A 57291-nucleotide genomic window follows, 5' to 3' on the forward strand; every position below is an offset into this window, starting at 1 on the left:
ATTTTAACAACAAAAACACGAAATACCATATATCGGGTTGCGTGAGTGTTTTTCAGCCGTGTGCTTTTCCGTTCTGTGAGGGGTGCGACCGGGTGGACCCGGTCGCACCTGGCATTGAACGGCCCGGTTTTGAGAGTGTCGGACACGTCAGGCAGAGTGGTGGAGTGCCCTTGTTCGCGGTGATCTACTTCGTGCTGTTCGTGTTCTGGCTGCTTCTCATCGGCCGAATCATCGTGGAGTTCATCCGGACATTCGCCCGGGACTGGCGGCCGACGGGCTTCGTCGTCGTCGTTCTCGAGGCGATATTCACGGTCACGGATCCGCCGATCAAGTTGCTACGGCGACTCATCCCGTCGATCTCCCTCGGCGGTGTTCGGTTGGACCTATCAATCATGGTCTTGCTTTTCGTCGTGTTCATCCTGATGCAGGTCACTCAGGGACTTGCCGCGTGACGTGCACGAATAGGGGACTGGCGCTGGCTGAAGGGGCGGGTGTGGAAGAATGACCCGCAGTTACAACGTGAATACGTGGTCCTGCAGTGGATGCGCCATAACTGAATGCTTGCTTGACCGCCAACAGATGCGCGAAGGGATCCTTCCATGCCGCTGACACCAGCTGATGTTCACAACGTCGCGTTCAGCAAGCCTCCGATCGGAAAGCGTGGCTACAACGAGGACGAGGTAGATGCCTTCCTCGACCTGGTCGAGCAGGAGCTCGCCCGCCTGATCGAGGAGAACGCGGACCTGCGCCAGCGTGTCGGTGAGCTCGACCAGGAGCTCGCGGACGCCAAGAAGGCGCCGCGTCCCGCTGCAGCCGCTGCGCCGGCACCCGCTCCGGCCCCTGCACCCGCCCCGGTTCCGGCCCCGGTGGTCGAGGCGCCGAAGCCTCCCGCTCCCGCCCCGGCCCCTGCGCCTGCGCCCTCCCGCGCCGGCGGCGCCGAGGAGGCCAACCTGCAGGCCGCGAAGATCCTCGGCCTCGCTCAGGAGATGGCCGACCGCCTCACCGGCGACGCGAAGAGCGAATCCGAGCAGCTCGTGTCGAGCGCCCGCTCGAACTCCGAGCAGCTCGTCAGCGATGCCCGGACCCGCTCGGAGGCGATGATCTCCGACGCCAAGCAGAAGTCCGAGGCCCTGCTCGCCGACGCGCAGACCCGCTCGGAGACCCAGCTGCGGCAGGCCAAGGAGAAGGCCGACGCTCTGCAGGCCGACGCCGAGAAGAAGCACACCGAGATCATGGCGACGATCAACCAGCAGCGCAGCGTGCTGGAGGGTCGGATCGAGCAGCTCAAGACGTTCGAGCGCGAGTACCGGGTGCGCCTGAAGTCCTACCTGGAGTCGCAGCTGGAGGAGCTCGAGCAGCGCGGTTCGGCGGTCCCCGTCGACGGCGGCCAGGAGAGCTTCGGGTCCGAGGGTTCCAAGTCGTTCGCCAAAGGGAACAACTGACCGGGCCCCGATAGGGCCGCGGTCGTGACGGCTCGTGGCAGGGGGCATAGATTCTGGTCCTGACCCTTGCGATGGCGGCAGTGGGGTTCGCCCTGCTGGTGGTCGCCCTCATGACGGGCTCGGTCGTGTGGGCCTGGGGATGCATCGTGGTCTGCGTGGTCGGTGCGGTGTTGCTGCTGGTGAGTTCCTTGCGCGGCAGCACCGCACCGGACACCGACGCCGGGGGCGGAGGGCACCACTCGGCCGACGGCAAGGGTTCGCCCGGCGGCCCGGCCCCTGATCTACGAGACGGGCCGGGGCGATTTGACGGCTCCGACTAGAATCGGATGTCAGACACGGCGTTGATCCGGCCATCACCGGGGAGCCTTCGGAAGAACGGCGTCGAGCCTGCCCCCATCGGGTGTCTCGGCGCTCAGTAGAACCGAACGGGTTCGGCCCGTCACAGCCGACGTACGAGTGGTCCGGACGGTGCGGTTTGTGTGAACTGGGCGTCCGGGCAAGCGGGGTGGTACCGCGGCAACGGCGCACAGGCGTCCACGTCGTCCCCGTGCCAGAGACAGCAGGCACGAGGGAGCACGAACTGTGTCCGACAACAGCGCGTCCGGCAACACCGGAGATGTGAGCGCCACCTATCCGCGCTTCGACCTGACCGGCGGCCGCTCCGGCGCCGGCGTCAACTTCCCCGAACTCGAGCAGCGTGTGCTCGCCGAGTGGGATGCCGACGACACTTTCCGCGCGTCCATCGCGAACCGCGAGGGTGCCGAGGAGTTCGTCTTCTACGACGGCCCACCGTTTGCCAATGGTTTGCCGCACTACGGGCACCTGCTCACCGGCTACGTCAAGGACCTGATCCCGCGCTACCAGACCATGCGCGGCAAGAAGGTCGAGCGCCGCTTCGGCTGGGACTGCCACGGCCTGCCGGCCGAGCTCGAGGCCGAGAAGCAGCTCGGCATCAAGGACAAGTCGCAGATCGACGCGATGGGCCTGGCCGAGTTCAACGCGTACTGCAAGCAGTCGGTGCTGCGCTACACCGACGAGTGGCGCGACTACGTGACCCGGCAGGCCCGCTGGGTCGACTTCGACAACGACTACAAGACCCTGGACCTGGACTTCATGGAGTCGGTCATGTGGGCGTTCAAGTCGCTGTACGACAAGGGGCTGATCTATCAGGGCTTCCGGGTGCTGCCGTACAGCTGGTACGAGCAGACCCCGCTGTCGAACCAGGAGACCCGCCTCGACGACGCATACAAGATGCGTCAGGACCCGGCGGTCACCGTCGACATGGTGCTCAGCGTGCCCGGCAGTGACCTGGACGGCGCGAATGCGCTGATCTGGACCACGACGCCGTGGACGCTGCCGTCCAACCTGGCGGTCGCGGTGCACCCGGATGTCGACTACGTGCAGGTCCTTGGCGCGGACGGCAAGCGGTACGTCCTCGCCGCAGAGCGGGTGGGCCACTACGCGCGCGAGTTCGGTGAGTCGCCCGAGGTGCTGGGCGAGTACAAGGGCAGCGACCTCGTCGGCCTGTCGTACACCCCGCCGTTCGACTTCTTCCACGGCCCGGGCAAGGGGCACGAGAACGCGCATCGGGTGCTTTCGGCCGATTACGTCACCACCGACTCGGGTACCGGAATCGTGCACCTCGCACCGGCTTTCGGTGAGGAGGACATGGACGTCGCGACGGCGAACGGCATCGAGATCGTTCAGCCCCTCGATCCGGGCGGCAAGTTCACGTCGCTCGTGCCGCCGTACGAGGGCCTGCAGGTCTTCGACGCCAACCCGGTGATCATCAAGGACCTCAAGGCGGCAGGAAAGCTGCTGCGGCACGAGACGATCGAGCACTCCTACCCGCACTCGTGGCGGTCGGGTCAGCCGCTGATCTACATGGCGGTGCCGTCGTGGTTCGTCGCCGTGACCAAGTTCCGGGACCGGATGGTCGAGCTGAACCAGGAGATCACCTGGGTGCCCGAGCACATCCGGGACGGCCAGTTCGGCAAGTGGCTGGAAGGCGCCCGGGACTGGAACATCAGCCGGAACCGCTACTGGGGCAGCCCGATCCCGGTGTGGATCTCGGACGATCCGGCGTACCCGCGGATCGACGTGTACGGCTCGCTCGATCAGCTCGAGGCCGACTTCGGGGTGCGCCCGACCGATCTGCACCGGCCGATGATCGACGAACTGACCCGGCCGAACCCGGACGATCCGACGGGCAAGTCGACGATGCGTCGCGTCCCGGAGGTGCTGGACTGCTGGTTCGAGTCCGGCTCGATGCCGTATGCGCAGGTGCACTACCCGTTCGAGAACAAGGACTGGTTCGACGGCACCGGCGGCCAGGACCCGCACAACCCGGGCGACTTCATCGTCGAGTACAACGGCCAGACCCGCGGCTGGTTCTACACCCTGCACGTGCTGGCGACCGCGTTGTTCGATCGTCCGGCGTTCAAAACCGTTGCCGCGCACGGCATCGTGCTCGGTGACGACGGCCTGAAGATGAGCAAGTCCAAGGGCAACTACCCGGACGTGAAGGAGGTGTTCGACCGGGACGGCTCCGATGCGATGCGCTGGTTCCTGATGTCGTCGCCGATCCTGCGCGGCGGCAACCTGATCGTCACCGAGCAGGGCATCCGGGAGGGCGTCCGGCAGGCGCTGTTGCCGATGTGGAACGCGTGGAGCTTCCTGCAGCTGTACGCGTCCAAGCCGGGCACCTGGCGCACCGATTCGCCGAACGTGCTGGACCGGTACATCCTCGCGAAGCTCGCCGCGACGCGGGACGCGATCACCGACGCGCTCGAGGTCAACGACATCGCCGGGGCGTGCGACGAGCTGCGCACGTTCTGCGACGCGCTGACCAACTGGTACGTGCGCCGCTCGCGCAACCGGTTCTGGGACGAGGACCGGGACGCGATCGACACCCTGCACACGGTGCTCGAGGTGACCTGCCGGCTGGCGGCGCCGCTGCTGCCGCTGGCGACCGAGGTGATCTGGCGTGGCCTGACCGGTGGTCGTTCGGTGCACCTGGCCGACTGGCCGAGCGCCACCGAACTGGTGCCCGACGCGGAGCTGGTCGAGTCGATGGACGAGGTCCGCAACGTCTGCTCGACGGTCCTGGGTCTGCGCAAGGCGCAGAACCTGCGGGTGCGGTTGCCGCTGCCCGAGGTCACCGTCGCCGCGGCCGACGCGGAGCGACTTCGGCCCTACCTCGGCATCATCGCCGACGAGGTCAACGTCAAGAAGGTCGACCTGACCGGGGACGTCGACGCGCACGGGAAGTTCGAGCTGGTCGTCAACGCCCGCGCCGCCGGGCCGCGGCTCGGCAAGAACGTGCAGACCGTCATCAAGGCCGTCAAGGCCGGCGACTGGAGCGAGACCGACGGTGTGGTCAGTGCCGCCGGGATCGAGCTGCTGCCGGAGGAGTACACCCGTCGCCTCGTCGCCGCCGAGCCGGAGTCGACTGCCGCGCTGCCCGAGAACGCCGGTCTGGTGGTGCTCGACTCGCAGGTCACCGAGGAACTCGAGGCCGAGGGCTGGGCGAAGGACCGGATCCGTGAGCTGCAGGACGCGCGCCGCGCAGCCGGGCTCGACGTCTCGGACCGGATCGCCGTCACCCTCGAGGTGCCCGCGGACCGGGCGGACTGGGCGCAGCGCCACCGCGACCTGATCGCCGGCGAAATCCTTGCCACCACACTGGAACTGGGCGCCGCCGGTGCCGGTGCCGTGGACCTCGGCGAGGGCGTCCGGGCCGTCATCACGAAGGCCTGACATGAACCGGCCGCCCACGCAGCGGCGGTGGGTCCTGCACCTGGACATGGATGCGTTCTTCGCATCCGTGGAGCAGCTGACCCGCCCGACGCTGCGTGGGCGGCCGGTCCTCGTCGGCGGCCTCGGAGGTCGCGGCGTCGTTGCCGGCGCCAGCTACGAGGCTCGCGCGTACGGCGCGCGGTCGGCCATGCCCATGCACCAGGCGCGGCGGCTCGTCGGGGTCGGGGCGGTGGTCCTGCCCCCGCGCGGGGCGCTGTACTCCGCGGTCAGCGCGACCGTGTTCGACACGCTGCGCACCCGGATGCCGGTGCTCGAGATGCTGTCGCTGGACGAGGCGTTCGGCGAGCCACCGGAACTCGTCGGTGCCGACGCGGGCGAGGTGCGGGAGTTCGCGGAGGGCCTACGGGCGCTGATCCGGGAGAACACGGGCCTGGTCGCGTCGATCGGCGCCGGATCGGGCAAGCAGATCGCGAAGATCGCGTCCGGACTCGCGAAACCGGACGGTGTGCGGGTGGTCGCCGCCGACGAACAGCCCGCCCTGTTCGAGGCACTTCCGGTGCGCAAGCTGTGGGGAATCGGGCCGGTCGCGGAGTCGAAGCTGCGCAGGCTCGGCATCGAGACGATCGGTCAGTTCGCCGCGACGAGCGAGACCGAGGTCGTCACGCTGCTCGGCGCGACGGTCGGACCGGGCCTGCACCGGCTCGCGAAGGGCATCGACGACCGGCCGGTCGCCGAACGCGCGGACGCGAAACAGATCAGTGCCGAAACGACTTTCGCGACCGACCTGGTCACTCTCGACCAGCTGCGGGCGGCGGTCGAACAGACCGGAGGCCACGCCCACGGCAGGCTCCTGCGGGACGGCCGGGCCGCCCGGACGGTGGTGCTCAAACTCAAGAAGGCCGACATGACGATCGTGACCCGGTCGGCGACGCTGCCGTACGCCACCACCGACCGGCAGACGCTGATCGCGACCGCGCGCCGACAGCTGATCGATCCGCGCGAACTCGGCGCGGTCCGCCTCGTCGGCGTCTCGCTCGGCGGGTTGACGACCGCCGCGCAGGGGTCGCTGTTCCCGGATCTCGACCACGGCGAGGGCGCCGCGGACGATGTGAATCCGGACACAGCCGCGATTCCGGATCCGGCGCGCACCACCCCGGTGGGTCCCGTGTCGCGGTGGCGGCCCGGGCAGGACGTGCGGCACGTCGACCACGGTCACGGCTGGGTACAGGGCTGCGGGCACGGGGTGGTGACGGTCCGGTTCGAGACCCGGTCCACCGGTCCGGGGCCGGCGCGCACGTTCCCGGAGGGTGACGAGGCTCTCGAGGCTGCGGATCCGGCGGACAGTCTTCGTTAAGGAACCCCTTATTTTTCCCGTGTTAACTAAGGTGACACGTGCTCGCGCGACGGATCCGGCCGACGGACTCGTCCGGCGCGCACCAGGACGCACTGAATTGTGTTTGCCCGGGAAATGTTCCACCAACGACGTAAGGACACGCATTGATGCTCCGTAAGACTCTCGTGGCCGGTGTCGCGGTTGCGGCCGCCCTGACCCTCGGCGCCTGCAGCTCGGACGGTGACACCACCGACTCGACCACCACCAAGAAGGCGACGACCACCGCCGCGGCTGCCGCCACCATCGACTCCCCGCCGGCGCCGACGGCCGCCGAGCTGAACGCGATGCTGGTCAAGGGCCTCGACCCGGCCACCCCGGTCGAGGAGAAGGTCACCCTGGTGCAGGACGGCTCGTCCGATCCGGGTCTGTTCGACCAGGTCGCCGCCGCGGCGAAGCAGAACAACGCCACCGTCACCGTCGTGGACCCGATCCTCGACAACGGCGACGGCACGCTGACCGCCACCGTGAACCTCGACATCGGCGGCCAGGTCAACCCGGGCACCGCGACCTTCGTCGTGGAGAACGGCCAGTGGGTGCTGTCGAAGGAGTACGCCTGCAACATGATCAAGCTGGCGAACCTGACCTCCCCGGCCTGCGTCTGACGCACGGTCCTCGAATGCCGGCACCCCTCGTGGGTGCCGGCATTCGGCGTTCTCGGGCCCGGCGGCCGAGGGCGGCGCCTAGTCGGTCCCGGCGCGGAGCCGGTCGACGGCGGTGCCGGCGAGGCGGGTCAGGACCGCGGGCTCGATCGGCTGCTGTCCGGTCGCGGTGACCTGCACCACCGCACCGCCGACGGCGGCGACGACGGTGTCGGAGGTCATGGTGAATCCCTCGCTGCTGGTTTCCAGGCGCACCGCGACGGAGGCGTCCCCGACGGTGGGCTGGTCGAGCCCGCCGAGCCGGTAGTGCACGGTGACTCCGTCGGCGTCGGTGCCGGAGTAGTCGGCGCACGAGGCGAACGCGCTCTGCACGGCGGTGAACGCCTGTGCCGCACCGGAATCGGGGTACGCGGCGGCATCGGTGTCGATGCTGGTGAAGTCGGGGCCGGCGAACCGGGCGACGCCCTGGGCGGCGGCGCCGGGCACCTGGTCGGCGATCGGGGCGAGCACCCCGGCGCACGCCTGCGGGTCGGTGGAGGACCTGTCCGACTCCGAATCCGCGGCGGCCTCGGGCAGCCCCAGATCGGCGACCGGGTCGGGTAGCGTCGCGAATCCGGCGGGCAGGTCTGCGACCGTGAGCAGCGCGGCCGTCAGCCCCGCCTCGTCGACCGTCGTCGTTGCCGGTGCGGTGGGGGCCGCGACGGTGGTCACCGGCGGCAACGCAGTGTCAGTGACGGAGGAGTCCTCACCGCACGAGACCAGCGCCGGCGTGACCGCGAGTGCGGCCACCAGTCCCGCCACCCGCATTCGTCCGGTGATCACTGCTGCGACCACCGGACGCTGTTGGTGGTCGCCTGACGCAGCCGGGTGGTGCTGTTCGGGTCGGTGTAGGTCTGTTCGCCGCTGACGGTGACGGATCCGTCTACGGGCAGCGGCGCCCCGAGGTCCACGACGAGGGTGCCGGTGCCGGACATCGTGAACGTGTCGATGTTGAGGGTTCCGGTGTCGCCGGGCAGGTCCCAGACCGGGGACACGGGCGTCTGGGTGACCGAGACCTCGACGGTGAGCCGGTCACCGTCGCGCTCGCGCAGCGTTGCGGTGGTGACCTGGTTCAGGGTCATCCCGCTCATCACCTGTTGCTGCATCGTCCACACCGCGCCGACTCCGACCTCGGCGTCGGGGAATGCGACACCGCGGTACACGGCCTGGTAGAACGCCTGCTCGATGGCGGACCGGGCGATGTCGCGGGAATCGGGGGCCGGCGTGATCCGGAGGGCGGTGACGGCCCCGGACGGCTGGACGGTCAGTCCGGCCTTGGATCCGTCGGAGGACGCCAACGCGTCCTGCAGTCGTGGGTCGGGCGAGCGCATCGCTCCCAGGGTCAGGTCGACGGTCAGCGCCGGATCGGCCGGGCCGGTGACCACCGCGGTCAGCGGCATCGAGACCTCCGGGGTGGACAGGTCCTGCTGGGGCTGGTCACCGATCTGCTGGTAGATCTCCGAGCGCGTCGTCATCACGACCTGCTGGGCGACGCCCGCACCGGGGTGGAGCACTATCCGCTCACGCGGCTCCGCGCCCGGGTCGATGACGGTGGTGGTGATCGCGGAGATCGGAACCGTGGTCTCCTTCGCGGTATCGGTGGCGGCGGGTGCGGGCCCGTCGTTGTTGCTGCAGGCGGCGGCGAGGGCGACCGCGGCGAGGGCGGCGGTGACCCGCCCGGCCCGATTCGAGAACACTGACACCCGTCCAGGTTAGCCACGCCGCAGGTGTGCGGGCCCGCAGCGGACGGTGCCTGCAGCCCCGGCCCGCCCCGTGAGGGATGATGGCGGGGTGAGTGATGCGGAGAAAGGGGTGAACCCCACGCCTGAAAGTGCTGCGGCACCGCCCGTGGAGGAATCGGGACCGGACGCCGGACGGCATCCCCTGCGGATGCGGATGCTGGTCGTGATCGCCGCGGTGGTTCTCGTGCTGGACCTGGTCACCAAGATCGCGGCCGTGCGTTTCATCGAGCCGGGGAATCCGATCCACATCATCGGTGACGTGGTCACCCTGAAGCTGATCCGCAACCCCGGTGCGGCGTTCTCGATGGCGACCGGGATGACGTGGCTGCTGACCCTGGTCGCGATCGCCGTCGTCGTCGCCGTGATCAAGATCGGTCGCACCCTGCGGTCGCCGTGGTGGGCGCTCGGTCTGGGCCTGGTGCTCGGCGGTGCGCTCGGCAACCTGATCGACCGGATCTTCCGCGCGCCCGGACCGTTGCAGGGCCACGTCGTCGACTTCGTGTCGGTCGGCTGGTGGCCGGTGTTCAACGTCGCCGACTCGGGGGTCGTGTGCGGCGCGATCCTGCTCGTCCTGCTGACGCTGTTCGGGATCAACCCGGACGGCACCCGCGGCCAGGCCGACGAACCCACCGATGCCACCACCGCCACCGACGAGCCCAGCGAGAAGGAGTCCTGATGCGCGAGACGCGTTCCATGCCCGTACCGGACGGCTTGGAGGGCATGCGGGTGGACGCGGGGCTGGCGCGGCTGCTCGGGTTGTCGCGCACCACGGTGGCGTCGCTGACGGACGAGGGGTCGGTGCTGGTCGACGGCAGCGCAGTCGGCAAGTCGGACCGGCTGCCGTCCGGTGCGTGGCTGGAGGTCACGCTGCCGGAGCCTGCCCGTCCGCTGACCGTCGAGGCGCAGCCCGTCGAGGGCATGGACATCCTGTACGCCGACGACGACGTCGTCGCCGTCGACAAGCCGGTCGGTGTCGCCGCGCACGCGAGTGTCGGCTGGACCGGCCCGACGGTCGTCGGGGGACTGGCCGCGGCCGGGTTCCGGATCTCCACCTCGGGAGCGCACGAACGACAGGGCATCGTGCACCGGCTCGACGTCGGCACCTCCGGTGTGATGGTCGTCGCGACATCGGAGCGGGCGTACACGGTCCTCAAGCGGGCGTTCAAGCAGCGCACCATCGACAAGCGGTACCACGCGCTGGTGCAGGGCCACCCGGATCCGTCGAGCGGCACCATCGACGCGCCGATCGGCAGGCACCGCAGCAACGACTGGAAGTTCGCGGTCACCGCGGACGGCAAGCCGTCGATCACCCACTACGACACCGTCGAGGCGTTCCAGGCGGCGAGCCTGCTCGACATCCACCTCGAGACCGGTCGCACCCACCAGATCCGGGTGCACTTCTCGGCGTTGCGGCACCCGTGCTGTGGTGACCTGACCTATGGCGCCGACCCGCGGCTCGCGGAACGGCTCGGTTTGGAACGGCAGTGGCTGCACGCGCGGTCGCTGGGGTTCGCCCATCCGGCGGACGGCCGGTGGGTCGAGATCACCAGTGAGTACCCGAAGGATCTGCAGCACGCCCTGGATGTCCTGCGGAGTGCGTGACCGGGTCGCCGCCGCGATCGCCGTGGCGTGCGCGCTCGTTCTCGCCGCGGTGGTGATCGCGCTCGGGGTGGCGAACCCGCCGGAGCCGGCGCCCATCACCACGGACCGGCTCGGTCCGGATTCGGGTGAACTCGTCGCCGACTATCTGACCCGCGCGGCGGCGACGCTGGAACCGGGCGCCGCCGACGTGCGGTGGGGGCTGGTCGGCTTCGACACCGAGGTGACCGCGGAGCAGGCCGGGACGCTGCTCGGGGACAACGTGATCACGCAACTGTGGTTCCGGGTCCCGATCGACCGCGTGCAGACGCCGATCGTCCCGGTCGGGGTCGCGGGCGCCGATTCGATCGCCCGCGCACCCGGATACGCGGCGGTGCAGTTGCACGGGACCACGGGTGAGTGGGACCGTCAGGGCCGGATCGATGCGGTGTCGGCCTCGAGGCTGGCCGGGAACTGTGCGTGTGTGGTTGCGGCGACGGTGCGCGCACCGCAGAGCGATCTCGCCGCGCTCGGCGCGGTCCCGGGCGTGCGGTCGGTGGAGGCGCTGCCGGAGGACGCCGTCTTCGGACGGTTCGCGGTCCGGCCGCTGCTCCCCGAGCAGACGGTGACCGTGGTGCCGGGCCCCGACGACGGTGAGGTGCCGGAGCGATGAGCGAACCGGTCGCGGCAGCGACGAGCGAGGGCAGGGGCCCGCGCCGTGACCGTGTGCGCGGCCCGCGCGGTGACCGTGTGCGCGGCCCGCGCGGTGACCGTGAGGTCGGCATCGCGGCAGCCGTCGGCGCCTACGTCCTGTGGGGGATGTTCCCGATCTTCTTCGGTCTGCTCGCGCCCGCGGCGCCGGTGGAGATTCTCGCGCAGCGGATGCTCTGGACGCTGGTGGTGATGTTCGCGGTCGCCGCCGTGGTCGGGCGGTTGTCCCGGTTGCGCACCCTGACGCTGCGGTCGGCGCTGATGGTCGTGGCGGCCGCGGCGGCGATCTCGATCAACTGGGGCGTCTACATCTATGGGGTGACGTCCGGCCGGGTGGTCGAGGCGGCCCTCGGCTACTTCGTGAACCCGCTCGTCAGCGTGCTGCTTGGGATGCTCGTGCTGCGGGAGCGGATCAACCGCTGGCAGGCCGTCGCCCTCGGGTTCGGTGCGCTCGCCGTCGTGATCCTGACGATCGACTACGGCCGCCCACCGTGGATCGCGCTGGTGCTGGCCCTGAGTTTCGGGGCCTACGGCCTGATCAAGAAGACGATTCCACTCGATCCGGTGACCAGCCTGACGGCGGAGGGGATCGTGACCGCGCCGTTCGCGATCGGCTACCTGGTGTGGCTCACGGTGGCGGGTACGAGCACGTTCCTCGGGCACGGCGCCGGTCGCACGGCGCTGTTGATCTCGGCGGGCGTGGTGACCGCGGTGCCGCTGCTGCTGTTCGGGGCGGCCGCCCAGCGGGTGCCGCTGGTGACGCTCGGCATCATCCAGTACCTGAACCCGGGCCTGCAGATGATGTGGGGTGTCGTGGTGCTGCACGAGGCCATGCCCGCATCCCGCTGGGCCGGTTTCGCGTTGATCTGGCTGGCCCTGGCGGTGTTCACCGCCGACGCGGTGCGTCGGGTTCGGCGGGTACGACGGGACGCGGCTGCTCCGGTCGGCTGAGGATCCACCCGTCGCCGACGTGCACGCCCGACCGGGCGGTGAGTGATTTTCCGATGTTCCGTGGTACAAACCATGAAACACGTTGTGTAACAAAGTGTCTGGGTGAAGGTAGTCCTAGCCGCTGAGATCCCTCGCCAGGCTGCGAATCTGGAACGAGCCGATGATGAGGAACAGCCCGAACACGATGGCGTAGACGCCCAGCAACCAGATGATGCCGAGGATCCCGCTGCCTGGGAAGATCAGGAGCAGGACGCCGAACAGGACGGCGAGCAGGCTCGCCGCCAGGAGCCAGCCCCAGCCGGAACCCGGGAGCTCGCGCAGCCTGACGGAACTCCACGCTCCCACGATGCCGAAAATGATGGCGTAGAAGGCGATCACGTACAGCAGCGCGAGGGCGGTGATGTCCGGCCAGACAAGCGCCACGACGCCGGCCGCGATGGCGACGACCCCAGCGAGGGCCCACCAACCCCACCCGGAGACCCTGCGACGATCCACGACGGCTCGAACGACGAGGACGAGGCCGTCGACAATCGCGTACGCCCCGAAGACGACCACCAGTGCCCACACCGTGATCTCCGGCCACGCCAAGGCCATGACGCCGAGCAGTACCGCGAGTACTCCGCGCAGTAGCACGACCCACCAGATCTGCTTGCCGAACCCGATCAACGAAGTCCCGGTCGTTGCTTTGTCACTCGACACGTCGGCCCTCCCAGGCTGAGCTGTGCAGAGACGCTTGCGCAGATCCTACCTCGGCCTCGTAGCGAGGTCTTCGAAGAAGGATGAGGAAGGCCCCCTCGCCGTGAGAAGGACGTCGCTGTGAGAAGGACGTCGCCGTGAGAAGGGCGTCGCCGTGAGAAAGACTCAAGAGTCCCTGGTGGGAGCCGGACGCACAGCTCGCAACTCCGGTGATCGGATTCCAGGCCGTGGTCTGTCATGTCATACTGACGGCGCAGGTGTTCCGGATACGGATACGCGGCGCCACCCGGTCGAATGTATCGCCAGAACACCTCTCGCAACGTACCCTCACGCCTGCCCGGAGGTGACGATTCCATGCGCAGACTCGATCCCAACGTCGTGCATCATCCGGCAGTGGTCGACCAATTCGAAAAACGAGCCGCCGACCTGCAGCTCCGGATCGCCGACAGGATAACGGCTTTCGCCGGTTCGATGCACTTCGTCTACATTCACGCGATCCTGTTCGCATTGTGGATGCTCGTCTTCGAGAAGAGTCCTTGGCCGACGCTGACCCTCATCGTGTCACTCGAGGCGATCTTCCTCTCGACTTTCGTCATGATCGGACAGAACCGCCAATCCGCCTTCCAGCAGATGAAGGCCGACAGCGACTATCAAAGTGTCAACACCCTTTTGGTCGAGAACACGAACCTCACTCGTCAGATCCACCAGCTCACCCTGGAACTGAACGAACGCGCCGGCGGCACCACGAAGCCCGCTACGGAATGACCGGTGTCTGGGAGTGCTGCATCGGCGGCTCGGATTACCTGAGACCTGTCATGTGGGCGCTCCTCGCAAACCCAGGAGTATTCGATGGCGAGCAACGAGCTGAGCGAGAGATTCGTTCGGATGTCGGAGAAGGCCAGGGAAGCCGCGGGCAGACTCGCGGCCGCCGGGGAGCGGGGAATGGACCCGCTCAAAGAGGACGCTGCGACTGCCCGCGATCGGGCCGCTGCCACAGCGGATCGTTTCAAGGAGAAGGCGGACAGCGCCGGGAGGGCGTCGTCCCACTGGGACGAGATCCGTGAACGGTGGCATGCCCACGTCATCAGGGTTCGGGCCGACAGCGACAAGAGGAGGGCGGATCGCGACGCGAAAGCCGCCGCGCGTGAAGCCGACTACGCGGAAGACTACGCTTTCGACGCAATCATTTTCGCGCAGGCCGCGATCGACGAAGCCGAATCCGCCTCGCTCGACGCGTTGTGTGCGCGAGCGAACGCCGACAAGCTCAATCCCTGATTCCATGCAGGTCGCGGCATCGGCGCCGAGCTGCGGATCGGCTATCCGGCGGCCTTGCGCACGAGCGCACGCAGTCGCTGCTCGATCTCGTTGGTCACCTCGAGCACGGCGAACGCCGTCGGCCAGAACGATCCGTCGTCGAGGAAGCGCGTCCTCGTTGAAGCCGACATTGCACCGCCGAGGCGTGTGTGCGTGGTCGATGCGAGCGCGTCGTGCGGTGTCGACGGGGGTCTCCGGACTCGCCGGTCCGACCGCTACCGGGTGTGCGCCGCGAGGAACGCGACGGTCTTCTCCAGTGCGGCCGCACCGGCGGCGGTGTCCAGGTCGAACTGGTACTCGTGTGCCAGCGGCGGCTCGTGGTCGTCGGGATAGAACACCTCGGTGACGTCGACGCCGAGGCGGGTCAGCGCCTCCGCCAGCGGGCGAGACTGGGTCGCGGTGAGCGGGTCGGCGTTGCCGCCACTGAGATAGGTGGGCGGAAAGTCCGCGGTGACGTGGCGGAGGGTGGACATCTGCGCCGCGGCGGGTGAGCCCGCGACGTCGCGGACGCCGGTGTACGCCCACAGGGAGTGGTCGGCGCCCCACCCGATCAGTCCGGAGCCCCCGGTCATCGCGGGCACGTCGTAGATTCCGCAGTTCAGCACCACCGCGCGCAGCCGGTCCGGCGTCAGGGCCGGCACCACGCCGATCTCGGCGGCGTAGCCGGGGTCGGTGACGGCCGCCGCGAGCTGGCTCGACAGCTGGGCGCCCGCCGAGTCGCCGGCCAGCACGATCCGGTCGGGGTCGATGTGCAGGTCCCGCGCGTTCGCGATCAGGTGTGCGTGCGCGTCGTTGAGCTGGTGCACCGCGGTTGGGTACGTCCGTTCCGGGCCGAGGGAGTAGCCGACGGAGACGACGGTGTATCCGCGGGCCGCGATCAGCCGGTGGTAGGTCGCGTAGTCGCTCCGGTGGCCGGAGATCCACGCGCCGCCGTGGGTCCACACCACCGTGGGCAGCGCTCGGTCGGTGCCGACGGGGAAGTGGACGTCGAAGAGGGCGTCGGGGTCGTCGTGGCGGTACCGCATGCCGGTGACCGACTCGACCCCGGTCGGCTCGTGGACCGCCAGCGCGGCGTTCGCGTCCGTCGTCGCCCGGCCGAACACCCGGCGGATCAGCAGTGCGCCCGGGCGCGGGCTGAGGATGCACCGGGCCGTGATGCCGCCGGCCAGCCCGGCCAGACTCCACAGCAGGACCCGCCCATGCCGGGTGGGTGTCGGGGCGAGGGATTCGAGGGTCACGGATACTCCAGGTTCGGGTGCGGATCGGGGTCCGGTGGGTATCGTCCGTCACGTCGGCCACCGGTCGGCGCAGGTGGCCCCGGCGTGCCGGGAGAAGGCACCCGGCGTGCCGGGAAATCGTGTCCCCCCGACCGCCTACACTCGGTGCGTGGCTGACTCCTTCGTCCATCTTCACAATCACACCGAGTACTCGATGCTCGACGGCGCGGCGAAGGTCGGTCCGCTGTTCAAGGAGGCCCAGCGGCTGGGCATGACCGCGGTCGGGATGACGGACCACGGAAACATGTACGGAGCCAGCGAGTTCTACAACAAGGCGAAGGCGGCCGGGATCAAGCCGATCATCGGCATCGAGGCGTACATCGCCCCGGAGTCCCGGTTCAACACCAAGCGCGTGCTGTGGGGCGACCCGAGCCAGAAGTCCGACGACGTGTCCGGCTCCGGTTCGTACACCCACATGACGATGGTCGCGGAGAACGCGACCGGTCTGCGCAACCTGTTCAAGCTGTCGTCGCGCGCGTCGATCGAGGGGCAGCTCGGCAAGTGGGCCCGGATGGACGAGGAGATCATCGCCGAGCACCACGAGGGCATCATCGCGACCACCGGCTGCCCGTCGGGGGAGATCCAGACCCGGCTGAGGCTCGGCCACGACCGCGAGGCCCTCGAGGCGGCCGCGAAGTGGCAGGAGATCTGGGGCAAGGACAACTTCTTCCTCGAGCTGATGGACCACGGCCTGTCCATCGAGCGCCGGGTCCGTGAGGGCCTGCTGAACATCGGCAAGCAGCTCGGCATCCCGCCGCTGGCGACGAACGACTGCCATTACGTCACCAAGGAAGCGGCCGAGAACCACGAGGCGCTGCTGTGCATCCAGACCGGCAAGACGCTCTCGGATCCGACGCGGTTCAAGTTCGACGGTGACGGCTACTACCTCAAGTCCGCGGAGGAGATGCGGGCGATCTGGGACACCGAGGTGCCCGGCGCCTGCGACAGCAGCCTGCTGATCGCCGAGCGGGTGCAGCCGTACGACGACGTCTGGACGCACCGGGACCGGATGCCGATCTTCCCGGTGCCCGAGGGCCACACCCAGCAGTCGTTCCTGCATCACGAGGTGATGCGCGGCCTGCGCGAGACCCGGTTCCCGGGCCAGTCGGTGCCGGAGGACTACATCGCGCGCGCCGAGTACGAGATCAAGGTCATCAACGAGATGGGCTTCCCGGCCTACTTCCTGGTGGTCGGCGACCTGATCAACCACGCGAAGGACGTCGGCATCCGGGTCGGTCCGGGCCGTGGTTCGGCGGCCGGGTCGCTCGTCGCGTACGCGATGGGCATCACCAACATCGACCCGATCCCGCACGGCCTGCTGTTCGAGCGGTTCCTCAATCCCGAGCGCGTGTCCATGCCCGACATCGACATCGACTTCGATGATCGCCGTCGCGGCGAGATGGTTCGCTACGCCTCCGAGAAGTGGGGGACCGACAAGGTCGCCCAGGTCATCACGTTCGGCACCATCAAGACGAAGGCCGCCATCAAGGACTCCGCGCGGGTTCAGTTCGGCCAGCCCGGCTTCGCCATCGCCGACCAGATCACCAAGGCCCTGCCGCCGCCGATCATGGCCAAGGACATCTCGGTGTCGGGCATCACCGACCCCGAGCACGAGCGGTACAAGGAGGCCGTCGAGGTCCGTCAGCTGATCGACACCAACCCGGACGTCAAGAAGATCTACGACACGGCGCTCGGTCTGGAGGGTCTGATCCGCAACGCCGGCGTGCACGCCTGCGCGGTGATCATGTCCTGCGAGCCGCTCACCGACGCGATCCCGGTGTGGAAGCGCGCACAGGACGGCGCGATCATCACCGGCTGGGACTATCCGTCGTGCGAGGCCATCGGTCTGCTGAAGATGGACTTCCTGGGTCTGCGCAACCTGACGGTCCTCGGCGACGCGATCGAGAACCTCAAGGCCAACCGCGGCATCGACCTGGACCTCGACAAGCTGCCGCTGGACGACCCGGCGACCTACGAGCTTCTGGCCCGGGGCGACACCCTCGGCGTCTTCCAGCTCGACGGCACCGCGATGCGCAGCCTGCTCAAGCTGATGAAGCCCACCGGCTTCGAGGACATCGTCGCGGTGCTCGCGTTGTACCGGCCGGGCCCGATGGGTGTGAACGCGCACACCGACTACGCCAAGCGCAAGAACGGCCTGCAAGAGGTCAAGCCGATCCATCCGGAGCTCGAGGAACCCCTGAAGGACATCCTGGCCGAGACGTACGGCCTGATCGTCTACCAGGAGCAGATCATGCAGATCGCGCAGAAGGTCGCCGGGTACTCCCTCGGCCAGGCCGACCTGCTGCGACGCGCGATGGGCAAGAAGAAGAAGGAGATCCTCGACGAGGCGTACGACGGGTTCGCCGCGGGCATGAAGGAGAACGGCTTCTCCCAGGCGGCGATCACCGCGCTGTGGGACACCGTCCTCCCGTTCGCCGGCTACGCGTTCAACAAGTCGCATGCCGCGGGCTACGGCCTGGTGTCGTTCTGGACCGCGTACTTCAAGGCCAACTATCCGTCCGAGTACATGGCCGCGCTGCTGACCTCGGTCGGTGACGACAAGGACAAGTCGGCGATCTATCTGGCGGACTGCCGGTCGATGGGCATCACCGTGCTGCCGCCGGACGTCAACGAGTCGGTGGTGAACTTCGCTTCGGTCGGCGAGGACATCCGGTTCGGTATGGGCGCGGTCCGTAACGTCGGCGCCCACGTCGTGGAGTCGATCATCGCGGCCCGCACCGAGAAGGGGAAGTTCACCGACTTCTCCGACTACCTGAACAAGATCGACGCGCAGGCGTGCAGCAAGAAGGTCACCGAGTCGCTGGTCAAGTCCGGGGCGTTCGACTCGCTCGAGCATCCGCGCAAGGGCCTGTTCCTGGTGCACACCGACGCGATCGACGCGGTGATGGGCACCAAGAAGGCGGAGGCCGTCGGCCAGTTCGACCTGTTCGGCGGCGCCGACGCCGACGAGTCGATCGCGTCGGTGTTCAACGTGAAGGTGCCCGACGAGGAGTGGGACACCAAGCACAAGCTGGCCCTGGAACGCGAGATGCTCGGCTTGTACGTCTCCGGGCATCCGCTGGACGGGGTGGAGCACGTGATCACGGCGCAGACCGACACCCCGATCGCCGCGATCCTCGAGGGGCAGGCCGGCGACGGCGCGCAGGTCACCGTCGGCGGCATCCTCGCGTCGGTGACGCGCCGGATCAACAAGAACGGATTGACCTGGGCGGCAACCGAACTCGAAGGTGTCGGGGGCGCCTCGGTCGAGGTGATCTTCTTCCCGCAGGCCTACTCGGTGTACGGGATGGACATCGCCGAGGACTCGGTGGTGCTCGTCAAGGGCCGGGTCAACGTCCGCGACGAGCGGGTCTCGATCATCGCGAACGATCTTGCGGTGCCGGATCTCTCGGCGATCGGCGTGGCCAAGCCGCTCGCGGTGAGCCTGCCGACGCGACTGTGCACCCCGGACAAGGTGGGCGCGCTCAAGCAGGTGCTCACCCGGCATCCGGGTACCTCGGACGTGCACCTGCGCCTGGTCAGTGGGTCTCGCATCACGATGCTCAAGCTCGACGACAGCCTGCGGGTGGAGCCGTCGTCGGCGCTGATGGGCGACCTCAAGGCGCTGCTGGGTCCAGGCTGCCTGAGCGGCTAGCCGGCATTCGCAGCTGCCTCACCGCATCATGCGATTGTGGTGCCAGGTCACGTCGTAGGCGCCGCCGTGGGAGATCACCACGGCGGCGACGATGACGTACACGATCAGGAACAGCAGCAGCAGCCCGCCGAACAGCCACAGCGAGATCTGGCCGAGGCGGCGGACCCGCTCGGAGGCGTCCCGCGCGCCGGCCGGATCGCCGCCCGCCCACAGCGGGTACACGTCGACGGCGTGCGTGAAGGCGGAGAAGGCGAGTGGCCAGAAGAAGATCAGTGCCGCGACCGCCCAGCCCGCGTTGCTCGGGGGTCTCGGCGGATAGGCGGGACCGCTGCCCGGCGACGGGGGAGCGGATTCCGGTGGGGGTGTGGCCGTCGGTTCGGTCGGAGTGGACATGACGACTCCTGGTGGTGTGTTCCCACCAACCACAGTACGACCGGTTCGCGCCGGTCTGCCCTGATTTCGCAGGTAGAGCGGGGAACGTGCCGGAGTTCGACGGCCGAAGCCGGGGCAGTTCTTGCTTCTTCGGCAACGTCGGTTGTCCGACCGGCCGGTCTCGCTGCACAGTGGCGAGCATGACCACTGAGGCAGCCGAATGGGACGCGCGCTACGGCGAGAACGACCGCGTGTGGAGCGGGGAGCCGAACGGCACCCTCGTACGCGAAACGGCCGATGAGTCACCGGGACGCGCGCTCGATGTCGGTTGCGGCGAAGGCGCCGACGCGGTGTGGCTGGCCCGCCGGGGGTGGACGGTCACGGCACTGGACGTCTCACGGGTCGCACTCGACCGAGCCGCGGCCCACGCGGCAGCGGAGGGTGTGGACATCACCTGGGTGTCGGCCGGACTCCTGGATGCCGACCTGCCCGCGGGGAGTTTCGACCTGGTCTCTGCGCAGTACCCGGCGTTGCGCACCACACCCGACGGTGCCGCGGAACGGGCGCTGATCGCCGCGGTCGCGCCCGGCGGCACGCTGCTCGTCGTTCACCACGACCTGCGGGACGAGGCGGAGGCTCGCGAACACGGCTTCGACCCGGACGAGTGGGTCAAGCCCGGTGACGTCGCCGCGCGACTCGACGACAGCTGGAGTGTCGTCGTGAGCGAGATTCGTGAACGTTCGGTCAACGGCGGCGCGGGTGCGCATCACACCCACGATGTCGTCCTTCGCGCACATCGACTGCCGGACGACGCGGGGTAGCGCTGGGGTGCCGTCGACCGGCGGGGGTCAGCGGTTGGCGGTGTTCCACTGGAAACGACGCGCCCACCACACGACGACGGTCGCGCCGGCGGCGACCAGGACGGCCGGCTGCAGGTTCTGCGCGATGATCAGCACGGTCAGGAAGACAAGCAGGCCCGCGACGAGGGCTTCGAGCTTGTACAGCGGCCACGCGGTCCCGGCGATGTCGATCGTGTCGCGGGAGTGCGACGTGTGGGGGTAACCGGCGGTGGTCATGAGTTCAGGCTACCGGCGTACAAGGTTTCGGTCCACCGAACAATTGTCTTGGAATGTGTGACGCGGGTCTCGGGCTGCGGCTGCGGCCGCCGCGGTGTTGACTGGTCGCATGCCATTGACCGGAGAATACGAACCCAGTCCCAGCAAGTGGGCCGCCGACCAGGCGGACCTGTACGAGAGCTCGGGCGGCACCGAGGGCACCACACTGAACGGCCGTGCCGTGGTGGTGCTGACCACTCGCGGCGCCAAGACCGGCAAACTGCGCAAGACGCCCCTGATGCGGGTCGAACAGGGCGGAAAGTACGCGATCGTCGCCTCGCTGGGCGGCGCGCCGAAGAACCCGGTCTGGTACCACAACGTGATCGCCGACCCGCACGTCGAACTTCAGGACGGCACGGTCAAGCAGGACATGATCGCCCGCGAGGTCACCGGCGACGAGAAGGCGCAGTGGTGGGAGCTGGCCGTCGCCGCGTTCCCGGACTACGCGGAGTACCAGACCAAGACCGACCGGCAGATTCCGGTCTTCGTCCTGACGCCGCAGTAGTTCGACGCCGCAGTATCTTTCGGAAGTCCGGCTCGGCCGAACGGAGGTCGCCATGGCGCCCGGTACCGTCGCGGACCAACTCGTGGGGCAGCTCGTCGCCGCGGGCGTGCGCCGGATCTACGGCATCGTCGGCGACAGCCTCAACCCGATCGTCGATGCCGTCCGCCGCTCCGGGGGTGCGGCGGCGGGCGGCATCGACTGGATCCATGTCCGGCACGAGGAGGCGGCGGCGTTCGCGGCGTCCGCCGACGCGCAGGTCACCGGGGAACTGGCGGTCTGCGCGGGCTCGTGCGGTCCCGGCAACCTGCACCTGATCAACGGCCTCTACGACGCGAACCGGTCGGGGGCGCCCGTGCTCGCGATCGCCTCGCACATCCCGAGCGTGCAGATCGGCACCGGGTACTTCCAGGAGACCCATCCGGACCGGTTGTTCGTCGAGTGCTCGGTCTACACGGAACTGATCGGCGCGCCTGCGCAGGCGCCGCGGGTGGTGCACACCGCGATGCAGCATGCCCTCGCCGGGCCCGGCGTCGCGGTGATCACCCTGCCCGGTGACGTCGCGGACCGGCCCGCGGAGGGCGTGCCGCCCGCCCTGATCCGGACCCGGCCGCCGGCGATCGTCCCGGCCGCCGAGGACGTTGCCGCGCTCGCGGACGCGGTCAACGACGCGGAGCGGGTCGCGATCTTCGCCGGTGCCGGGGTGCGCGGCGCACGGGACGAGGTCCTCGCCTTCGCCGAGCAGGTCGGTGCGCCGATCGGGCACACCCTGCGCGGCAAGGAATGGATCCAGTACGACAACCCGTACGACGTCGGAATGACCGGCCTCCTGGGGTATGGCGCCGCCCACGACGGAATGCACGACGCCGACCTGCTGCTGCTCGTCGGCACCGACTTCCCGTACGACCAGTTCCTGCCCGACGGCGTCCCAACCGCGCAGATCGACTGCGACGCGGCCAAACTCGGCCGGCGCACCGGACTGGACCTGGCGGTGCACGGCGACACGCTCAGCACGCTGCGAGCGCTGGCGCCGCTGGTTCGGCGCAAACCCGACCGGGGCTTCCTCGACTCGCAGTTGACGCGGCACCGGACGCTGATGGACAAGGTCGTCGGCGCCTACACCGGAGACATCAGGCAGCGCACGCCGATTCACCCCGAGTACGCGGCGTCGGTCCTCGACGACCTGGCTGCGCCGGACGCGATCCTCACCGCGGACACCGGGATGTGCAACGTGTGGACCGCCCGCTATCTGAATCCGAACGGGTCGCGCCGGTTCCTGTCTTCTGCGTTGCACGGGTCGATGGCGAACGCGCTGCCACACGCGATCGGCGCGCAGGTCGCATGCCCTGGGCGGCAGGTGATCTCGGTGTCCGGCGACGGCGGGTTGTCGATGCTGCTGGGGGAGCTGATCACCCTCGCGGCGACGCGGCAGCCGGTCAAGGTGGTGGTCTTCGACAACTCGACCCTCGGGATGGTGAAGCTCGAGATGCTCGTCGACGGGCTCCCGGACTTCGGCGTCGACGTCCCGGGCGTCGACTACGCCGCGGTCGCCGCCGCACTCGGCATCTTCTCGCGACGTGTGGAGGACCCCGCCGACGTGGGATCCGGGCTGCGTGCGGTCCTCGACCACGACGGCCCGGCGCTGCTCGACCTCGTCACCGACCCGATGGCGCTGTCCCTGCCGCCCTCGATCAGCGCCGGCCAGGTGAAGGGCTTCGCGTTGGCGATGTCGAAGATGGTGATGAACGGCGGTGTCGGCGAGGCGGTGAAGATGGCGAAGTCGAACCTGCGCAACATTCCGCGCCCGTCGCAGTTCGGCGCAGGAGGGTGACCGGACCGCAGGACGTGGGCCGGCCGAACGCGGCCCAGTTGATCACCGACGGCCGCGAAGTGGCAGCATGGACGGGTGTCGAATACCCGGGAACTTGCTGACGTGAAGGCTGCGCCGCTGGATGCGCGCGAGATCGATGCCGCCGCGAAGCGAATTTCCGGCGTCGTCGAGGCGACCCCGCTGCAGTACTGCCCCCGGCTGTCGGTCGCCACCGGCGCCAGGGTGTACCTCAAGCGCGAGGACCTCCAGGTGGTGCGCTCGTTCAAGATCCGCGGCGCCTACAACCTGATCGTGCAGCTCAGCGACGAGGAGCGGGCCGCGGGTGTGGTGTGTGCCAGTGCGGGCAACCACGCGCAGGGCGTCGCGTTCGCCTGCCGCAGCATGGGGATCCAGGGCCGGATCTACGTGCCCGCCAACACGCCGCGGCAGAAGCGGGACCGCATCCTCGCGCACGGTGACGGCTTCGTCGAGCTGATCGCCACGGGTGAGACGTACGACGCGGCGGCCGAGGCGGCCGCCGACGACGCCCGCCGCACCGGCGCCACGATGGTGCCGCCGTTCGACGACCCGCGCACGGCGGCCGGACAGGGCACCATTGCCGCGGAGATCCTGGAGCAGTTGGGGGAGGAACCGGGCGCGGTGATCGTGCCCGTCGGCGGCGGCGGCCTGATCGCCGGCATCGCCACCTACCTGCACGAGCGTTCCCCGAGCACCGCGATCATCGGGGTCGAACCGAGCGGTGCGGCGTCGATGACGGCGGCGCTGGTGGCCGGTACTCCCGTGACGTTGCCGGAGATCGACCCGTTCGTCGACGGGACGGCGGTGCGGCGCATCGGCGACCTGCCGTTCGCGGTGATGTCGGGTCTCGGCGTCGAGGTGGTCACGCACAGTTCGCTGCCGTTGGTGGCGCGGCCCAGCGCCGGGACGGGCAACTTCACGATGACCCACTCGGACGAGGGTGCGGTGTGCACCGCACTGCTCGGGCTGTACCAGAACGAGGGCATCATCGCGGAGCCGTCGGGCGCATTGTCCGTCGCGGCGCTCGCCGACATGGAACTCGAGCCGGGTTCGACGGTCGTGTGCCTGATCTCGGGCGGCAACAACGATGTCTCCCGGTACGGCGAGATCCTCGAACGTTCCCTCGTGCACCTCGGTCTCAAGCACTACTTCCTGGTGAACTTCCCGCAGGAGCCGGGCGCGCTGCGGCGGTTCCTCGACGAGGTGCTCGGCCCGGACGACGACATCACCCTGTTCGAGTACGTCAAGCGCAACAACCGGGAGACGGGGGCGGCGCTGGTCGGTATCGAGCTCGGCTCGGCGGACGGCATCAGCGCGCTGCTCGAGCGGCTGGCGGCCTCGCCGATGAAGGTCGAGCAGCTCGAACCCGGCTCGCCCGCGTACCGCTACCTGACCTGACCCGTCCCTCCGGGACCCCGGATCCGGACGCTGGGGCCACATGGGTGCGCTGTGGGTGATGACGCTGCGGCGGCCGGACGCGAGCTGAGCCGGATGCCCTGACCGGTCGCAAGTGGGTGTCACGAGGCGGCGATCCGGCGCACACTTATAGGCGATGCGTGCAGAGTTTCGGTATCGGCTCCCGCAACAACGGTTGGTGTCCACCGAGTTGCCCGGGCCTAGGTCGCGTGCCCTGACGGCCCGCCGGGAAGCGGTGGTGGCAGCCGGGGTGGCTTCCTCGCTGCCGATCTACGCCGCCGACGCCGACGGTGGAGTCCTCGTCGACGTGGACGGCAACTCGCTGATCGACCTGGGTTCCGGGATCGCGGTCACCGGTGTGGGGGCCGCCGATCCCGGCGTGGCCCGCGCGGTCTCCGAGCAGGTCGGACACTTCACCCACACCTGCTTCATGGTCACCCCGTACGAGGGCTACGTCCGGGTCGCCGAGGAACTCGCCGACCTGACACCGGGCGGCCACGAGAAGCGGTCGGTGCTGTTCAACTCCGGTGCCGAGGCCGTCGAGAACGCCGTCAAGGTGGCGCGGTCGGCGACGGGCCGGACGGCGGTCGTCGCGTTCGACCACGCCTATCACGGGCGCACCAACCTCACGATGGCGCTGACGGCGAAGGCGATGCCGTACAAGTCGCACTTCGGGCCGTTCGCGCCCGAGATCTACCGCATGCCGATGTCCTATCCGTTCCGGGACACGCCCGGTCTGACGGGTGAGCAGGCCGCGGAACGCGCGACCACCGCGATCGAGAAGCAGATCGGTGCGGACAGCGTGGCCGCGCTGGTGCTCGAACCGATTCAGGGTGAAGGTGGATTCATCGTTCCCGCACCGGGGTTCATGCCCGCGCTCGCGGCCTGGGCGCGCGAGAACGGGGTCGTCTTCGTGGCGGACGAGGTGCAGACCGGTTTCGCCCGCACCGGAACCTGGTTCGCCAGTGACCACGAGGGCGTGGTGCCCGACATCCTCACGATGGCCAAGGGCATCGCCGGTGGGCTGCCGCTGTCCGCGATCACCGGGCGCGCCGACCTGCTCGACGCCGTGCACCCCGGCGGACTCGGCGGCACCTACGGCGGGAATCCGGTGGCCTGCGCGGCGGCGCTGGCCTCGATCGACACGATGCGCCGCCTCGACCTCCCCGCGCGGGCCCGCCAGATCGAGGACCTCGTGTTGCCGCGATTGCGGGCACTCGCCGACAGCGTCCCCGCGGTCGGGGACGTGCGCGGCCGGGGCGCCATGCTCGGACTCGAGTTGGTCTCCCCGGGCACGACGGACCCCGATCCCGCCCTGACGAGGGCGGTGGCCGCCGCGGCCTTCGCGCAGGGCGTCATCACCCTGACCTGCGGAACGTACGGCAACGTGATTCGGCTGCTGCCGCCACTCGTGATCGGCGACGATCTGCTCCTCGAGGGAGTGGACGTGCTCGTGTCCGCGATTCGCGGCCTCGCCGGAGGTGCCGGTGGCTGATCCGCCGATAGGGTTGGGGTGCGTCCCGTCGAGCGAGCCGGCTCCGTCGTGCACCGGCCCTGTACGCAAAGGAACACCATGAACAACTTCGATGAACTCCTCGCCGCGGTGCCCACCGGACTGTGGATCGACGGCAAGCCGTGTGACGCGTCCGGGGGCGGCACGTTCGCGGTGCACAACCCGGCGACCGGCGAGGTGCTCGCCGAGGTCGCCGATGCGACCGCGGAGGACGCGCTGCGGGCACTCGACTCGGCGTCTCGCGTGCAGGGGGAGTGGGCGGCGACGGCGCCGCGGCAGCGCGCCGAGATCCTGCGCGCTGCATGGCAACTCGTCACCGACCGGGCGGAGGACTTCGCGCTGCTGATGACCCTGGAGATGGGCAAGGCGCTCGCGGAGAGCCGCGGCGAGGTGGCCTATGGCTCGGAGTTTCTTCGCTGGTTCAGCGAGGAGGCCCCGCGCATCCAGGGCCGGTACACCACCGCCCCGTCCGGCAACGGCCGGATCCTGGTGACGAAGTCGCCGGTCGGGCCGTGCCTGGCGATCACGCCGTGGAACTTCCCGCTCGCGATGGGAACCCGCAAGATCGGACCCGCACTCGCCGCCGGCTGCACGATGATCGTCAAGCCCGCCGAGGCCACCCCGTTGTCGATGTTGCTGCTGGCGCAGGTGTTCGCCGACGCCGGTCTGCCGGAGGGGGTGCTGTCGGTGGTGCCGACCTCCGACGCGGCGGCGGTCAGCGGTCCGCTGATGGCGGACCCGCGGCTGCGGAAGGTGACGTTCACCGGCTCGACCGCGGTCGGACGGAAGTTGATCGAACAGTCCGCGCCGCAGGTGCTGCGGGTGTCGATGGAACTCGGCGGCAACGCCCCGTTCGTCGTGTTCGACGACGCCGACCTCGACGCCGCGGTGGACGGCGCGATGGCCGCGAAGATGCGCAACGGGGGCGAGGCGTGCACGGCCGCGAACCGGCTGATCGTCGCAAACGCGGTCCGCGAGGAGTTCACCGCCAGGCTGACCGAACGGATCGCTGCGATGACCGTCGGACCCGGCTACGACGAGAAGAATCAGATCGGGCCGCTGATCACCGAGAAGCAGCGCAGCAGCGTCGCGGAACTGGTGGACGACGCGGTCGCGGCCGGTGCCCGCGTCCGCACCGGCGGTGGCCCAGTCGACGGTCCCGGCTGGTTTTACCAGCCGACGGTCCTCGACAACGTCCCCACCGATGCCCGGATCGTCGCGGAGGAGATCTTCGGCCCGGTCGCCGCGATCACCGGATTCGACACCGAGGACGAGGCGATCGCCGCCGCGAATTCCACCGAATTCGGCTTGGCCGCCTACATTTACACGCAATCACTGGAACGTACGCTGCGGGTCGCCGACGCGCTCGAGTCCGGCATGGTCGGTGTGAACCGCGGCGTGATCTCCGACCCGGCCGCTCCCTTCGGCGGCGTCAAGCAGTCCGGCCTCGGCAGCGAGGGCGGCACCGAGGGGATCGAGGAGTACCTCGAGACCAAGTACGTCGCGCTGCCGTTGTGACACGGGTTGGGCCGCGGACGGGATGAACCGTCCGCGGCCCCAGGATGGTCAGTTGTTGATCGGGGTGAAGCCGCTACCCACGATGCCGCGCGGGTTGAGGTCGCCCAGGATGTTCTTCGCGGAGGTGTTGACCCACGGCGGGATGTCACCGGTGCTCGCGGCGACGATGCCGACCCACTTGCCGGTGCCCTTGAGCACCACCGGTCCGCCGGAATCCCCGCCGCTGAAGCCGGCTGCGGCGCGGATCATGCCGCGGCTCACGTTTGTGATCATGCCGTTGCTGGGGGTTGTGATGACACCGGTTCCGAGGTCGGGGTCCCGGTCCGTCCTGGCTCCGTACAGTTCGACATAGTTGAACACGACGCCGGGCAGCGCCGGGGCGCCGCTCGAGTCGGTGTAGATGGAATTGACCTTGAACGGCTTGCCGCTGCCTGCCGTGCTCGTGACCGGCTGACGGGTCTTGTTCAGGACCTGGCTGGACAATTGCACCTCAGGTGCGAACTCGATCACCATGTAGTCGGTGCGGCTGTCCAGATCGGTCACCCGGGCCTCCGGATCCTCGGGGCAGGGTTGCAGGAACCCGTCGAGTTCCTGATCCGCGGGAGCCCTCCCGTCGTCAACCCAGTCGCACACGTCCCCGTCGACCCAGCGAACCCATCCAATGGGGTTCACAACGGGCTTGGGCCTGCCCGCCTTCACCTCCTGGTCCGCCCACTTGGCGGTGTCGCGGTCGTACACGGGGTAGTCGTTGTCGGCAAGGACGGTGCCGCGAGCCGGGCCGGTGTACTTGATGGATCGCACGACATCACCACCCGGGGTGCTGAACGTCCTCGTCGTACCCGCCTTCCAACTTGCGGGCGGGCTGCAGTGGCCTGCGGTGATCCCGATCTTGCGTCCGGCGGAGTCGGTTCCGACGACTCCCATGGTGCAGTACTTGCTCACGTATGTGATGCCGTTACCGTCCGCGCCCATGTCGCCGGTGAAGTCGATGAACATGCCTGGGTAGGCGGCCGGGGTACCCGCCGGGGGCGGGTACGCCGTCCAATCGTTGCCGTTGATGGCATCGATGAGGGCTGCGTTGGCAGTCGTCGCCGCCGCCGTGGCCATCCCCACTGCGAGGGCGAGTGTGGTGAGGGTCCCGGCGAGCAGTCGGGTCGCGCGCTTCATGCAGTGTCCTGTCTGTGAACGAGCAATGTGCGCGTGAGCGTACCGACAGGTCTATTTGATGGGCGCTGATTGCGAAAATGTCTGCCGCGCAAGGAAATCGATGATCATCGACGGGGATGTAGCCGCCCGGTAGCGGCCTCGATCGGAGGGAGTCGAGACGAATGTCGTGGCCGGTGGGTGGCCGCGTCGGGGTTCGGGTGTGGGGTTACTCGGGGGTGTCTGCGTTCTCTCGGCCGAGCAGTCGGTCGACGACCTTGCGGTGCAGTTCGGGTTCGGGCTGGGGGAGGCCCATCAGTGCGGCGAGATAGATGCCGTCGCCGACGAGGCGGACGATCTCGGCCCGGACCGGGTCGTCGATCTCGGCTTTCAGTCCGTCGTCCCAGGAGCGCATCATCTCGATCACGGCCTGCTGCACCTCGCCGTGTCGGCCGTCGACCGAGCGCAGGGCCGCGATCGTGGACTGGAACAGCGCGAGTTCGTTGGTGGCGCCGGTGTCCATCGTCTGCAGGTACCACTCGGCCACCGAACGGCCGGACTCCGTCAACTGCTGGTCGGAGCGCTCGCCGAGCCGGCGCACCATGCCGGCGAGCAGCGCCTCCTTGGAGCGGAAGTGGTAGAGCAGTCCTCCCTTGGAGACGCCGGCCTCGGCGGCGACGGATTCGAGGGTGACCTGGGCGAGTCCGCGGGTGAGCAGCAGCTTCTCGAGTGCGTCGAGAATGCGGTCGCGGGTACTGGGCGCGGGGGCGTCTGTCACGGGAATCACTGTACCGGCTGGACGGTTGGCTGTTAGCATGGAGCGGCTACTGTACCGGCTGGACGGTTCAGTACCACATCCGTCGCCATCGCCAATCTCGGAACCGAGGGGAGTCCTTCCGTGTCTGTCATCGCAGACCGCGCACAGTCGTCCGTCATCGCCGACCCCGGCCGGGCCACGCCACGCGACTGGCTCGGGCTGGTGGTGCTGGCGCTGGCTGTGCTGCTGATCTCGGTCGACGGCACGGTGCTCGACCTCGCGCTGCCGTTCATCAGTGCGGACCTGGCGCCGACCAGTACTCAGCTGCTGTGGGTCATCGACGTCTACTCCTTCGTCCTCGCCGGTCTGCTCGTGACGATGGGCACGCTCGGCGACCGGATCGGTCGGCGTCGTCTCCTGCTGATCGGCGCGGTCGGCTTCGGGCTCGCGTCCGCGCTGGCCGCGTTCGCGGTCTCCCCGGAAATGCTGATCGCCGCGCGCGCCCTGCAGGGTGTGGCCGGTGCGACGTTGATGCCTGCCACGCTCGGCCTGATCCGCACGATGTTCGTCGATCGGCGCCAGCGCACGACGGCCATCGCGGTCTGGGGTGCGATGGCGGGAGGCGGCGCGGCTGCCGGCCCGCTGATCGGCGGCTGGCTGCTCGAGCACTTCTGGTGGGGCTCGGTGTTCCTGGTGAACCTGCCGGTGATGCTCGTACTGATCATGTTCGGGCCGTTGGTGATTCGCGAGTCCAAGGATCCGAACCCGGGACGCTTCGACCTGCCGAGCGCCGCGCTGTCGATGCTGGCGATGATCCCCCTCGTGTACTCGATCAAGGAGTCCGTCGCGCACGGACCGACGTGGACGCTGGCGGCGGTCGGCGCGATCGGCCTGGTCGCGGGCTGGGCCTTCGTGCGCCGTCAGCGCGTGCTCGACGCGCCGATGCTCGACCTGAGCCTGTTCGGCCGGCCCGCGTTCACGACCGGTGTGCTGACGAATCTGCTGTCGATCTTCGCGTTCGCCGGCGTGCTGTTCTTCGGTTCGCAGTACCTGCAGCTGGTGCTCGGGTACACGCCGCTGGAGGCCGGTCTGCTGATGCTGCCCGGAACCGCGATGAACATCGTGTTCTCGCTGCTCGCGGCGTGGTTCGTGCGGCGCTGGCAGCCGGGCACCGTCCTCGCTTCCGGCCTGGCGGTCTCCGCGCTCGGCGCGGCGGCGCTGACGTTGCTGCGTGCCGACGGCGGCCCCGCCGCGTTCGTCGTCGGATTCGTGCTGTGCGGAATCGGTGTCGGTATCGCGCTGACGCTGACCTCCGACCTCGTCGTCGGTTCGGTGGAATCGGATCGTGCGGGTGCCGCCTCCGCGGTGTCGGAGACCGCCTACGAACTGGGTATCGCGCTCGGTGTCGCGGTTCTCGGCAGCGTGGTCCTCGCGATCTTCCGGGGCAGGCTCGACGTCTCCGGTCTGGACGAGGCCGCGGCGCACGCCGCGCAGGAAACCCTCGGCGGGGCGGTCGTCGTCGCGGAGCAGGCGCCGGACGCGGTGGGCGCCGCGCTGCTCGAGTCCGCCCAGCACGCCTTCGTCAGCGGCACGCATCTGGCGGCAGTGATCACCGCCTGCGTGCTGGCCCTCAACGCGGTGCTGGTGTACCGGATCATGAACCGGAGCTCCTAGGCCGCGGTGCTGCCGGGCCGCGGTGTTCTTCGGGTGCGGCCGGAGAGCGACGTGTCGCCATTTGAGTAGATGATGAATAGGTGACCGACGGCAAGAGGGCCCACCGCTCGACCCTGCGCGCGGAGCAGGCCGCCCGGACCCGTGTCACGGTGCTCGACGCCGCGACCCGGTGCTTTCTCCGCGACGGATACGCGGCGACCACGATGAAGCAGATCGCCGCCGAGGCGGGTGTCGCGCCGCAGACGGTCTTCGCGCAGGGCGGCAAGTCCACGTTGTTGCTCGCCGCCGTCGACCGCGCGCTGACCGGTGACGACGAGCAGGTCGCGCTGCGCGATCGGGACTTCCTCCTCGGCGTGGTCACCGCGCGGTCCAAGTCCGCCAAGCTCGCCGCCCTGCGCCGCGTCGTCGAGACCCGGCCTGCGGACGAGGCGGGGCTGATACGGGAGTTTCGCCGAGCGGCCGGTGGCGACGTCGAGGTCGCGGCCGCCTGGACGGACTACGAACAGCGGCGCTACTCGGATATGCACGCCCTCGTCGCCTCGTTCGAGCACCTGCTAAGAGACGGCGTCGACGTCGACGGGGCGACCGATGTCATGTGGTCGGTGTTCACCTCCGCGACCGGAGACATGTTCGTGCAGGGCAGGGGATGGTCGACGGCCGAGTACGCGCGCTGGCTCGCGGACGCGGTCGATCGGCTGCTGCTGCGCTAGCGGCCGGGGCCGGCGTCGAGCACGACGAACGAATGTCCGGGGACGACGGTCGCGGCACCGGTCGCGTCCTGGGTCGGTGGATCCCACCACAACAGCGGGGTGCCGCCGGCCGGGACCGTCACCGGATCGGGTCCGAGGTTGCATGCGACGCGAATCATGCCTCGGTGCAGCACGATCCACCGTGCATCCTCGTCGTAGTCCACGTCGAGACGGTCGAGCCACGGGTCGCTGAGCTCGGCCCGCTCCGCCCGCAGTGCCAGCAGGTCCCGGTACGTTCGCAGCAGCCGGGAGTGCGGTTGCGTCTCGAGTTCGGTCCAGTCGAGTTTCGATCGCAGGAAGGTCTGCGGATCCTGTGGATCGGGAATCTCGGTGGCCGGCCAGCCGTGGGCGGCGAACTCCGCGATCCGTCCCGCTGCGGTGGCGGCGGCGAGTTCCGGTTCCGGATGCGAGGTGAAGAACCGGAACGGCGTGCTCGCGCCCCACTCCTCGCCCATGAACAGCATCGGCGTGTACGGGGAGCACAGGATCAGCGCAGCCTTGATCGCGAGCTGCCCGACCGTGAGGTACTCGCCCGGCCGGTCGCCGGTGGCGCGGTTGCCGATCTGGTCGTGCGTACAGGTGTACGCGAGCAGCGCGCTCGCCGGGGTGCGCCGCACATCGATCGGCCGGCCGTGGACGCGGCCGCGGAAGCTGGAGTAGGTGCCCGCATGGAAGAACCCCTGGCGCAGGGTGGTGGCGAGGCACTGCAGTGAGCCGAAATCGCCGTAGTATCCCTGTCTTTCGCCGGACACCGCGGCGTGCACCGCGTGATGGACGTCGTCGTCCCATTGGGCGTGCAGACCGTACCCTCCGGCGGACCGGGGTGTGATCAGCATGGGGTCGTTGAGGTCGGACTCGGCGATCAGGGTCAGGGGCCGGTTCAGGTGCGTCGACAGCGCCTCGGTTTCGACGGCGAGCTCCTCGAGCAGGTGAGTGGCGGTGTGATCGTGAAGGGCGTGCACGGCGTCCAGTCGCAGGCCGTCGATGTGGAACTCCCGCAGCCAGCGCAGTGCGTTGTCGATGACGTATCGGCGCACCGGGCCGGAGTGCGGACCGTCGAGGTTGGGGGAGGCGCCCCAGGTGTTGAGTCCGGTCGACAGGTAGGGGCCGAACCGGTCGAGATAATTGCCGGACGGACCGAGGTGGTTGTAGACGACGTCGAGAATCACGCCGAGTCCGCGGCGGTGGCAGGCGTCGACGAAACGCTGGAGTCCGTCCGGGCCGCCGTACGGCTCGTGGACCGTGTACCAGAGCACCCCGTCGTAGCCCCAGTTGTGCTCGCCGTTGACGCCGTTGACCGGCATCAGTTCCACGAAGCCGACACCGAGATCGACCAGGTGGTCGAGGCGGTGGACCGCGGAGTCGAAGGTGCCCTCCGCGGTGAACGTGCCGACGTGCAGTTCGTAGACGGCGCTGCCGGCGAGCCGGCGGCCGGTCCAGGTGGAGTCGGTCCAGCCGCCGGGGTCGACGGCGTGCAGCATCGACGGCGCGTGCACCCCTTCCGGCTGCCGCGCAGAGCGCGGGTCGGGCAGCACGGTTGGGTCGTCGTCGAGGACGAACCCGTACCGGCTCTCGGCGTCGGCGTCCACATCGGCGTGCCACCAGTCGTCCTCGTCCCGGGTCATCGGGTGCGTCGCCCCGTCGAGATGAAGGCGCACCTGTCGGGGTGTCGGGGCCCAGACCTCGAAGTGCCGTGTTCCGCTCATCGGTCCAGGATGCCGGACTCGACCCGGGAGCGGAGACCCCCAAATTTGGTCAATCGTTCAATTGGTTGGTTGTCCAGTTGATTTGATTGCGCGCTAACACTTGGCTAACCCGAGATCTTGTGACACGCTCACGAGGAATTCGGTGTAAGTTCCAATTCGAATTGATTGCGCGTTGATCAAGGCTCGAGCTGTGCGGTATGGGGCATCGCACAGCGAAGGTTGATGCGTCAGTCAATTACAGGTCAGCTAACCGGGGAGGGTTGTTGAACGTGGCATATGTGAGTACATGGCGTCGGGACGGTGTCGGAGCGGAGCCGGGTGGGTCCTGGCGGAGTGTCGAGGCGCTCGAGTCGTGCGCCGTGCCGGGGTGTTCGCGATCCGTCGGTGCCGCGGGTGACGCGTGCGCGAGATGCCGGTCCGCCTACGGGGACGTGATGGGCTTCGGAGGCTGGACGTCGGCTCGTGCCGAATGCTGGCTCTGCGGTGGGCACGCGACCGTCGCCGGTGCCGCCTGCCGCGACTGCGCGTCGGTCGTCGACCGCACGAGCCCGGTGGCCGCGGGGCTCGGATGCGTCGGTGCCTTCGGCACAGTTCCGGTCCGCCGGACGGGGTAGCGAGTTCGCCTGTCGTCGGCATTGCCGTTCGCCTGAAGGGCGGCGTCCCTGCTCTTCGGTGCGCTGTCCGGGTGCCGTCGAGTCCTGGCCGGACTGATCGGGCGCTTGGTGAAACGGTTCTCGGGCGCGTCGGATCTTCCTGTCGTTTCGTGCGCTTCCATGAAAGCCGTTGTATCCGAGTTTGATCCGTGTTCCATTGGATGGTTGTGCTGTCCGCGGATTCGGCGCGCCCTGCCGCGATGTGGTGGCCCGTGGCGAAATCGTCGACGGTCTGAGTGCACTTTCACCCCTCGGTGTCGTCGTCTCTCGGTCAGCCTGGCACGAGGGGCTGCGGACGTCGGTGAGGGGGAGGTGACGCAGGCGTGTCGGAGTCGTTCGATCACGCGCGGAGTGGGCGACGGGTGAACTCGGCGGGGGTTCCGTCGGCGCCGGCCGGTGGGGTGACATCGGCGTCAAGCTGTGTCAGGATGACCCTGACAAATTTGTCAGACGAACCCTGACAGGAGTTGTGATGAGCAGTGTGATCGAGCGCGCGCTCGCCGCTGATGTGACGGCGCAGGCATCGGCGGTCACGGTGGCCGCGCTGGCCGAGGTGGGCAGGCAAGCCGATCTGATCGTCGGGGCGGGACCACTGCCGGGCACCCCGGAGTGGGAGGCGGAGGAGGGGACCGACATTCCGCTCGAGCGGCAGCTCGCGTGGCAGCTCACCTCGCTGCGGCTGCAGTTGGCGGCCGGTCTGGATTGCGCCGACACGGTGGTCGTGCTGCGGGCCGGCGGTGTCACGTGGGCGTTGATCGCCCGCGCCGCGGGAATCACCCGGCAGTCCGCGCACGAGCGCTGGGGCGGCCGGGTCCGCGAGATCCTCGATCGCCACGGCGAGGGCATGCCCGACAGCGTCGCGGACGACGAACCGCCGACCGGATAGCGTCCCGGTCGGCGGTTCGGTGGAGATCGGCTGAGGTCGGCGGGCGGCGTTGCCGCACCGGGCGCGATGCGGCGTTGCCGCACCGGGCGCGTCAGCGAGCGGCGTTGCCCAGGTCGATCGGCATGTTGATGCCGGTGATGTGGTGCGCCTCTTCCGAGCACAGGAAGGCCACCACGTTCGCGACGTCCTCGGGCTCGCTGAAGCCGTACGGAAGCGACGGCATGAAGGCGGGGGCGAGGGTGTCGGAGAACTGCTCGAGCAGCGGCAGCATGTCGGACATGATCATGCCGGTGTTCACGCCGAAGGGGTGGACGCTGTTGACGCGGATCCGGTGCATGCCGAGCTCGTTCGCCATGGTGCGCGTCAGGCCGGCGATGCCGGCCTTGCTGGCGACGTAGTGGCCGACGAAGGGGGCGCCCTTGAGGCTGGAGACGGAGCTGGTGACGACGATGGACCCGCCCTCGCCCTGTTCGATCAGCTTCGGGATCGACGCCTTGCAGGTGTGGAACACGCCGCTCAGGTTGACGTCGATGGTCTCCTTCCACTGTTCGAGGGTGATCTCCCAGGACAGCGCGGAGGAGCAGATGCCGGCATTGGCGACGACGTGGTCGAGGCGCCCGAACGCCTCGAGGCCGGCGTCGAGGGCGGCGGTGACGGCGTCGAAGTCGCGGACGTCGGCCTTGGTCGCGACGATCTTGCGGCCCTGCTCCTCGACCAGGCGGACGGTCTCGGCGAGGTCCTCCTCGGTGGCGCCCTCGTACGGGGTGGACGCGAACTTCGTGCACGCGTCGAGCGCAATGATGTCGGCGCCCTCGGACGCGAACTTCACGGCCTCTGCCCTGCCCTGCCCGCGGGCGGCGCCCGTGATGAATGCGACCTTGCCTTCGAACCGATTGCCCATGTCGTCGAAATCCTTCGTTAGCCGTGATCAGTTGTGCCGTGGCTCACGGTAGGCGCTGAAACGGCACGGCGTGCCGGTTTGTCTCGTTGGGTGGTATGTCGCCCGTCACTCTCGGACCAGCAGCGCGACCCAACGGCGGGCGAACAGGGTTGCGAGCTCGGCGTAGCCGTCGAAACCGTGACCGGTCAGCCGGTCGGTCCATCTGCCGGGGGGAAGCGGCAGCACGGTGTCGTCCCAGCCCCGCTCGAACAGCCGGACCGTGAACCGGGCGGACACCGCGATCACCTCCTCTCCGCGCAGGAACCCGACCAGGTGATCGGCGGCGGGTCCGTCCGCGAGGACGGGCGAGTACGAGGCACCCACGAAGCACCACGGCCGCTCCCGGCGCAACCGCAGGGACTCCCGGACGACGAGGAGCTTGCCCGCCTCGTCGACGGCCCCGCCCGGATACAGCCCGGCGAGCAGCCGGCGACGCACGTCGAAGCCGACCGGCCGCCGATTGTCCGGGTCGACGAGCGAGTCCTCCCACAGCTCGGTGCCCTGGTACACATCCGGAATGCCGGGTCCGGTCAGTTGCAGCAGTTTCTGGCCGGCGGACACGATCCGCCCGTGCGGGGCCAGTCGCCGAACGAACGCCGACATCGACCGCGCCACCGGTCCGCCCAGCACCGCGTCGATCCAGTCGTGCACCCGCGTCTCGTACTGCTCGTTCACCGCCGCCCAGTCGGTGTGTACCGCGGCCTCGCGGACCGCCTTCGCCGCGTATTCGTGGAGCCGGCGATGCAGGGTGGTGGTCGGGTCGCCGGTGGCCGGCCAGATTCCGAACATGGTCTGCCACAACAGCAGTCCGGTCACCGGGTCGGGGCTGGGGGCGAGCTCCTCCCATTCGCGCACCGCCCGGGCCCAGGCGTCGGGCGCCTGCGACAGGACACCGATCCGCGCGCGCACGTCCTCGCCGCGTTTCGTGTCGTGCGTCGACAATGTCGTCATCGCCGCCGGCCACCGACGTGCCCGCTCGGCCTGCATCAGGTGGAACTGCGGGACCGGGATCGCGAACCGGCCCGGATCTCCGCCGACCTCCTGGAGTGAGGTCAGCCGGGCGGTGCGGTAGAACAGTCGGTCCTCGACGGCCTTGGCCGTCGCCGCGCCGCACACCTGCTGCAGCCGCACCGCGGCCTCCCGGTTCGCGAGCAGTGCCCGTGTCACGATCGAGAGCGTCCCCGTCAGATCGGGCCGGGCGTCGGCGGCTGCGGCGACTGCGGCACCGAGCAGTCCGGCACCGGTCCGGTAGTCGGTCCGGTAGGTGGGTATGCGGGCCACCGTCTCGATCAGCGCCTCGATCAGGGGTGCGGTGTCCACGACCGCGCCGGCGCGGATCGTCTCGGCCAGCCGCCGCACCTCCGGCGCCAGCCCGCCGCGGAGCACCTCGATCTTCGCCGCGTGTTCGGCGGCGGCCAGCGCGTCGGCGTCGCCGGCGTCGCCGGTCCGCTCCCGGTGCAGCGCGGTGAGCGGTCCGGCACCGGCCGGGTCGAGGAACACGCCGCCGAACTCGGCGAGGGCGTCGTAGCCGGTGGTTCCGTTCACCGGGAGGGTTGGGTCGAGGTGTTCTCCGGGGGTGAGGATCTTCTCGATGACCAGCCAGCGGTTCGGCCCGACCAGATCCCGCAGTTCGGTCAGATACCGGGTGGGGTCGGCGAGACCGTCCGGGTGATCGACGCGCACACCGTCGACCAGATCCTCCGCGAACCAGGACGCCGGTTCGCGGTGCGTAGCGGCGAAGACCACGGGATCCTCCTGACGCAGCGCGGCCAGCGAGTCGACGGTGAAGAAGCGGCGGTACCCGATCCGTCCGCTGCGCCAGGACACCAGTTCGTACGCCTGTCGGGCGTGCACCAGAGCGGGATCGTCGCCCTCGGTGCCGGGCGCGATCGGGTACCGGTGCTCGTGATAGGTCAGGACCGGCTCCGGGCCGGTGGCGTCGACCCGCAGCGCGTCGACGCCGTCGTCGCCGAGGAGCGGGATCGCGATCCGTTCCCGTGTCCAGTCGATGTCGAACCAGCGGGCGTGTTCCGAGTCGCGACCGAACCGCAGTACGTCCCACCACCACCTGTTCTGGTCGGGCCTGTCGACGCCGACGTGGTTCGGGACCAGGTCGACCACCACGCCCATCGCCCGCCGGCGCAGATCCGCGACCAGCGCCTCCAGCGCTCGCCGGCCGCCGAGCGCTTCCGAGACCGTGGTCGGGTCGGTGACGTCGTAGCCGTGCGCCGAACCGTTGACGGCCGTCAACAGCGGGGAGAGGTAGACGTGGGACACGCCGAGTTCCTCGAGGTAGTCGGCCAGCTCGCGAACCTGGTCCAGGGTCAGCGAATCCGGTCTCAACTGCAGTCGGTACGTCGACGTGATCGGCTCCAACGTCTCACTCCGCCCGGCGCAGAACGGTCAGTGATCGTGCCGGCACCTTCAGCGCCGCCCCGCCGTCGACCCTCGCATCGGACCGTCCGGTCGCCACCGCGGTGTCGAGCACGACCTCCCACTGCCAACCCGAACCGCCGTACGGCACGGTGAACTCCAGGTCCTCGTCGTGCGCGTTGAAGCACAGGAGGAACGAGTCGTCGGTCACCGGTTCGCCGCGGTGGTCCGGCTCCCGGATCGCGTCACCGTTGAGGTAGGCGCTCAGGGACTTGCCGAAGCCGCTGCCCCAGTCCTGCTCCGTCATCTCGACGCCGTTCGGCGTCAGCCACGCGATGTCACGGGCGGAGTTGCCGCCCTGCACCGGCCGGCCCTCGAAGAATCTGCGCCGTCGGAAGACGGGATGCGCGCTCCGCAGCGCGATCACGCGTCGAGTGAACTCGAGCAGGTCCGAATTCGTCCGAGCCAGGCTCCAGTCCATCCACGACAGGGGGGAGTCCTGGCAGTACACGTTGTTGTTGCCGGACTGGGTGCGGCCCATCTCGTCGCCGTGCGCGAGCATCGGGGTGCCCTGGCTGAGGAACAGTGTGGCGAGGATGTTGCGGCGCTGGCGGGCCCGCAGTTCGAGGATCTCGGGGTCGTCGGTCGGGCCCTCCACCCCGCAGTTCCAGGACCGGTTGTGGCTCTCCCCGTCCCGGTTGTCCTCGCCGTTGGCGAGATTGTGTTTCTCGTTGTAGGACACCAGGTCCGCGAGGGTGAACCCGTCGTGCGCGGTGACGAAGTTGATGCTCGCACTGGGCCGGCGGCCCGTCTCCTCGTACAGGTCCGACGAGCCGGTCAGCCGGGACGCGAACTCGCCCAGCGTCGCAGGCTCACCGCGCCAGTAGTCGCGGACGGTGTCGCGGTACTTGCCGTTCCACTCCGTCCACAGGCCCGGGAAGTTGCCGACCTGGTAGCCACCCTCGCCGACGTCCCACGGTTCGGCGATCAGCTTGACCTGGCTGACGATCGGATCCTGCTGCACCAGATCGAAGAACGCCGACAGCCGGTCCACGTCGTGCAGTTCGCGGGCCAGCGTCGACGCCAGATCGAACCGAAACCCGTCGACGTGCATCTCGGTCACCCAGTATCGAAGCGAGTCCATGATCAGTTGCAGGGTGTGCGGGTGCCGGGCGTTGAGGCTGTTACCGGTGCCGGTGTAGTCCATGTACATCGACTTGTCGTCGTCGACGAGTCGGTAGTAGGCGGCATTGTCGATGCCGCGGAAGTTCAGGGTCGGGCCGTCGTGATTGCCCTCGGCGGTGTGGTTGTAGACCACGTCGAGGATCACCTCGATGCCGGCCGCGTGGTAGGCCCGCACCATCGCCTTGAACTCTGCGACCGCGCCGGACGCCTTCGTCGCCGACGAGTACCCCACATGAGGGGCGAGGAACCCGAAGGTGTTGTAGCCCCAGTAGTTTCGCAATCCCTGGTCGATCAGCACCTGGTCGTGGAGGAACTGGTGTACCGGCATCAACTCGATCGCCGTCACCCCGAGTCCGGCCAGGTGGTCGATCACCACCGGATGCGCCAGACCGGCGTACGTGCCTCGAAGCTCCTGCGGGACACCGGGATGTGTCGCGGTCATCCCCTTCACGTGCGCCTCGTAGATGACCGTCTCGTGGTAGGGCCTGCGGGGTGCCCGGTCGGACTGCCAGTCGAAGTACGGGTTGATCACCACGGTGGTCATGGTGTGTCCGAGGGAGTCCTCGCCGAACGTGCGCAGTGCGTAGTCGCCGGGGGTACCCCCTGCATGGAGTGCTTGGGGGCCGAAGTCGCCGTCGAACGCCTTGCCGTACGGGTCGAGCAGCAGTTTCGACGCGTCGGCCCGCAGTCCCTGCTCGGGGTCGAACGGGCCGTGCACCCGGTAGCCGTACCGCTGGCCCGGCACCACACCGGGCAGGTAGGCGTGCCAGACGTAGCCGTCCACCTCGGTCAGCGGGATCCGCTCCTCGCTGCCGTCCCGCGCGATCAGGCACAGCTCGACCGCTTCGGCGACCTCCGAGAACAGGGAGAAGTTGGTGCCGGCGCCGTCGTACGTCGCGCCGAGCGGATAGGCGTTGCCCGGCCACACGGATCGGGCTGCGGACGGTGCGGCGTCGGACATGGACTCGACCCTAGTGTCAGTCGGCCCGTGCCGTCGGACGGACGGGTGGTGGGCGAGAGGGAGCTTCACCTCTTCCGGGTGAATCGCGAGCGTCGGTCGGCGAAATACCGTCGTTTCACCTTTTGCCTGGGTGTTCTGTCGTGCGGTTGTCCGCGGGGAGAGGTGGGTTTGCGAATGTCCGGTGACGAAGGGCCGATCCGTCCGAAGATGACCGAGGAGTATGCGGAGGTCGTGGGCAGAGCCGCATATCTGTGGGGTTGGGCGCTGGTGAACATGCACAACCGGCGAACCCTCATGGAGCAACTGCCCGCGCCCGGGCTGCTGGCGGGCATCGTGCCCGCGGGCCCGCCCGGGACGATCGGCATGCTGCGGGACTACATCCGGCCGGAGGAGCGGGTCGTCGCCTGCCCGAATCAGGACGTGGTCTACGGATTCGGTGTCCTCGACTCCGCTCGCGGACCGTCGGTCGTGCAGGTGCCCGACTTCGGTGACCGGTTCTGGGTGTACCAGGTGGTGGACCAGCGCACCGACTCGTTCGTCCGGCTCGGCGCGATGTACGGGACCGCGCCGGGCTTCTACCTGCTCGCGCACACGTCCTGGGACGGTGAGGTACCGGCCGGCATCACCGACGTCTTTCGTCACGACACCCGGGTCGGGGTCGTGATCCCGCGCGTCTTCCTCGACGACACCCCGCGCGACCGGGTCGCGATCGCGCCGCTGGTCGACCGCATCGCCATGTACCCGCTGTCGGAGTTCGACGGCACCGTCAGGACCGTCGACTGGTCGAGTGTGCCGTCGTTCGGCGGCGGAGACGCCGCCGGAAGTGGCGCCGGCGGTCAGAGCGAGACCCAGTGGGTCCACCCCGAGACATACTTCGCCGAGCTCGCCGAGGTCCTCGACGAAGTGCCTGCACTGCCAGGGGAGGAGGCGCTGTACGAGTGGTTCCGGTCCGCCCTCTCCGGGGCGGAGGACGATCCGGCGATCGCGGACGCGCTCGGTCGGGCCGCTGTCGACGCCGATGCAGTGGTGCGGGAGATGTTCGAGTTCCGCAACATCGGGATTCCCGTCGCGCACAACTGGACCACCCAGCGCAACGGGGCCGCCTTCGGCGCGGACTACCTGTCGCGAACCGCGATCGGAAAGTCCAACATCTTCGTCAACACCCCGAACGAAACCGCCTACTACTACCAGGATCTCGACGAGCGGGGTGACCGCCTGCACGGCGCCGCCACCTACACCGTGCGGTTCCCGGCCGGTCAGCTGCCGCCGGTGCGCGGTTTCTGGTCACTGACCGTCTACAACAAGCACCACTTCTTCCATCCCAACGAACTCGACCGATTCTCCCTGGGCACCAAGAATCAAGATCTCACCCACGGCGACGACGGGTCCCTGACCCTGACGGTCGGCGGCGCCGCCCCGACCGATCCGAAACTGCTGACGAACTGGCTGCCCGCACCCGATGACGAGTTCACCATCTTTCTGCGCGCCTACTGGCCCGATCAGGACATCCTCGACGGAACCTGGGAGCCCCCGGCGGTCACCAAGTCCTGATCGGCCCGGCCGGGTGATGCCCTAAGCCCTCCAGTAGCCGGTGAACTGCACGTGGTCCTTGGGGAAGTCGCGTTCGCCGACGAGGTGACGTCGAAGCGAGGTCACCAGCGCGGCCTCGCCGGCGAGCCACGCGTACGTGCGGGCCGGCTGGAGGTCGAGTTCGGACAGGGCGCGGTACGTCGCGTCCGCGCCCGCGGTCCGGGTCACGGTGACCCCGGCGGGGGCGGGGATGGGGAGGTCGAGGCCCGGTCCGCCGTCGACGAGCACGAGTTCGCCCTCTGCGTCGCGGGGGAGTGTCTCGGCCAGCCGGGTCAGGGCGGGAAGGGCGGTGGCGTCGTCGACGGCGAGGATCCGCTCGGTGCGGGGCAGCGCGCGGCTCACCCTCGGCCCCACGACTCCGATGGGTGTGCCCGGCCCGGCGCGCCGCGCCCAGTCGGTCGCGACGCCCACGTCGTGCAGGATCACGTCCACGACCAGTCCAGTCGAGTCGAGTCGGCGCACCGTGTACTCGCGGTAGATCACGTCGGGATTCACCGGCATCACGAAGCCGCCGTCGCCGGCCACCTCCGGCAGCGCGATCCGCTCGGTTCCCGGCTGGGGGAAAAACAGGATGGCGACATCGTCGAACCCGGTGCTGACGACGGCCGGATGTCGGCCTGCGTCGTCGGTGAACGCGCCGAGCTGGGGTCCGGCGAGGTGAAGGCGCACGAGTCGCGGCTCCACCTGCGTGGTGTGTACGACCTGCAACATTCGCACGCACGTCGGATGTGGTGTCTCGGAGCGGAATCGCGAGATCGCTCTGCGGGACTTCTCGCTGCTCATGCCGCGGGGGCCGCCGCATGGGACGCCGGGGCCGGGTTGCCGCGGTGTGATGCGCTCGGGTGTGGGGGTCGGGCAGGCATCAGGCGACGATAGCGCCCGAAGTTAGATTTCCCTAGCCTAAGTAGCTTGACCTAAGGTGACCCTATGTTCGGTTCACATGGAAGCTCGGCGCGCGTGAAACTCGGCGTGGCCGCGGCGATCTCGGCGCTCCTCCTGGCCGCCTGCGGCACCTCCTCGACCGACGATGTCGCGGAATCCGACAAGGCCTACACCGTCGACCACGCGATGGGCGAAACCACCCTGCCGGGTGTGCCCGAGCGTGTCGTCGTCATCGACTCGCCGCATCTCGACGCACTCGTCGCCCTCGGCATCACCCCGGTCGGAGCGACGGAATCGGGTGCGGGGGACGGCTTCCCGGGATACCTCGCGGACGACCTCGACGGCACGAAGAGCGTCGGACCCACGGCCGAGCCCGACATCGAAGCCATCGCGGCCCTCGAACCCGACCTCATCATCGGTTCGAAGGTGCGGCACGAGAAGATCTACGACCAGCTCTCGGCGATCGCGCCGACCGTCTACTCGGTCAACTCCGGTACCGAATGGCAGGAGCAGGCCCGCGTCACGGCGGCCGCGGTCAACGAGAGTGGCGAGATGGACGCGCTCCTGACCGAGCTGACCGACCGAGCGACCGCGGTGGGCAAGGACGTCGGCGCCGCCGGACGTACCGCGTCCATGGTGCGATTCCGGCCGACCAACTTCCGGCTGTACGGCCCGAGCACCTTCTCGGGCTCGATCCTGACCCAGGTCGGCTTCGACCTCGGTGAACGTGGCTGGAACGAGTACTCCATGCTCGAGCTCAGCCCCGAGCGCTACGCGGAGATCGACGGCGACGTCGTGTTCTACACGAACCCCGGGGGCGACCCGAACACGACCACCATGGGCACCGTGACCGGGCTGTGGGGTTCGCTCCCCGCGGTGCAGGGCGGTAAGACCTTCGAGTTCGACGACGAGACGTGGATGGTCGGCATCGGTGTGGTGGGTGCGAACGTCATCCTCGACCAGATCGGCGAGGCGCTCGGCTGACGCCGCCCCTTCCGTTCCGTCACCACCAGCCGGTGGCGGCGCCGAGTCGGCGATCCAGTTCGGGGGCGAGGCTGCGGACGTAGGCGGTGGTGAGGTGGTCGCCGTCGCGGTAGATCAGGCGGTTTCCCTCGATGACGCGGCAGCGGTCCGCGCGGCACACCGCGTCCGACAGATCCAGCGGGTGCACCGTCGGCAGGTGCGCGGACGCCGCTTCGGCCGGATCCACGACGTCCAGGACCGCGGCCCGGTCGACGCCGCAGGTGTCGGCGTTGCCACCGTGCGCGAGACAGTCGGGTGCGCGATAGGCGATGCCGTTCTCCGACAACCACGGGGTGTCGCGCACCACCGTCATCGGCAGGCCGAGCGTGGCCATCCGGTCCCACACCCGCACGTAGCCGTCCGGGGTGTAGTCGCCGCCGACGTCGTCCGGGCGGGGACGGGTCGAGGTGCTGAACACCAGGTCGGGTGGTGACGACTCCAGTTCGTCGAGCACCGTCGCGGTCCACCGCTCGCACTCGCCGTTCGCGGTGTCCTCGTCGACCGGCAGGATCGCCGGACATCCCACCTTCAGGTAGGTGTCGATGCGCAGGCCGCGGTCGTCGGCGATGCTCGCGAGCGCGGGCAGCCAGTGTTCGGAGTGCGATCCGCCGATCAGTGCCACCGTGCGCGCCGCGTCGGGTTCGCCGTACGAGCAGCGGATCACCTCGACCACCTCGTCGGTCGCCAGGCAGCCGTCGTCCCACGACGGCGGGACGTCGAGATGCGCGACGAACCGGTTCGGCTGCTCTCCCCGCTCCGGAGCGTCGACGCCGTCGACGAGGACCGCCGCGCCCGGGTAGTCGCGGGGGTCGAGGTCGGCGATGTGGGCGACCTCGACAGAGCGGTTCGCGATGGTGCCGATCCAGCCCGTCGCCGTCGCGAACACCGCCACCGCGAGCGCCCCGACCCCGGCGACGAGCGCCGTCCGGCGCGGCGAGGGGTTCCCGCGCCGGATCGGCTCCTCGACCAGTCGGGTCGTCAGATGCGCCAGCACCAGTGAGAGTCCGATCACCACCAGGCCGCCGCGCAGCCCGATGCGCTCACGGTCGGTGAGGACCAGCGCGAAGATCAGCAGCGGCCAGTGCCACAGGTACAGCGAGTAGGCGACGTCGCCCAGCCGGCGCAGCGGGGCCGAGCCGAGCAGACGGGTGGCCGGGGCGTCCACACTCGCTGCCGCACCGGCGACGACGATCGCGGCGGTCGCCGCGACCGGCACCAGTGCCCACGGCCCGGGGAAGTCGTGCCTGCCGTCGAGCAGGACCCCGGTGCAGGCGACGACGACGAGCCCGACCACGCCGAGCAGCACCCGTGCCTGCCTCGGCACCCGGAGCCACGGCATCGCGCAGGCGAGCAGGCCCCCGGCGAGCAGTTCCCACAAGCGGGCGCCCGTGTCGTAGTACATCCAGGTCTGCGGCTGCGCACCGGACGCCGCGTAGCAGAAGGAGACCGCGGTTGCGACCGCGAGGATCGCGGTGATCGGACCGCGGACCGCGACACCGCGCAGCCGCAGCAGCCACGCACTCGCGAACACCACCGTCAGCGCGAGCAGGTAGAACTGCCCCTGCACCGAGATCGACCACAGATGCTGCAGTGGACTCACCGACGGATCCGCCGCTAGATAGTCGGCTGCGGTGCGGGCCAATTGCCAGTTCTGCCCGAAAAGCAGTGCGGCCCGGCTCTGTTCGGCCAGCGCCAGCCACGCGGTCGGTGCCAGCAACAACGCGCCGGCGACCGCCGTCGCGGCCACCACGACGGCGAGCGGCGCGAGCAGCCGGCGAGCGGTTCGCGCCAGGATCGGCCGCGGATCGAGCGGCGACGACGATTCCGCCGCCCGCACCAGCGAACCGACGAAGAAGAACCCCGACAGCATCAGGAACACGTCGACGCCGCCGGACACCCGGCCGAACCAGACGTGGAAGAGCACCACCAGCGCGATCGCGAGGCCGCGCAGGCCGTCGAGGTCGGCGCGGCGCGTCGAGCCGGCTTGTCGGGCCGAGGCGTCGACGGGTGCGGCTGTACGGGCAGGCAAGTCTCTCCCTGTGGTTGCGACGAGCTGAACGCGCGGTGAACGGTGCGTGCGGGGTTCGACGGACGAGTGTAGGTGGTACCGGTGGGCCCACTTACCGCAGGCGTTCGCACGGACTTCGCCGCGCGGAGTCCCGGCCCGTCGCGGCTCGTCGGGGGTCGCTATCGTCGGGCGACGTGACCTCGCGCTACTCGTCCGACCGCATCTCCGCCATCGACGCCGCCCACCTGTGGCATCCGTACGGGGCGTTCCCGGCCGGCACCGAGCCGCTCGTCGTGTCGGCCGCCCGGGGGACCCGGCTCATCCTCGCCGACGGCCGGGAACTCGTCGACGGCATGAGCTCGTGGTGGGCGGCCGTGCACGGCTACCGGCACCCCGTTCTCGACGCCGCCGCGACCGACCAGCTCGGCCGGATGAGTCACGTCATGTTCGGCGGGCTCACCCACGAACCCGCCGCCCGGTTGGCGGAGCTGCTCGTCGCGATCACCCCCGACGGGCTCGACAAGGTGTTCCTCGCCGACTCCGGATCGGTGTCCGTCGAGGTCTCGATCAAGATCGCCATGCAATATCAGCGGGCGATCGGGCGACCCGAGCGACACCGCCTGCTGACCTGGCGCGGCGGCTACCACGGGGACACGTTCGCGCCGATGAGCGTGTGCGACCCGGACGGCGGCATGCACTCGATGTGGACCGACGTGCTGGCGCGGCAGGTGTTCGCGCCCGCGCCGCCCCGTGACTTCGACCCGACCTACGTCGCGCAGTTCGAGGCGATCCTCACCGAGCACTCCGCCGAACTGGCCGCCGTCATCGTCGAACCGGTCGTGCAGGGCGCGGGCGGCATGCGTTTCCACGACCCCCGGTACCTGACCGAGCTGCGCCGGATGTGCGACGAGCACGGACTGCTGCTGATCTTCGACGAGATCGCCACCGGCTTCGGTCGCACCGGTGAACTGTTCGCCGCCGACCACGCCGGTGTCGCACCCGACATCATGACGGTCGGCAAGGCCCTGACCGGTGGATACCTGACGCTCGCCGCGGTGCTGTGCACCTCCGCGATCGCCGAGGCGATCAGCGCGGGGGAGGGCGGCGGCGTCATGCACGGTCCGACGTTCATGGGCAACCCGCTCGCGTGTGCGGTGGCCGTCGCGGCGGTGGAACTGCTGCTGTCGCGGGACTGGCGATCGGAGGTCGCCGCGCTGGGTGAGGGTCTGGATGCCGGGCTGGAGCCGGCGCGGACGCTGCCCGGCGTCGCGGACGTGCGCACGTTCGGCGGCATCGGCGTGATCGAGATGACGGAGCCGGTGGACATGCGCACCGCCACCGCCGCGGCCGTCGACGCCGGCGTGTGGCTGCGGCCGTTCGGCAAGCTGATCTACGCGATGCCGCCGTTCATCTGCACGCCCGACGATGTCGCGACCATCGCGGCCGGCATGGTCGCCGCCGCGCGCAGCCAGCACTGAGTTTCCGCTCGATGCGAGGTCCGTGGCCTACTTGAACGCTGTACTTGAACGGCGTTCAGGTACGCTCCCGTGCCATGACCGCTGCACTGAGTTGGCTCGACGAGATCGCGGACGCGCGTCGCGCGGCCGGTCTGCACCGCACGCTGCGTCCGCGGACGGCCGGTTCGCCGCTCGTCGACCTCGCCTCCAACGACTACCTCGGCCTCACCCGGCACCCCGAGGTGCTCGACGCCGCGGCGACCGCCCTGCGCCGCTGGGGCGGTGGCTCGACCGGTTCGCGCCTCGTCACCGGCACCACCGCCGAACACGAACTCCTCGAGCGTGAACTCGCCGAGTTCGTCGGCGCCGAATCCGGACTGGTGTTCGCCAGCGGGTACGCCGCCAACCTCGGCGCCGTCGCCGCACTGGCAGGCCGGGACGCGCTGATCGTCTCCGACGCCGGCTGCCACGCCTCGCTCGTCGACGCGTGCCGGCTGTCGCGGTCGCGGGTGGTGGTCACCCCGCACGCCGACGTGGACGCCGTCGCGACCGCGCTCGCCTCCCGCGCCGAACCGCGCGCCCTCGTGCTCACCGACTCGGTGTTCAGTGCCGACGGCGACCTCGCGCCGCTGCGGGACCTGCACCGGGTGTGCCGCGAACACGGCGCGTTGCTGCTGGTCGACGAGGCGCACGGCGTCGGGGTGCGCGGCGACGGTGGCCGCGGCCTGGTGCACGAGGCCGGGCTCGCCGGTCAGGCAGACGTGGTGGTCACCGCGACCCTGTCGAAATCGCTTGCCGCCCAGGGCGGAGTGGTGCTCGCCGACGACCGCGTCCGCACGCACCTGATCGACACCGCCCGCACCTTCATCTTCGACACCGGCCTCGCGCCCGCCGCGGTCGGCGCCGCCCGCGGCGCGCTGGCCGTGCTGCGCCGCGAACCCGAGCGGGCGGCGGCCGTCCTCGACCGCGCACGCGACCTCGCCCGCATCACCGCGGCCGGTGAGCCGGAATCCGCGGTGGTGTCGGTGATTCTCGGCGACCCGCAGGTCGCTTACGACGCGTCGCTCGCGTGCCGCGACCGTGGGTTGCACGTCGGCTGCTTCCGGCCGCCGTCGGTGCCCGCCGGCACTTCCCGGCTGCGGCTGACGGCCCGCGCGAACCTCACCCCGTCCGACATGACGGTGATCGAGTCCGTGCTCACAGACGTGCTCTCCTCGGCCGAGTCGACCCCGGGCGTTTCGGCGGCCCACGCGTGAGCATCCTGTGCGTCACCGGTACGTCGACGGATGTCGGCAAGACCGTCGTCACCGCGGCGCTGGCCGCGCGGGCCCTGCTCGCCGGGCTGTCCGTTGCGGTGTGCAAGCCGGCGCAGACCGGGATCGCTGTCGACGAGCCCGGGGATCTGGCTGAAGTGCAACGGCTTTCGGGTGTCCTGGACGTTCTCGAGCTGGTCCGCTACCCGGAGCCGCTGGCGCCGGACACCGCCGCCCGGCGGGCCGGCATGCCGCTGCTCAGGCGCGCGGACGTGGTTTCGGCGGTCCGCGGGCTCGACGCCTCCCACGACCTGACCCTCGTCGAGGGCGCCGGGGGACTGCTGGTGCGCCTCGGTTCGGGGGGATTCACCCTCGCCGACGTCGCTGCAGACCTCGACGCGCCACTGGTGTTGGTCGCCGCCGCCGGGCTGGGCACCCTCAATCACAGCGCGCTGACCGTTGCGGCCGCGCGGCAGGCAGGCGTCGATTGCGTCGGGACGGTGATCGGGTCGTGGCCGGAGGATCCCGACCTGGCCATGCGGTGCAACCTCGCGGACCTCGCCGAGGTGACGGGGGTGCCGCTGCTCGGCCGGATTCCGGAGGGGGCGGGCAGACTGGGCCCAGACGAGTTCGCTGCGGCGGCGCCGGGCTGGTTCGATACCGATCCGATCGCCGCCCGGCCGCTCAGTGCGGCACCGGGCAGCCGCTGCCGTATCCGACGGGGAAGTGCTTGATTCCGTTGAGCCATCCCGACCGCAGCCGCTGCGGATCACCGAGCCGGCTGATGTCCGGGAGCCGGTCGGCGATCGCGTCGAAGATCAGGCCGATTTCCATCCGGGCCAGGTTCGCGCCGAGGCAGTAGTGGGGGCCCGAGCCGCCGAAACCGAGGTGCGGGTTGGGGTCGCGGGTGATGTCGAAGGTGGTCGGGTTGTCGAACACCTCCTCGTCGAAGTTCGCCGACGCGTAGAACATCGCGACCCGGTCGCCCTCGCGGATCAGCTGCCCGCCCAGCGTCGTGTCCGCCGTCGCGGTCCGCTGGAAGGACGTCACCGGGGTCGCCCAGCGCACGATCTCGTCCGCGGTGGTCGCCGGACGTTCCCGCTTGAACAGCTCCCACTGGTCGGGGTGGTCGAGGAACGCGATCATGCCGTGGGTGATCGCGTTGCGGGTGGTCTCGTTGCCTGCCACGGCGAGCAACAGCACGAAGAACCCGAACTCCTCGGGTGTCAGTTCGTCGCCGTCCACGTCCGCCTGGATCAGGGTGGTGACGATGTCGTTCGCCGGACACCGGCGCCGCTCGTCGGCCATGCCGTAGGCGTAGCCGATCAGCTGGGCGACGGCGTCCATGGGGTCGACGTCGTACTCCGGGTCGGCGCCGCCGATCATGTCGTTGGACCAGTCGAACACCTTCCTGCGGTCCTCCTGCGGGATGCCGATCAGTTCCGCGATCGCCTGCAGGGGCAGCTCGGCGGCGATGTCGGTGACGAAGTCGCCACTGCGGGCGTCGGTGCCCGCGGCCCCGGCGACGATCCGCTCGGCCCGGTCCGTCAGCGCCGCCCGCAGGCTCTCGATCGCGCGCGGTGTGAAGCCGCGGGCGACCAGTTTGCGAAGCTTCGTGTGCTCGGGTGCGTCCTTGTTCAGCATGATCAGCCGCTGGGACTCGAACGTCTCCCGGTCCACGTCGTCGTTCAGCCGGACCAGGGCTCCGTTTCGCCAGCTGGAGAACAGTTCGCCGTCGCGGGAGATCGCCCGGACGTCCGCGTGCCGGGTGACCACCCAGTACCCCTCGTCCGGGAATCCGCCGACGTTTCGGGGCTGGGGATTCCACCACACCGGGCAGCTCCGGCGCAGAGCCGCCAGCGCCTCGTGGGGGACGCCCGCCGTGTACACGGCGGGGTCGGTGAAGTCGTAGCCCGGCGGAAGATCGACGGCCGGCGCGGTCGCGTGGTCGGGCATCGTTTCGTGTGACACTGGCGAGTCCTTTCGGATCGCAGGCGAGTGCAAAGCATCTGCCGTACTGTGAGTGTCATCACATCATCTGTGGTCGGAGGTTCGAATGTCCACCAGCGAAATGATGGAGCTGCACCGCACGATCGGTCACCTGCGCCAGTGTGTCGGGTCGTTGCGGACGATGTACGGGGACGCGTCGGCCGTCCGCCGGCTCGCCAACGACGTCGAACGCCTCGGCATCGACGCCAGTGACCTCGACGAATCGCCGCCTCGCCTGGCGCATCCGGTCGCCGCCTCGGAGCGGGTCGGGGTGCCCGAGGGTCCCTACGACCAGGCGCTGTGGCAGGGGGCCGACGACGAGGGCGTCGGCGGTCACCCGCACGAGCGGTGAGCGCACCGGCGAGAACCACGACCGGGGTCCGGTCGCCGGAGCGCGCGTCGATCGCGGCGCGCACCCTGCGAACGGACATCTGGTGGCGTCCGCCGCTGCTGACCACGATCGGCCTGGCGGTCTTCGTGGTGTACGCGACGATCCGCTCCTTCGTGCGGACCGCGTACTGGGTGGACGAGTACCACTACCTGACGCCGTTCTACTCGCCGTGCGTCAGCGCGTCGTGCGCGCCGGGGTCCACCCATTTCGGGGTGTGGGTGGGCGAACTGCCGATGTGGATCCCGCTCGCGTTCCTGTCGCTGCCGTTCCTGCTCGGGTTCCGGCTCACCTGCTACTACTACCGCAAGGCCTACTACCGGTCGATCTGGCTGGCACCGCCCGCGTGCGCCGTCGCGGAACCGCACGCCCGGTACACCGGCGAGACCCGGCTGCCGCTGATCGTGCAGAACTCGCACCGGTACTTCTTCTACGTCGCGCTGGTCGTCTCGGCGATCAACACCTATGACGCGGTCCTCGCGTTCCACGGCCCCGCAGGCGGATTCGGGTTCGGCCTCGGCACCGTGATCATCGTGGTCAACGTGATCCTGCTGTGGGCGTACACCGTTTCCTGTCACTCGTGCAGGCACGCCACCGGCGGCCGGCTCAAGCACTTCTCCGCCCACCCCGTCCGGTACCGGTTGTGGACCTGGGTGAGCCGGCTCAACACCCGGCACATGCAGTTGGCCTGGACAACCCTCGCCACGCTGATGATCACCGACTTCTACATCATGCTCGTCGCCAGCGGGACCATCTCGGACCTGCGATTCGTCAACTGACGGGTCTGCCAAACGATCGGGACAGAGGGGAGCGCCGGTGGCCGAGCTGGAGCGGCACGACTACGACGTGGTGGTCATCGGGGCGGGTGGCGCCGGACTGCGGGCGGTGATCGAGGCCCGCCAGCGGGGTCTGCGCGTCGCAGTGGTGTGCAAGTCGTTGTTCGGGAAGGCACACACCGTGATGGCCGAGGGTGGCTGTGCGGCCGCGATGGGCAATGCCAATCCCAAGGACTCGTGGCAGGTGCATTTCCAGGACACCATGCGTGGCGGCAAGTTCCTCAACAACTGGCGAATGGCCGAACTGCATGCCCGGGAGGCGCCGGACCGGGTGTGGGAACTCGAGACCTACGGCGCCCTTTTCGACCGCACCCCCGACGGCCGGATCAGCCAGCGCAACTTCGGTGGCCACACCTATCCGCGGCTCGCGCACGTCGGCGACCGCACCGGCCTGGAGATCATCCGCACCATGCAGCAGAAGATCGTCTCGCTGCAACAGGAGGATTTCGCGGCCACGGGTGACCACGAGGCCCGGATCAAGGTGTTCGCGGAATGCACGATCACCGAACTGCTTCGCAGCGACGGCGCCGATGACGGCGGGGCGATCGCCGGGGCGTTCGGGTACTGGCGGGAGTCGGGGCGTTTCGTGCTGTTCACCGCGCCTGCGGTCGTGCTGGCGACCGGCGGAATCGGCAAGTCCTACAAGGTCACTTCGAACTCGTGGGAGTACACCGGTGACGGGCACGCGCTCGCGCTGCGGGCCGGCGCCAAGCTGATCAACATGGAGTTCATCCAGTTCCACCCGACCGGCATGGTGTGGCCGCCGAGCGTGAAGGGGATCCTCGTCACCGAGGGGGTGCGCGGCGACGGCGGCGTGCTGAAGAACTCCGACGGCGAACGGTTCATGTTCGACTACATCCCCCCGGTGTTCAAGGGCCAGTATGCCGAGACGGAGGACGAGGCCGACCAGTGGCTCAAGGACAACGACAGCGCCCGGCGCACCCCGGACCTGCTGCCCCGTGACGAGGTCGCCCGGGCGATCAACTCGGAGGTCAAGAACGGCCGCGGCACCGAACACGGCGGGGTCTTCCTCGACATCGCCTCCCGGATGCCCGCCGACGAGATCGTGCGGCGGCTGCCGTCGATGCACCACCAGTTCCTCGAACTGGCCGACGTCGACATCACCAAGGAACAGATGGAGGTCGGGCCGACCTGCCACTACGTGATGGGTGGCATCGAGGTCGACCCGGACACCGGATCGTCCGGTGTGCCCGGACTGTTCGCGGCGGGTGAGTGCTCCGGCGGGATGCACGGTTCCAACCGGCTCGGCGGCAACTCGCTGTCGGACCTGCTGGTGTTCGGCCGGCGCGCCGGCCTCGGGGCCGCCACCTACGTCGAATCCCTCACCCGCAGACCGCAGGTGGAGCAGTCCGCCGTCGACGCTGCCGCCGCGATGGCCCTCGCCCCGTTCGACCCGCCGCCGGACGGGGCGGTCGCCGAGAACCCGTACACCCTGCACCTGGAGTTGCAGCAGATGATGCACGACCTCGTCGGCATCATCCGCACCGACGCCGAGATCCGCTCCGCGCTGGACAAACTGGAACAGATCCGGCAACGCATCGAGTCGGTCGGCGTCGAGGGGCACCGGCAGTTCAACCCCGGCTGGCACCTGGCGATCGACCTGCGCAACATGGTGCTCGTCAGCGAGTGCGTCGCCAAGGCGGCGCTGCTGCGCACCGAGAGCCGCGGCGGGCACACCCGCGACGACCACCCCGGCATGGACGCGTCGTGGCGCAACACGCTGCTGGTCTGCAGCCTCGTCGGCGGTGCGGACGCCGGTGGCCGGGTGGTCCCCGACGTCACCGTCGCGCCCGAGCCGCAGGAGCCGATGCGCTCGGATCTGTTCGCGCTGTTCGACTTCGGTGAGGTGGCCAAGTACTACACGGACGCCGAACTGTCCGAGCATCCCGGGAAGGGGGAGGAGCGATGAGCTACCAGGCGGCATTCCGGGTGTGGCGGGGCGACATCGGTGGCGGCGATCTGCGCGATTACACCGTCGAGGTGAACGAGGGCGAGGTGGTCCTCGACATCATCCACCGTCTGCAGGCCACCCAGGCCCCGGACCTGGCCGTGCGGTGGAACTGCAAGGCGGGCAAGTGCGGATCGTGCTCGGCGGAGGTCAACGGCCGGCCCCGGCTGATGTGCATGACCCGGATGTCGACGTTCGCGCAGGACGAGGTCGTCACCGTCACCCCGATGCGCGCGTTCCCGGTGATCCGCGACCTGGTGACCGACGTGTCGTTCAACTACGCGAAGGCCAGGGAGATCCAGTCCTTCACGCCGCCTTCGGATCTGGCGCCCGGCGAGTACCGGATGGCGCAGGTGGACGTGCAGCGCTCGCAGGAGTTCCGGAAGTGCATCGAGTGCTTCCTGTGTCAGAACACGTGCCATGTCGTCCGCGACCACGAGGACAACAAGGCCGCCTTCGCGGGGCCGCGGTTCCTGATGCGGATCGCGGAACTCGAGATGCACCCCCTCGACGTCGCCGACCGCCGCGACGTCGCCCAGACCGAGCACGGCCTCGGGCTGTGCAACATCACCAAGTGCTGCACCGAGGTGTGCCCCGAGGGCATCCGCATCACCGACAACGCCCTGATCCCGATGAAGGAACGCGTCGTCGACCGCCGCTACGACCCCGTGGTGTGGCTCGGAAACAAGCTGTTCCGCAGGGGTGGCGGCGGGACCTGACGTCCGGCGGCGCCGAGTTTGTGAAAATCGGTAACGAACACCCCCGCCATCAGTACTGTGAGCGCAGTCACATTGCAGGAGGGTGTCGTGAAGGTGAAGTCGCTGGTTGCAGGGATCGTCAGTGCGGGTTTTCTCGGGGCGTGCGTGTGGGGAGCCGCCGCGTTGGTCTCGGCGGGCGTCGACTTCCCGGACAACGCGGTGTTCCAGTCGCCCGCATCGCATTCGGCGGTGGTGGCCGACCCGGGTCACTGAACTGGTGGCTCGGGCGGCCCCGTCGCCGAGGTCTCGGGCCGCGGAGCTCGAGTGTTCGCGCTCAGTTGATCGTGAACAGCGGCCCGGTGATGGTCAGTCCGAGATCGCCGGTGTGCGCGAAGAACGCGAACAGCATCAGTGCCGCGCCTGCCAACGCCACGTCCTTGTTGAACTGGACCATCTCCGTCTGCCGCGCCGCCGGATCGGATTCGGTCCAGAACGCGTGCATGAGTGGCGCGGTCGGCGCCAGGAAGGCGACGAGCAGCAGCGACCCGAGGTCGGCCCAGACCCCGAGGAGCACACTCAGCGCGCCGACGACCAGGACCACACCCGACACCAGGACCGCGACCCGGGGCACCGGCACGCCCCTGGCCCCGGCGTACTGGGCCATCGCCTCGGACTGGGTCAGGTGACCTGCGCCCGACGTCAGGAACAACACGCAGAAGAGAATCCGACCGATCAGAACGACGATGTCCATCGTCCACCTCCTGTGTTCAGTGCTTGCGAACGACGCGTTCGGGTTCGCCCGGCCTCCAGATCGTGATGTCGAGATGGCCATCGACGAGCTCGACGGCCGACGCACCGGTGATGTCCGCGGCGTAGAACGGGCGGAACTCCCTGCCCCGCAGGTCGAATCCGGTCTCCTCGAACAGTGCCGTCGCGAACCGTTGGTGCAGCTGCGGATCCCGCACGTCGTGGACGGTGCCCCACAGTTTCGCGTCACCGTCGCCGACCATCGAATCGACGGTCGCGGTGTGCAGGCAGAAGCGGGGATCGCGGCCCAGATCCCGGAACTTCGTGGTGTCCGGCATACCGGCGATCCACAGTTCGCCCTCGAACACCCGGGGTTCGATCGGGCTGATGCGGGGGAACCCGTCGGAGCGCAGCGTCGCCAGCATGCACAGGTTGCCGGTGGCGCGGTGGCGGCGGCGGAACACTGCCGACACGAGCGGTGCGGCCGCGGTGAACTCCTGCCAGGTGGTCATCAGGGCCTGCAGGCGGGGTCGAGTGGAACGGCCGGCGAGAGACCGTGCAGGTAGGTGTTCATCGCGTGCGCACACCCGACACTCCACCGGGCGTAGCTCAGTGAGTTGAGCGCGTATCCGGTGGTGACGTGCTGATAGTCGCCCTCTGTGTCGACCGGGATCCACGGTGCCAGGTCGACGATGTTGTAGATCCGCCACGACACCTCGCTGAGCGAGGCATAGCGGGCGGCGAAGGCGGCGTCGCCGACCTTGGGGGAGGCGAAGGTCCACGCCTGTGGCCGCAACGTCGTGTTCGCCCACAGGTCCACCACGAGCATCGTCGCCAGCGCGCCGCCGAGACTGTGCCCGGTGACCGCGAGGGGAACGTCGGGGTCGACGGCCACGCTCAGCCCGGCGATCCCCGGCATGGTGCCCGGCTGGCCGGGCGCCGCCGTCGTCATCGTCGAGTAGATGTCGTGGAAACCCTCGGCGACGGTGCCCCCGTTCGCCACCGAGGTGAACGGCACCCGGTCCCAGTGCAGGTCGTCGAACCACTCGGTGGGGGTGACGGTGCCGCGGATTGCGATCACCTGCATCGCGGGCGTACCCCCGATCGCGAGGTAGCCGTAGAACTCCGGTATCGCCGGGCCCACCAGGAAATCACTCATCTGAATGGTGCGCACCAGCGAAAATCCGGCGGGCAGTGGGACGGTCGCGGGACGCGGGTCGTGCGGGTGGGCGCGGAACTGGGCGTAGGTGGCTTCCACGAAGGGGCCGAGCACCACTGCGGTGGTCGGGTCGAGAGGATCGAGTGTCATGGTCGGCTCCTCGTCGCGGTGGTCGGCGGCACGAGATGCACCGGGCCACCCGGTCGGGTCATGCCGGGGCGAACAGGGTCCGCACGAACGTGTTCGCCTCGCTTTCGGACGCCAGCATCGTCTGCAGGTGATCCTTGGGATAGACCTTGAAGGTGAACCGCTGGCCGTTCACCGCCAGGTCGGCGGCCAGCTTGAACGTCAACGGCGCGGGGACGATCGTGTCGAAGAGGCCCTGCCCCAGGAAGAGCGGCCGATCGTAGCCGCGCAGCGGAATCGCCAGCATCTCGCGGAGCGCGGCCAGGATGGGCGCGTCCAGTTGGCGCGAGAACAGTGCGCCGATCGACGTGGTGCCGATCGCGGTGGCCGCCTCCTCGTAGCAGAGCTGTTCCGCCTGCGCGAGAACCTCTGTGCCGCGCGCACTCAGGTACGAGTCGACGTCCACGTCCGGGCGCGTCGCGCGCAGTCCCGCCAGGACGTACGAGATGAACACCGTGGTTCCGGTCAGCGGCAGCGGCGGGAACAGCGGGCCGCCCAGGGGCGCGAGGTTCTCGATGTTCGACGGCACACCCAGTGCGACCGTGCCGCGGTAGTCGAGTTCCGGTGCGTAGGAGGTCGCGATCGTGGCCGCCACCATCGCCGCCTGCCCGCCCTGGGACTGGCCCAACGTCACCCAC

At 69.2% G+C, this 57291-nt stretch carries 52 protein-coding genes (1 of these 52 only partly in view); 32 read left to right on the plus strand and 20 right to left on the minus strand.

Annotation, left to right across the window (positions count from 1 at the left end; all coding sequences use genetic code 11):
* The first annotated feature begins 164 nt into the window (after nt 1–164).
* The 6 genes from ACWDU4_RS15205 (at nt 165) to ACWDU4_RS15230 (ending at nt 7196) form a co-directional block, all read left to right on the plus strand.
* Complete coding sequence (locus tag ACWDU4_RS15205) at nt 165–452, plus strand: YggT family protein (protein ID WP_450114821.1); 288 nt, start codon at nt 165–167, stop codon at nt 450–452.
* A gap of 147 nt (nt 453–599) precedes the next feature.
* Nucleotides 600–1442, plus strand: a complete 843-nt coding sequence (gene wag31 / locus ACWDU4_RS15210) for a DivIVA-like cell division protein Wag31 (protein WP_450114735.1) — start codon at nt 600–602, stop codon at nt 1440–1442.
* A gap of 50 nt (nt 1443–1492) precedes the next feature.
* Complete coding sequence (locus ACWDU4_RS15215; RefSeq protein WP_450114822.1) at nt 1493–1762, plus strand: hypothetical protein; 270 nt, start codon at nt 1493–1495, stop codon at nt 1760–1762.
* 298 nt (nt 1763–2060) lie between these two features.
* A complete protein-coding gene (gene ileS / locus ACWDU4_RS15220) occupies nt 2061–5201 on the plus strand; it encodes an isoleucine--tRNA ligase (RefSeq protein WP_450114823.1) in 3141 nt (1046 codons plus the stop codon).
* A 1-nt stretch (nt 5202) separates the two neighbouring features.
* Nucleotides 5203–6555 carry a DNA polymerase IV gene (locus ACWDU4_RS15225; RefSeq protein WP_450114736.1) on the plus strand — a complete coding sequence of 451 codons (1353 nt, stop codon included), beginning with the start codon at nt 5203–5205 and terminating at the stop codon, nt 6553–6555.
* Between the two features lie 143 nt (nt 6556–6698).
* Complete coding sequence (locus ACWDU4_RS15230) at nt 6699–7196, plus strand: hypothetical protein (RefSeq protein ID WP_450114737.1); 498 nt, start codon at nt 6699–6701, stop codon at nt 7194–7196.
* Nucleotides 7197–7274: 78 nt separating this feature from the next.
* On the opposite strand, the gene ACWDU4_RS15235 is transcribed toward ACWDU4_RS15230, so the two are convergent.
* Nucleotides 7275–8015: a sensor domain-containing protein gene (locus ACWDU4_RS15235; RefSeq protein ID WP_450114738.1), complete on the minus strand. Its 741-nt coding sequence runs from the start codon at nt 8013–8015 to the stop codon at nt 7275–7277.
* Nucleotides 8012–8935, minus strand: a complete 924-nt coding sequence (locus tag ACWDU4_RS15240; RefSeq protein ID WP_450114739.1) for a hypothetical protein — start codon at nt 8933–8935, stop codon at nt 8012–8014. Before ACWDU4_RS15240 ends, ACWDU4_RS15235 begins: the two co-directional genes overlap by 4 nt.
* Before the next feature lie 70 nt (nt 8936–9005).
* On the opposite strand from ACWDU4_RS15240, the gene lspA reads away from it, so the two are divergent.
* Genes lspA through rarD form a run of 4 tightly spaced genes read left to right on the plus strand, consistent with a single transcriptional unit; the run spans nt 9006 to nt 12214 of the window.
* Nucleotides 9006–9650, plus strand: coding sequence for a signal peptidase II (lspA, locus tag ACWDU4_RS15245; protein ID WP_450114740.1), 645 nt, complete (start codon nt 9006–9008; stop codon nt 9648–9650).
* Nucleotides 9650–10576 (plus strand): RluA family pseudouridine synthase, encoded by a 927-nt coding sequence (locus ACWDU4_RS15250; RefSeq protein ID WP_450114741.1) that lies wholly within the window; start codon nt 9650–9652, stop codon nt 10574–10576. The genes lspA and ACWDU4_RS15250 overlap by 1 nt, the downstream gene beginning before the upstream one ends.
* Nucleotides 10557–11225, plus strand: a complete 669-nt coding sequence (locus tag ACWDU4_RS15255) for a hypothetical protein (RefSeq protein WP_450114742.1) — start codon at nt 10557–10559, stop codon at nt 11223–11225. Before ACWDU4_RS15250 ends, ACWDU4_RS15255 begins: the two co-directional genes overlap by 20 nt.
* Nucleotides 11222–12214: an EamA family transporter RarD gene (gene rarD, locus ACWDU4_RS15260; protein ID WP_450114743.1), complete on the plus strand. Its 993-nt coding sequence runs from the start codon at nt 11222–11224 to the stop codon at nt 12212–12214. Before ACWDU4_RS15255 ends, rarD begins: the two co-directional genes overlap by 4 nt.
* Before the next feature lie 114 nt (nt 12215–12328).
* On the opposite strand, the gene ACWDU4_RS15265 is transcribed toward rarD, so the two are convergent.
* Complete coding sequence (locus tag ACWDU4_RS15265) at nt 12329–12913, minus strand: HdeD family acid-resistance protein (RefSeq protein ID WP_450114744.1); 585 nt, start codon at nt 12911–12913, stop codon at nt 12329–12331.
* Between the two features lie 351 nt (nt 12914–13264).
* Between ACWDU4_RS15265 and ACWDU4_RS15270 the strand changes: the two genes are divergently transcribed.
* Both ACWDU4_RS15270 and ACWDU4_RS15275 read left to right on the plus strand, forming a co-directional pair.
* Nucleotides 13265–13675, plus strand: a complete 411-nt coding sequence (locus ACWDU4_RS15270; RefSeq protein WP_450114745.1) for a DUF1003 domain-containing protein — start codon at nt 13265–13267, stop codon at nt 13673–13675.
* 84 nt (nt 13676–13759) lie between these two features.
* The gene (locus tag ACWDU4_RS15275) at nt 13760–14185 is read left to right on the plus strand and encodes a hypothetical protein (protein ID WP_450114746.1); all 426 of its coding nucleotides are present in this window, start codon (nt 13760–13762) and stop codon (nt 14183–14185) included.
* A 41-nt stretch (nt 14186–14226) separates the two neighbouring features.
* On the opposite strand, the gene ACWDU4_RS15280 is transcribed toward ACWDU4_RS15275, so the two are convergent.
* Complete coding sequence (locus ACWDU4_RS15280) at nt 14227–14355, minus strand: hypothetical protein (RefSeq protein ID WP_450114747.1); 129 nt, start codon at nt 14353–14355, stop codon at nt 14227–14229.
* A gap of 84 nt (nt 14356–14439) precedes the next feature.
* A complete protein-coding gene (locus ACWDU4_RS15285; protein ID WP_450114748.1) occupies nt 14440–15462 on the minus strand; it encodes an alpha/beta hydrolase in 1023 nt (340 codons plus the stop codon).
* Between the two features lie 148 nt (nt 15463–15610).
* Here ACWDU4_RS15285 and dnaE point away from each other — a divergent pair, with 148 nt between their 5' ends.
* On the plus strand, nt 15611–19156 hold the full coding sequence (dnaE, locus tag ACWDU4_RS15290) for a DNA polymerase III subunit alpha (protein ID WP_450114749.1): 3546 nt from the start codon (nt 15611–15613) through the stop codon (nt 19154–19156).
* Between the two features lie 18 nt (nt 19157–19174).
* On the opposite strand, the gene ACWDU4_RS15295 is transcribed toward dnaE, so the two are convergent.
* Entirely contained in the window at nt 19175–19549 is a 375-nt protein-coding gene (locus ACWDU4_RS15295; RefSeq protein WP_450114750.1) for a CD225/dispanin family protein, read from the minus strand.
* Between the two features lie 179 nt (nt 19550–19728).
* On the opposite strand from ACWDU4_RS15295, the gene ACWDU4_RS15300 reads away from it, so the two are divergent.
* A complete protein-coding gene (locus ACWDU4_RS15300) occupies nt 19729–20349 on the plus strand; it encodes a class I SAM-dependent methyltransferase (RefSeq protein WP_450114751.1) in 621 nt (206 codons plus the stop codon).
* A gap of 27 nt (nt 20350–20376) precedes the next feature.
* Here the strand turns inward: ACWDU4_RS15300 and ACWDU4_RS15305 are convergent, their stop codons facing one another.
* Complete coding sequence (locus ACWDU4_RS15305; protein ID WP_450114752.1) at nt 20377–20604, minus strand: hypothetical protein; 228 nt, start codon at nt 20602–20604, stop codon at nt 20377–20379.
* A 109-nt stretch (nt 20605–20713) separates the two neighbouring features.
* Between ACWDU4_RS15305 and ACWDU4_RS15310 the strand changes: the two genes are divergently transcribed.
* The 5 genes from ACWDU4_RS15310 to ACWDU4_RS15330 all read left to right on the plus strand — a co-directional run bounded on the left by ACWDU4_RS15310 (nt 20714) and on the right by ACWDU4_RS15330 (nt 27441).
* Nucleotides 20714–21148, plus strand: coding sequence for a nitroreductase family deazaflavin-dependent oxidoreductase (locus ACWDU4_RS15310; protein WP_450114753.1), 435 nt, complete (start codon nt 20714–20716; stop codon nt 21146–21148).
* A 52-nt stretch (nt 21149–21200) separates the two neighbouring features.
* Entirely contained in the window at nt 21201–22976 is a 1776-nt protein-coding gene (locus ACWDU4_RS15315) for a pyruvate dehydrogenase (RefSeq protein WP_450114754.1), read from the plus strand.
* Nucleotides 22977–23051: 75 nt separating this feature from the next.
* Nucleotides 23052–24392 carry a threonine ammonia-lyase IlvA gene (ilvA, locus tag ACWDU4_RS15320; protein WP_450114755.1) on the plus strand — a complete coding sequence of 447 codons (1341 nt, stop codon included), beginning with the start codon at nt 23052–23054 and terminating at the stop codon, nt 24390–24392.
* 154 nt (nt 24393–24546) lie between these two features.
* The gene (gabT, locus tag ACWDU4_RS15325; RefSeq protein WP_450114756.1) at nt 24547–25905 is read left to right on the plus strand and encodes a 4-aminobutyrate--2-oxoglutarate transaminase; all 1359 of its coding nucleotides are present in this window, start codon (nt 24547–24549) and stop codon (nt 25903–25905) included.
* 78 nt (nt 25906–25983) lie between these two features.
* Nucleotides 25984–27441 carry an NAD-dependent succinate-semialdehyde dehydrogenase gene (locus ACWDU4_RS15330; RefSeq protein WP_450114757.1) on the plus strand — a complete coding sequence of 486 codons (1458 nt, stop codon included), beginning with the start codon at nt 25984–25986 and terminating at the stop codon, nt 27439–27441.
* A gap of 48 nt (nt 27442–27489) precedes the next feature.
* Here ACWDU4_RS15330 and ACWDU4_RS15335 read toward each other — a convergent pair whose 3' ends face one another.
* Together ACWDU4_RS15335 and ACWDU4_RS15340 are read right to left on the minus strand one after the other, a co-directional pair.
* A complete protein-coding gene (locus ACWDU4_RS15335) occupies nt 27490–28608 on the minus strand; it encodes a hypothetical protein (protein WP_450114758.1) in 1119 nt (372 codons plus the stop codon).
* A gap of 205 nt (nt 28609–28813) precedes the next feature.
* Complete coding sequence (locus ACWDU4_RS15340) at nt 28814–29401, minus strand: TetR/AcrR family transcriptional regulator (RefSeq protein ID WP_450114759.1); 588 nt, start codon at nt 29399–29401, stop codon at nt 28814–28816.
* Between the two features lie 81 nt (nt 29402–29482).
* Here ACWDU4_RS15340 and ACWDU4_RS15345 point away from each other — a divergent pair, with 81 nt between their 5' ends.
* Nucleotides 29483–31015 (plus strand): MFS transporter, encoded by a 1533-nt coding sequence (locus ACWDU4_RS15345; RefSeq protein WP_450114760.1) that lies wholly within the window; start codon nt 29483–29485, stop codon nt 31013–31015.
* Nucleotides 31016–31095: 80 nt separating this feature from the next.
* Nucleotides 31096–31725, plus strand: coding sequence for a TetR/AcrR family transcriptional regulator (locus ACWDU4_RS15350; protein WP_450114761.1), 630 nt, complete (start codon nt 31096–31098; stop codon nt 31723–31725).
* Here ACWDU4_RS15350 and treZ read toward each other — a convergent pair.
* Complete coding sequence (gene treZ / locus ACWDU4_RS15355; protein WP_450114762.1) at nt 31722–33470, minus strand: malto-oligosyltrehalose trehalohydrolase; 1749 nt, start codon at nt 33468–33470, stop codon at nt 31722–31724. The two genes, ACWDU4_RS15350 and treZ, sit on opposite strands and share 4 nt — an antisense overlap.
* A gap of 1125 nt (nt 33471–34595) precedes the next feature.
* Between treZ and ACWDU4_RS15360 the strand changes: the two genes are divergently transcribed.
* On the plus strand, nt 34596–35009 hold the full coding sequence (locus tag ACWDU4_RS15360; RefSeq protein ID WP_450114763.1) for a hypothetical protein: 414 nt from the start codon (nt 34596–34598) through the stop codon (nt 35007–35009).
* Nucleotides 35010–35100: 91 nt separating this feature from the next.
* Here the strand turns inward: ACWDU4_RS15360 and ACWDU4_RS15365 are convergent, their stop codons facing one another.
* The 3 genes from ACWDU4_RS15365 to glgX form a co-directional block, all read right to left on the minus strand.
* Complete coding sequence (locus ACWDU4_RS15365; RefSeq protein ID WP_450114764.1) at nt 35101–35910, minus strand: mycofactocin-coupled SDR family oxidoreductase; 810 nt, start codon at nt 35908–35910, stop codon at nt 35101–35103.
* Nucleotides 35911–36015: 105 nt separating this feature from the next.
* Entirely contained in the window at nt 36016–38325 is a 2310-nt protein-coding gene (gene treY / locus ACWDU4_RS15370) for a malto-oligosyltrehalose synthase (RefSeq protein WP_450114765.1), read from the minus strand.
* A gap of 4 nt (nt 38326–38329) precedes the next feature.
* Entirely contained in the window at nt 38330–40468 is a 2139-nt protein-coding gene (gene glgX, locus ACWDU4_RS15375) for a glycogen debranching protein GlgX (RefSeq protein WP_450114766.1), read from the minus strand.
* 174 nt (nt 40469–40642) lie between these two features.
* Here glgX and ACWDU4_RS15380 point away from each other — a divergent pair, with 174 nt between their 5' ends.
* Complete coding sequence (locus tag ACWDU4_RS15380) at nt 40643–42019, plus strand: DUF1254 domain-containing protein (protein ID WP_450114767.1); 1377 nt, start codon at nt 40643–40645, stop codon at nt 42017–42019.
* Nucleotides 42020–42040: 21 nt separating this feature from the next.
* Here the strand turns inward: ACWDU4_RS15380 and ACWDU4_RS15385 are convergent, their stop codons facing one another.
* The gene (locus ACWDU4_RS15385) at nt 42041–42769 is read right to left on the minus strand and encodes a siderophore-interacting protein (RefSeq protein WP_450114768.1); all 729 of its coding nucleotides are present in this window, start codon (nt 42767–42769) and stop codon (nt 42041–42043) included.
* Between the two features lie 216 nt (nt 42770–42985).
* Between ACWDU4_RS15385 and ACWDU4_RS15390 the strand changes: the two genes are divergently transcribed.
* Nucleotides 42986–43924 carry an ABC transporter substrate-binding protein gene (locus tag ACWDU4_RS15390; protein WP_450114769.1) on the plus strand — a complete coding sequence of 313 codons (939 nt, stop codon included), beginning with the start codon at nt 42986–42988 and terminating at the stop codon, nt 43922–43924.
* A gap of 19 nt (nt 43925–43943) precedes the next feature.
* On the opposite strand, the gene ACWDU4_RS15395 is transcribed toward ACWDU4_RS15390, so the two are convergent.
* Nucleotides 43944–45992, minus strand: a complete 2049-nt coding sequence (locus ACWDU4_RS15395) for an acyltransferase family protein (RefSeq protein ID WP_450114770.1) — start codon at nt 45990–45992, stop codon at nt 43944–43946.
* A 173-nt stretch (nt 45993–46165) separates the two neighbouring features.
* Between ACWDU4_RS15395 and ACWDU4_RS15400 the strand changes: the two genes are divergently transcribed.
* The 3 genes from ACWDU4_RS15400 to bioD all read left to right on the plus strand — a co-directional run bounded on the left by ACWDU4_RS15400 (nt 46166) and on the right by bioD (nt 49415).
* The gene (locus tag ACWDU4_RS15400) at nt 46166–47449 is read left to right on the plus strand and encodes an adenosylmethionine--8-amino-7-oxononanoate transaminase (RefSeq protein WP_450114771.1); all 1284 of its coding nucleotides are present in this window, start codon (nt 46166–46168) and stop codon (nt 47447–47449) included.
* A gap of 74 nt (nt 47450–47523) precedes the next feature.
* Nucleotides 47524–48684, plus strand: coding sequence for an 8-amino-7-oxononanoate synthase (locus ACWDU4_RS15405; protein WP_450114772.1), 1161 nt, complete (start codon nt 47524–47526; stop codon nt 48682–48684).
* Nucleotides 48681–49415: a dethiobiotin synthase gene (bioD, locus tag ACWDU4_RS15410; RefSeq protein ID WP_450114773.1), complete on the plus strand. Its 735-nt coding sequence runs from the start codon at nt 48681–48683 to the stop codon at nt 49413–49415. The genes ACWDU4_RS15405 and bioD overlap by 4 nt, the downstream gene beginning before the upstream one ends.
* On the opposite strand, the gene ACWDU4_RS15415 is transcribed toward bioD, so the two are convergent.
* On the minus strand, nt 49366–50637 hold the full coding sequence (locus tag ACWDU4_RS15415) for a cytochrome P450 (protein WP_450114824.1): 1272 nt from the start codon (nt 50635–50637) through the stop codon (nt 49366–49368). The genes bioD and ACWDU4_RS15415 overlap by 50 nt on opposite strands.
* Nucleotides 50638–50737: 100 nt before the next feature.
* On the opposite strand from ACWDU4_RS15415, the gene ACWDU4_RS15420 reads away from it, so the two are divergent.
* The 5 genes from ACWDU4_RS15420 to ACWDU4_RS15440 all read left to right on the plus strand — a co-directional run bounded on the left by ACWDU4_RS15420 (nt 50738) and on the right by ACWDU4_RS15440 (nt 54834).
* Entirely contained in the window at nt 50738–51022 is a 285-nt protein-coding gene (locus ACWDU4_RS15420; RefSeq protein WP_450114774.1) for a hypothetical protein, read from the plus strand.
* Nucleotides 51019–51837: a hypothetical protein gene (locus ACWDU4_RS15425; RefSeq protein ID WP_450114775.1), complete on the plus strand. Its 819-nt coding sequence runs from the start codon at nt 51019–51021 to the stop codon at nt 51835–51837. Before ACWDU4_RS15420 ends, ACWDU4_RS15425 begins: the two co-directional genes overlap by 4 nt.
* Before the next feature lie 37 nt (nt 51838–51874).
* Nucleotides 51875–53824: a fumarate reductase/succinate dehydrogenase flavoprotein subunit gene (locus tag ACWDU4_RS15430; RefSeq protein ID WP_450114776.1), complete on the plus strand. Its 1950-nt coding sequence runs from the start codon at nt 51875–51877 to the stop codon at nt 53822–53824.
* A complete protein-coding gene (locus tag ACWDU4_RS15435) occupies nt 53821–54582 on the plus strand; it encodes a succinate dehydrogenase/fumarate reductase iron-sulfur subunit (RefSeq protein WP_450114777.1) in 762 nt (253 codons plus the stop codon). Before ACWDU4_RS15430 ends, ACWDU4_RS15435 begins: the two co-directional genes overlap by 4 nt.
* Nucleotides 54583–54669: 87 nt before the next feature.
* Entirely contained in the window at nt 54670–54834 is a 165-nt protein-coding gene (locus ACWDU4_RS15440; RefSeq protein ID WP_450114778.1) for a hypothetical protein, read from the plus strand.
* Nucleotides 54835–54895: 61 nt separating this feature from the next.
* Here the strand turns inward: ACWDU4_RS15440 and ACWDU4_RS15445 are convergent, their stop codons facing one another.
* The 4 genes in view from ACWDU4_RS15445 to ACWDU4_RS15460 are tightly spaced (at most 58 nt apart) and all read right to left on the minus strand, a layout consistent with a single transcriptional unit that may run on beyond the window.
* Entirely contained in the window at nt 54896–55312 is a 417-nt protein-coding gene (locus ACWDU4_RS15445; RefSeq protein WP_450114779.1) for a DoxX family protein, read from the minus strand.
* A gap of 16 nt (nt 55313–55328) precedes the next feature.
* The gene (locus ACWDU4_RS15450; protein WP_450114780.1) at nt 55329–55820 is read right to left on the minus strand and encodes a pyridoxamine 5'-phosphate oxidase family protein; all 492 of its coding nucleotides are present in this window, start codon (nt 55818–55820) and stop codon (nt 55329–55331) included.
* Nucleotides 55820–56617 carry a lipase family protein gene (locus ACWDU4_RS15455; RefSeq protein ID WP_450114781.1) on the minus strand — a complete coding sequence of 266 codons (798 nt, stop codon included), beginning with the start codon at nt 56615–56617 and terminating at the stop codon, nt 55820–55822. The genes ACWDU4_RS15450 and ACWDU4_RS15455 overlap by 1 nt, the downstream gene beginning before the upstream one ends.
* 58 nt (nt 56618–56675) lie before the next feature.
* Nucleotides 56676–57291, minus strand: the 3' portion of a protein-coding gene (locus tag ACWDU4_RS15460; protein ID WP_450114782.1) for a lipase family protein. The gene runs 491 nt beyond the window's last position; 616 of the gene's 1107 nt are visible here — the last part of the coding sequence; its start codon lies off the right edge, out of view; the stop codon is at nt 56676–56678.

The sequence above is a fragment of the Rhodococcus sp. NPDC003348 genome, from assembly GCF_053589375.1.

What these genes read in the sequence shown, in the direction of transcription:
- ACWDU4_RS15300 (WP_450114751.1), top strand. Translation starts at nt 19,729, where the DNA reads ATGACCACTGAGGCAGCCGAATGGGACGCGCGCTACGGCGAGAACGAC.
- ACWDU4_RS15380 (WP_450114767.1), top strand. Translation starts at nt 40,643, where the DNA reads ATGTCCGGTGACGAAGGGCCGATCCGTCCGAAGATGACCGAGGAGTAT.
- ACWDU4_RS15445 (WP_450114779.1), bottom strand. Translation starts at nt 55,312, where the DNA reads ATGGACATCGTCGTTCTGATCGGTCGGATTCTCTTCTGCGTGTTGTTC.
- ACWDU4_RS15405 (WP_450114772.1), top strand. Translation starts at nt 47,524, where the DNA reads ATGACCGCTGCACTGAGTTGGCTCGACGAGATCGCGGACGCGCGTCGC.
- ACWDU4_RS15225 (WP_450114736.1), top strand. Translation starts at nt 5,203, where the DNA reads ATGAACCGGCCGCCCACGCAGCGGCGGTGGGTCCTGCACCTGGACATG.
- ACWDU4_RS15280 (WP_450114747.1), bottom strand. Translation starts at nt 14,355, where the DNA reads ATGTCGGCTTCAACGAGGACGCGCTTCCTCGACGACGGATCGTTCTGG.
- ACWDU4_RS15310 (WP_450114753.1), top strand. Translation starts at nt 20,714, where the DNA reads ATGCCATTGACCGGAGAATACGAACCCAGTCCCAGCAAGTGGGCCGCC.
- ACWDU4_RS15330 (WP_450114757.1), top strand. Translation starts at nt 25,984, where the DNA reads ATGAACAACTTCGATGAACTCCTCGCCGCGGTGCCCACCGGACTGTGG.
- ACWDU4_RS15335 (WP_450114758.1), bottom strand. Translation starts at nt 28,608, where the DNA reads ATGAAGCGCGCGACCCGACTGCTCGCCGGGACCCTCACCACACTCGCC.
- ACWDU4_RS15415 (WP_450114824.1), bottom strand. Translation starts at nt 50,637, where the DNA reads ATGCCCGACCACGCGACCGCGCCGGCCGTCGATCTTCCGCCGGGCTAC.
- ACWDU4_RS15385 (WP_450114768.1), bottom strand. Translation starts at nt 42,769, where the DNA reads ATGTTGCAGGTCGTACACACCACGCAGGTGGAGCCGCGACTCGTGCGC.
- ACWDU4_RS15435 (WP_450114777.1), top strand. Translation starts at nt 53,821, where the DNA reads ATGAGCTACCAGGCGGCATTCCGGGTGTGGCGGGGCGACATCGGTGGC.
- ACWDU4_RS15420 (WP_450114774.1), top strand. Translation starts at nt 50,738, where the DNA reads ATGTCCACCAGCGAAATGATGGAGCTGCACCGCACGATCGGTCACCTG.
- ACWDU4_RS15250 (WP_450114741.1), top strand. Translation starts at nt 9,650, where the DNA reads ATGCGCGAGACGCGTTCCATGCCCGTACCGGACGGCTTGGAGGGCATG.
- ACWDU4_RS15390 (WP_450114769.1), top strand. Translation starts at nt 42,986, where the DNA reads ATGTTCGGTTCACATGGAAGCTCGGCGCGCGTGAAACTCGGCGTGGCC.
- glgX (WP_450114766.1), bottom strand. Translation starts at nt 40,468, where the DNA reads ATGTCCGACGCCGCACCGTCCGCAGCCCGATCCGTGTGGCCGGGCAAC.
- ACWDU4_RS15450 (WP_450114780.1), bottom strand. Translation starts at nt 55,820, where the DNA reads ATGACCACCTGGCAGGAGTTCACCGCGGCCGCACCGCTCGTGTCGGCA.
- ACWDU4_RS15275 (WP_450114746.1), top strand. Translation starts at nt 13,760, where the DNA reads ATGGCGAGCAACGAGCTGAGCGAGAGATTCGTTCGGATGTCGGAGAAG.
- rarD (WP_450114743.1), top strand. Translation starts at nt 11,222, where the DNA reads ATGAGCGAACCGGTCGCGGCAGCGACGAGCGAGGGCAGGGGCCCGCGC.
- ACWDU4_RS15255 (WP_450114742.1), top strand. Translation starts at nt 10,557, where the DNA reads ATGTCCTGCGGAGTGCGTGACCGGGTCGCCGCCGCGATCGCCGTGGCG.
- ACWDU4_RS15365 (WP_450114764.1), bottom strand. Translation starts at nt 35,910, where the DNA reads ATGGGCAATCGGTTCGAAGGCAAGGTCGCATTCATCACGGGCGCCGCC.
- gabT (WP_450114756.1), top strand. Translation starts at nt 24,547, where the DNA reads ATGCGTGCAGAGTTTCGGTATCGGCTCCCGCAACAACGGTTGGTGTCC.
- ACWDU4_RS15295 (WP_450114750.1), bottom strand. Translation starts at nt 19,549, where the DNA reads ATGTCCACTCCGACCGAACCGACGGCCACACCCCCACCGGAATCCGCT.
- wag31 (WP_450114735.1), top strand. Translation starts at nt 600, where the DNA reads ATGCCGCTGACACCAGCTGATGTTCACAACGTCGCGTTCAGCAAGCCT.
- ACWDU4_RS15305 (WP_450114752.1), bottom strand. Translation starts at nt 20,604, where the DNA reads ATGACCACCGCCGGTTACCCCCACACGTCGCACTCCCGCGACACGATC.
- ACWDU4_RS15315 (WP_450114754.1), top strand. Translation starts at nt 21,201, where the DNA reads ATGGCGCCCGGTACCGTCGCGGACCAACTCGTGGGGCAGCTCGTCGCC.
- ACWDU4_RS15270 (WP_450114745.1), top strand. Translation starts at nt 13,265, where the DNA reads ATGCGCAGACTCGATCCCAACGTCGTGCATCATCCGGCAGTGGTCGAC.
- ACWDU4_RS15455 (WP_450114781.1), bottom strand. Translation starts at nt 56,617, where the DNA reads ATGACACTCGATCCTCTCGACCCGACCACCGCAGTGGTGCTCGGCCCC.
- treZ (WP_450114762.1), bottom strand. Translation starts at nt 33,470, where the DNA reads ATGAGCGGAACACGGCACTTCGAGGTCTGGGCCCCGACACCCCGACAG.
- ACWDU4_RS15340 (WP_450114759.1), bottom strand. Translation starts at nt 29,401, where the DNA reads ATGCTAACAGCCAACCGTCCAGCCGGTACAGTGATTCCCGTGACAGAC.
- ACWDU4_RS15360 (WP_450114763.1), top strand. Translation starts at nt 34,596, where the DNA reads ATGAGCAGTGTGATCGAGCGCGCGCTCGCCGCTGATGTGACGGCGCAG.